A 57,671-nucleotide genomic window follows, 5' to 3' on the forward strand; every position below is an offset into this window, starting at 1 on the left:
GGCGACCGCCTCGGTCTCCGGTGCCGGCCCGAGCGTCGGGTCCGGGCTCCAGCCGAGGATCGGCGGCACGAACACGCAGTTCAGCGGTCGCGGATCCTCCGGATCGAGTGCCTTCAGCACGAACCACGCGGCGTTCGGGTCGTTGACGATGCCGGCGTGCTCGACGAAGTCGTTGCCGCAGTGATCCTGGAGCACGATGTTCGTTGCGTTGGGGGCTTCGCGATAACCGCTGGTGTAGGGCAGGACGATCTCTTCGTAGCGGCTCATGATGTTCGTGTAGGTGACCTCGTCGGCGTACACGCCGGCCTCCTGGATGGTGTGGATCCAGTCGGAGCCGGCCAGCACCTGCGGGCAGGCGCCACACCCGAGCGCGTGCACCAGGTTCTCCATGTCCTGGCGTGCCCCGACCTGCTCGAACAACTCGAAAGACGCGGCGATCAGGAACGCGTGGCTGCCCTCGTACACGGGACCGAGGGAGATGTAGTCGTCGACCTTCTCGTTGCCGCCGAGGAACTTGACGTACCAGACGGGCATCAGCGTGCCCTGCGAGTGGCCGATCAGATCCACCTTCTCCGCGCCGGTGGCGGCGAGAACCTCGTCGACGAAATCGGAAAGCTGCTGCGCGCTTTCCTCCATCGGCAGCAGTCCGCCGACGGCGCCGAGCGGCCACGGCAGGTCGGCATGGTTGCCGTAAGTGAGGGCGAAGACGCAGTACCCCTCGTTGGCGAGCAGGGGTGCCAGGTACGACCAGTTGTCCTGCCGGTTGAGGACGGTGCCGTGCACGAGGATCACCGGGTCGGGATGTTCCTCCGACGGCACGCAGCTCCAGTCGTTGGTGCCGGGGGCGTTGCCGCCGGGTGATCCCAATTCGCTTGCGAGACCGTCGAGGAAGGTCTTTCCCACGGGTAGGGGAGGTGCAGGTTCCTCGGCCTGTGCCGTTCCGGTTCCGAAGAGCGCGAAGATCGCCGCGAAGGTCGCGGCGGTGAGTGCGCGCAGGCGCATGTCCACCCCCCTGTCGATACGTGAATGCGCAGAAAGTTAACAGAGATTCCACATCGTCGACCAGCCCCCGGCGGTGGCCCGGTGGCCTCGTGAATCACGATGTGCCCACCGATTCGGAATTCGCCCGTGCTACAGCGTGAGCGGATTCGCACTCGCCGCGTGGATCGCCCCGGCGGGCGGTTCGGGGCCGCGGCGTGGCTGGCACACTGGGAGCGGTGCGCGCCGGAACCACGACAGCAAGAGGCCCGCTGCGGCCGTTCGAGATCGCGGCCGCGGCGGTGTTCGGAGCACTGACAGCCGTCGTCACCGTCGTCACCGGGTTCATCCCGGTCGGAGCCGCGCAGGTTCTCATCACCCTGCCGATCGCATTCCTCGCCGCAGGAAACCGGATGCGGTCCGCGATCGCAGCGACCGTCGCGGCGAGCGTCGTAGCCCTGATCGCCGGCGGCCCGTTCGGGGTCGTGATGTTGCTCGTCCTCGTCGGCGTGGGAATCCTCGTCGGATATGCCGAACGCCGCTGGGGCAGGAACGCGGGCTTCGTGGTGTTCGCCGGGTCGATCCCCATCGGGCTCGTGCTCGCGGGATTCACCGTCGGGATGCTGCTGTTGTTCGAACGGACCCGGATCCTGCTGCTCGACTCGCTCGCCGCCTCGCTGCAGGGCGCCCTGCGGGCATTCCGGGCAGCCGGTGCGGGACAGGCATTCGTCGACGCCTTCACCGGCACCGCCGATTTCCTCGTCGAGTACTGGTGGCTGTGGATCGGCGGTGCCACGGTCGTCGGCATCGTCGGCAGCGCACTGCTCAGCTTCGGGATCTTCCGCACGATCGCGCTGCGCACGCGGTGGAGCAGCCCGCCCACCGAATGGCCGGCCACGGCCCAGGCGGAACCGGCACCGCTGCCCGTGCACCTGCGGTCGGTCACCTACCGCTACCCGGGAGCCACCACCGACGCGCTCACCGACATCGATCTGACGATCACCGCCGGGGACTTCGTCGCGGTGGTCGGAGCCAACGGCTCGGGCAAGTCCACCCTCGCGCGGATCCTCGCCGGACTCGACCCGACAACCGGTCTCGTCGACCGTCCCGGCCACGTCGGTCTCGGTGCCCCGGGCGGCACGGCACTGGTCTTCCAGCACCCGGAATCCCAGATCCTCGGCCGCACGATCGCCGAGGACGTGCGCTGGGGACTCGACGATGCCGACGGCACCGTCGACGTCGACGCATTGCTCGAGAGGGTCGGGTTGGGTGGGCTCGCGGACCGTCCCACCGAGGACCTGTCCGGCGGGCAGTTGCAGCGGCTGACGCTCGCCGGTGCGCTCGCCCGCCGCCCGGCCCTGCTGATCGCCGACGAGATCACCGCGATGGTCGACGACGCGAGCCGCGGCGCCCTGCTCGACCTGCTCGCCGGCATCGCCCGCGACGGCACGGCCGTCGTGCTCGTCACCCACGTCGAGGGGGAAGCGGCCACGGCTCGTCGCGTCGTCCACCTCGACCGCGGGCGACTCGTTCCCGCGCCCGCGCGGACCGCCCGGGCCGTGACGGTGGCGACCCCACAGGCCGTCGTCGACCCGATCCTCGAACTCCGCGATGTTACCCACACCTACGCCGCCCGGACCCCCTGGGCGCACACCGCGCTGCGGAACGTGACGCTGACGGTCGGTCGCGGCGAGGGGGTGCTCGTGGTGGGTGCGAACGGCTCCGGCAAATCGACCCTCGCCTGGGTGCTGGCCGGACTGCACCGGCCCACCACCGGCACCTGCACGCTGAAGGGCACCCCGACCGCCGATCTGCGCGGCGACATCGGACTGGTGTTCCAGCAGGCGCGACTGCAGCTGCAGCGACCCACCGTCGCCGAGGAGATCTGCGACGTCGCCGGCCTCGACTACATCGACCGCCCGTACGTGGCCGCGGTGCTGCAGCGCGTCGGCCTGGGCACGCACCTGGTGGACCGTGCCGTCGACAGGCTCAGCGGCGGCGAGATGCGGCGCGTCGCGATCGCCGCACAACTCACCCGCGCCCCGCGCGTGCTGGTGCTCGACGAACCGCTCGCCGGGCTCGACGACGCCGGCCGCCACGAGCTCGTCGGACTCCTCGGGTACCTGCGCGAGACCGAGCACATGACGATCGTGGTCATCTCCCACGACCTGCACGGCGTGGAAGCGGTGTGCTCGCGCACCGTGGTGCTCGATGCCGGCACGATCGTCGACGACCGGACGGTGGCGGCATGAGACGCACCGGCGCGCGAAGCACGAACCGGAGCACCCGGCGTCCCCTGATCCTGCTGCGCCCGGTGCCGCGCGAAACGCCCGTGCACCGGCTGTGGGCCGGCACCAAACTCCTCGCCGCCTCCGCGCTGGCGGTGACGGTCGCGTTCGTGCCGTCGTGGACCGGCCTGCTGGTGCTGGCCGTCGTCCTCGCGACGGCGATCGTCGTGGCCCGGATCCCGCGCGGCGCGGTGCCCACCGTCCCGTGGTGGGTGTTCGCGTCCCTCGGGTTCTTCGCCGTGCTCAGCTCGTTCGGCGGAGGCCTCGACCCGTATGTGCGATCGGTCCTGGTGGGCCTGGCGCTGCTGGTCTGCGCGTCGCTGGTGGGGTGGACGACCCGGCTCGGTGACATCGTCGACACCCTCCCGGTGCTGTTCGCGCCGCTGCGGCTGCTGCGGTGCCCGGTCGACGAATGGGTGACCACGTGCACCCTCGCGCTGCGCGTGCTGCCGTCCATCCGGGAGGAGTTGCGCATGGTCTTCGCGGCCCGTGCGCTGCGCGGCCGTCCCGGTGTGCCGACCCCGCGCGGGCTGTGGCACCAGGTCGTCGACGCCGTCGGAGCCGTCGTGTCGGTGTCGCTGCGTCAGGTCCGCGACCTCGGCGACGCACTGGCGGTCCGGGGGCAGCGGACCGTGGTGCGGACCCGGCCGCGTCCGGGGATCGGGGATCTCGTGACGGTGGTGGTGGTCGCCGCCGCGTGCACGGTGATGGCCGTCTGGGGATGAGCGATCCGTAGGCTGCCGCCATGCCCGAGATTCGCGTCCTCGACACCGAACCCGATCTCATCGAATCGTCGAACCTGTTCCGCACCGCCATGGTCGGCCTGCCCGCCGTGCCCCCGTACGGGCCCGGGCAGATCCGGGAACTGCTCGAACCAGGGCGCACACTCGGCGCATTCGTCGACGGCGTCATGGTCGGGACCGCGGATTCGGCGACCAGCGGCCTGATCCTGCCCGGTGGCCGGAGGGTGCCGCATGCCGCGGTCACCCACGTCGGGGTCCTGCCCACCCACACCCGGCGCGGGGTGCTCACCGCGCTGATGCGTCACCAGTTGCACGACGCCCGCGACCGCGGCGAGGTGGTCGCGACCCTGCGCGCCTCCGAGGCGACCATCTACGGCCGCTTCGGGTACGGGGTGGCGAGCACGTCGCACACCCTCGAGTTGGACGTGCGGCGAGCGCGACTGCTTCCGTCGGTGGCCGGGGGAGGACCGGTGCGGCTGCTCGAGCCGGGTGCGGTGTGGGACGTGCTGCCGCGGATCGTCGACACGCACCCGTCGACACGGCCCGGCACCATCGACCGCATCCCGCTGTGGTGGCGCGGTCGCGAGTTGATGGCACAGGCCGGTAGCGGGCCGAATTATGTTGCTGTCCACGGTGATCCGGGTTCGGAGGACGGGTTCGTCCGGTACCGGCCGATCGGCACCGACCGCTGGTTCGGCGGCCGCGACCGCACCGTCGTCGTCGACGACTTCTACGCCCCGACCCGCACCGCCTATCTGGGACTGCTCCGGTTCCTGCTCGCGCTCGATCTGGTCGACATCCTCGTGTTCAGCGCCGTGCCGGAGGACGATCCGCTGCCGTGGCTCCTGACCGACCGGCGCGCGGTGCGGTTGCGCAGCGCCGACGACGAGACGTGGCTGCGGATCCTCGACGTACCCGCCGCGCTGGATCACCGGGTCTTCGACGGGGACGCCGCGGTGCGGATCGGGGTCGTCGACGAGCTGCTGCCGGAGAACACCGGCACCTATCGGATCGCCGCGACCGGAAGCGGCCGCACGGACGCCGCACCGCAGGTGGAGGTGGAGGTCGCGACGCTTGCCGCGGCGCTGCTCGGCGGAACCCGATGGCACCGGCTCGACCGTGCCGGACTGGTCCGTGTGCACGACGACTCGGCGCTGCCGCAGCTCGAGCGGTTGTTCGCGACCACTGAGGCGCCGTTTGCCGGGGTGATGTTCTGAGGCGCCGTTCGCCGGGGTGATGTTCTGACGGTGTCCTAACGGATCTCGGTGGCCGGGTCCAGGTGCAGCAGCACCTGGGTGGCGACCCGTGCCCCGCCGAGCGCCCGGGCCGCGCGCTGCGCGGTGTCCTCGGCGCTCGCGGTGAACTCGGCGACGTCGATGTTCGGGTCGGCGTGCACCGTCACCGACAGGGTCGGCAGATGCCGCTCGACGACCGCCCGGCTCCGCACCGACCGCACCCCCGGCAGCGCCGCGAGTTCGGCGGCGACCCCGTCGGCGACGGGGCCGAGTTCGACGCCGAGCGTCGCGTCCGTGACCTGGTCGTAGAGCTGCACGGTGGAGGTGCGGCGCCGCGACAGGTTCACCACGAGCAGCACGATTCCGACGGTCAGGCCCACCGCGACCGCGCCCCACAGCGCCGCCGTCCACCACGGCTGGTCGGGCACGTCGATGACGCGGGGCCGGTCGAGCCGCGCGAGGGAGTCGCGGGTGAACGGCACCCGGCCCACCCAGGCCAGGGCGAACGCCCCCAGGCCGAGCAGCGCGAGTCCGACGGCGAACGTCACGAACCGATTGACCAGGACGGTGCGCAGTTTCACCGGTTCACCTTCACGACGAGGGGGATCGGCTCCGCGAGCAGGGCCAGGTTCGGTTCCACCGCGGCCCGGACCGCGGCGGTGAGATCGGCGACCGGGGTTTCGTCCTCCACGGTGATCCGGACGACGGCGCGGCGCCGGTCGACGACGGTGCGGGCGGTCGCCACCCCGCTCAGGGACGACGCGTGGGCACTGCACATGCGGGCCAGGTCGGTGCGCCGCATCCACACCGTCGCGACCGGCCCGGCGACCTGCAACGGCAGGTGGGTGCGGCGCCGCGGTTTGCAGGCGACCGCGAGTAGCACGACCCCGACGGCGACGCACGCCGCGGCGGCCACGGGGATCCACGGCTCCCAGTGCAGCCGCCCGAACCACTCGAAGGAGTTCCGCAGCCACGGTGCGCCGCCGTAGGTGCCCCGCACGATGAGCAGCTCCCGCGCGGCGGTGAACGCCAGGATCAGCGCCGCGACGGCGATGAGCGCCGCCGCGGGAGCAGCGGCCGGGTAGGCGAGCGGCGGCAGCGGCGCGACGACGGGAACGGGGGTGCGTGGTTCCGTACGGCCGGCGACGATGTCCGATTCGAGATACTCGACGGGAATCGCCGCGTCGCTGTCCGCGTCCTCGGGGACGGCCGTGGCGGCGACGACCACGTTCAGTTCGTGCACGGACAGGCCGGTGAGTTCGCGCAGTTGCCGTTCCACCGAATCGTGCACGCGGCGGGTGAGCATCGCCGCGTCGTACGGCCATTCGGCGGCGACGTACAGGTTGACGGCGACGGCGTTGCCGCCCGTGGTCACGTCGGCGCGCGGCAGTTCACGGCCGGTGAGGAGGCTCAGACCGCTGCTGCGCCGGACCACACCGGGAACCTGCAGCGCTGCGGCGGTGGCGATCCGCGCGACCGCGCGGTCCTTGATGAGGAGCGAACCGCGGTGGCCGCGGGTGTCCTCCGGTGCGGGCTCGGCCGGTGTCTGTGTGTGCGGCTCGGCCGCGGTCTGCGTGTGCTGCTCAGCCACGACCCCGGCTCCTGAGCAGGGCACCGAGGTCGAGCAGGCCGTCGCGGTGTGCGCCGATCGCCATGCCGAGGGCGCCGAGCAGTACCGCGAACAGCAGGCCGCTGAATCCGCCGATGATGCCCGCGATGGCCAGCAGCAGTCCGGCGAGGAGACCGATGACGGTGTTGTTGATGGGCGTGTGGTTCACGGTGCCGCCTCTGTGCGCTCGTAGGGCTCTGTGTGCTCGTCGGTCTGCAGATCCTCGATCGTCACCTGCACCGGCACCGCGACCATCGGGGCGATCCGCGCGTGCACCGCCTCGGCGACCGCGGGCAGATCCGCCGGGTAGCGGGCCACGATGTGCACCGCGCACAGGTCCGCGCCGATCCGGATGCCCTCGATGCGCCGGCCGGGCAGATAGGTCGCGATCTCGCCGAAGACGCCACCGTGCAGTCCCGCGACACCGGGAACCGCGAGCGCGGCCTCGGCGACGCGTTCGGCAAGTTCCGCCGTGGGCGGCGTCCCGGCGATCGTCACTGCACTCGCGGCTTGGTGTCGTCGACGAGACCGGCGGCTTCGTCGGGCAGCACGACGTCGAACACGGTGATGTTGACCTCGGTGACTTCGAGACCGGTCATCCGTTCGACCGCGCCGATCACGTTGTGGCGGATGGCGACCGCGAGTTCGTGCAGTGCCACGCCGTATTCGGCGATGATGCCGATGTCGATCGCGGCCTGCTTCTCACCGACCTCCACGGCGACACCCTGACCGTGGTTGATGCGCGCGCCGGGGATCCGGTCGCGCAGCGCCCCCACGACGCGGGTGGTGCCGGCGCCGACGTCGAACACGCCGCTGATCTCGCGGGTGGCGATGCCGGCGATCTTGGCGACGACGGCGTCGGCGATGATCGTGCGGCCCTGTGTGTCGACGGGGCCGGGCGAGACGCCGGCGCCGAACTGTACGCGGCTGATTCCTGCGCCGCTGTCGCTGGTCATGAAGGACTCCTCGGAAGCGCTGCCGGTGTGTCCGTGGTCGACTCCGTTGTCTGCACGTTGTCCTCGACTCTAGTGACTCCCGGGACCGGATGGGACGCGCGTGGGGCGGTGTTTCCCGGACCGGCTGCCGAAGCGTAGGACTGTCGCCCGTGATCACCGTTTGGTAGAAAAGTTGAACGGTATCGAGGGTGACCGGCGTCACCACTATCGAAGGATGAATACGTGTCGACTGATCATGTGACCGAGGGCGGGACGGGGAGGGTCGTCGTCGTCGGCGCCGGTCTGGCCGGGGTTCGGACCGCCGAGGAGCTGCGGCGGGCCGGATTCGACGGTGAGATCGTCCTGGTCGGTGCGGAGCCGCACCTGCCCTACGACCGCCCGCCGCTGTCGAAGGACGTGATCCGCGGCGAACGCGAGGACACGACGCTGCGGCCGCGCGAGTTCTTCGACGAGCAGCGCATCGACCTGCGGCTCGGCGTCGCGGTGGAGTCGCTCGACGACGCCGCGCGCACCGTCGCGCTGGCCGACGGCACCTCGCTCGGCTACGACGAGCTGGTCGTCGCGACGGGTCTGCGTCCCCGCCGCATCCCCGGCCTGCCCGAGCTCGCCGGAGTGCACGTGCTGCGGTCCGTCGAGGACAGTGTGGGTCTGCGCGCCGACATCCGCCCCGGCGGCACGGCCCTGATCGTCGGCGCCGGTTTCATCGGCTGCGAGGTCGCGGCGAGCCTGCGGGCGTGCGGCATGGACGTCGTGCTCGTGGAGCCGCAGCCCACACCGCTCGCGTCGGTGCTCGGTGCCGAGGTCGGCGGGTTCGTCGAGCGCCTGCACACCGCCGAGGGTGTGGACGTGCGCTCCGGGGTCGGGCTCACCGAGCTGCGCGGCGACGACCGGGTCACCGGCGCGGTCCTCGGGGACGGCACCGAGGTCGCGGTGGACCTGGTGGTCCTCGGTATCGGATCGGTCCCGGTCACCGAGTGGCTGGACGGTTCGGGTGTGACCGTCGACAACGGCGTGGTGTGCGACATCGTGGGCCGCACCTCCGCCGATCACGTGTGGGCGGTCGGCGACGTCGCGTCCTGGCAGCTGCCCGAGGGCGGCCGGAAGCGGGTCGAGCACTGGACGAGCGCAGGGGAGCAGGCCGCCGTGCTCGCGAAGGCGCTGCTCGGCGCCGACGGCGACCGGGCTGCTCAGGTCCCGTACTTCTGGAGCGACCAGTACGACGTGAAGATCCAGGGTCTGGGCGCGGTGTCGGCTCAGGACACCGTGCACGTGGTGCACGACGACGGCCGTAAGTTCCTCGTCTACTACGAGCGGGACGGCCGACTCGTCGGGGTGGTCGGCGGTGGTCTGCCGGCCCGGGTGATGAAGACGCGCGCGAAGATCGCGGCGGGTGCTCCGATCGAGGAGATGCTCGCACCGACCTCGTGATCGGGCACGTCCTGTGCCCGCCCCCGCCCGCCGCATCGGCGTCGCGCGCTAAATTCGTACGGTGATCGTTGCGCTCATCGACTCGGGATTCGGTTTGCTGCCGACCTCGGCGTGGCTGCGCCGATTGCGGCCCGACCTGGATCTGATGCTGTCGATGGACCCGGCCGGAGCGCCGTGGGGCCCGAAGCCGCGGGACTGGGTGATCGAGCGGGTCGTCACCACCGCGCGGCGCGCGGTCCGGCGCGGCGCCGACGTGGTGGTGCTGCCGTGCAACACCGCCTCGGTCACCGCCCTCGACGAGGTCCGCCGCGACCTCGGCGACGGCGTTCCCGTGGTCGGCACGGTCCCGGCGATCAAACCGGCCGCGGCGGTGTGCGACTCGGTGGCGATCTGGGCGACCGCCGCGACCACCGCCAGCAGCTACCAGGCCGATCTCATCGCGCAGTTCGCGAACGGCAGCGAAGTCGTCGGCGTCGCGTGTCACGGGCTGGCCGACGCCATCGACCGCGGCGACCGGGCGGGCGCCGCAGCGGCCATCGCCTCCGCGGTCGAGCGCACCCCGGCCGACGTCAGCGGGGTCGTGCTCGGCTGCACGCACTATCCGCTGGTCGCCGACTCGATCGCGGCGCAGCTGCCCGCCGGTGTGCGGTTGTTCGACAGCGCCGAGGCCGTCGCCCGCCAGACCCTGCGCCGCATCGATGCGCTCGGCCGGGAGGATCGCGGAGCGGGCCGCGTCGAGGTGTTCCTCAGCGGTGAACCGGGAGCGTTGCCGGCGGGGGCCCGGGCCTTCGAAGCCGGGAGGATCCTGCTCGCCCCCGCCGGTGACGCCGTCGGCTGACCGCTCATCCGAACGAGAGCTTCCCCATTCCGGTCATCCCGGCCGCGATGACCCGGGCGACGGTACGCAGGTCCTCGCGGTTGCGGGGCAGTCCGTCGAGGTCGAGCCACCGGTCGGTGCTGGCCGCCGAGAACATCGCGGACACCCACGCGGTCGCGCAGGCCCGCAGGGTGCCCGGCTGCACCGGGCCGGGGGCGCTGGCCTGCAGCAGCCGCACGGTGATGTCGTGCAGGTGCGAGCGCAGCCGGTAAAGGTGGGACCGGATGTCCGGATGGGTGTCGGCCTCGCGCCAGATGATCACCCGCAGCACCGACGACCGGTGGTCGCGCAGGTTCAGCGCGGTGTCGAGGTTCACGAGGCTGGCGGCCGGGTCGCCGGGTTCGACCAGCGCGTTCACGTCGTCGATGGGTTCGGTCGGCATTCGTTCGGCGACGAGTGTTTCGAGAATGGCCTCCTTGGTCGGGAAGTAGTAGAAGATCAGGCCTTTCGGCACGTCTGCCGCCGCAGCGATGGACGCGGTGGCGGTTGCGTCGAAACCGTGGGTCGCGAACAGCTTTTCGGCGGCATCGAGGATGCGGGTGCGGGCCTCGCCGTCCTGTTGCGGGCGGCGCCGGCGTCGCCGGGGAACGTGTGTACTCACCTGCGCACCACCTTCGGTGATCCGAGAGGGGGCGAGGGCACGTCGGCCGCTCGCCCCGGGTCCCGGTATCAGGTGCGGATCAGTGATGGGTCGCCAGTCCGCCTCCGTGCATGCGAGCGTTCATGACGGGCAGGGCCGCGACGGCGACGACGACGGTGAGAACACCGACGATCCACGCGGTCCACGAGGCGCCCGTGTACTCGGTGTATCCCAAGACCCAAGGGGACAGGAACATCAGCACACCGAAGACACCCATTGCGTAGTCGATCGCGGCCATCGTCGGCCGTGCGATCTGCGCAATGCCGCACAATGCGACCAGCACACCGAGAACGATCAGCGACCACATGGCCGCGTCGTTGGTGTCCAGCCACAACGGCGACAGGGCGGCGAAGACGCCCAGAACCACGGCCACATAGTCCTGCAGCCGGCTGTCGGAGAACATGGTGAGCCTCCTCGTGAGAGTGTGTCCTTCCGTCTTTCGGTATAGGTCTGATCGACCGGTCGGTCAAGATGTCCGACGGTTGCGGTGCGGTAACGCTGCTCCCCAGGTCAGGGCGCGTTTTTGCCGGATCGTCATCTGGCGGTCGGTGGGCGTGACAACGGCCCCGATCCGGGTCGATCCGCCACATGATTCGGAATCCGCCCACGCTGCAGGATGAGCGAATTCCGGCTCGTGCGGCCGATCGGAAGGCGCGCCGGTGCGGACGCCGTACTCTCGTCAGCCGTGACCGATGAGAAGAGCGCCGAAGACGTGCGGGTCGCCCTCGACGCCCTCGCCGACCCGGCCGCGGCCGCGCACCTACGCCGGTTCTTCAAGACCGGACCGGGCGAATACGGGGAGGGCGACGAGTTCCTCGGGCTGCGGGTCCCGCAGACACGGGCGGTCGTCCGCCGCTTCCGGACATTGCCGATCGCCGAGGCGCGGGCCCTGCTCGACAGCCCGATCCACGAACACCGCCTGGCGGGACTGCTGATCCTCGCCGACCGGTTCGCCCGCGACCGCGACGCCCGGGACCGGATCGTCGAGTGCTACCTCGACGCACTGAACCGCGGTCGCGTGAACAACTGGGATCTGGTCGACTCGTCGGCGGACCGCATCGTCGGCGAATGGGTGCGCGAGCATCCCGACCGGGCCGGGCTGCTGACCGAACTCGTCGACGACCCGGACCTGTGGCGCCGCCGGGCCGGGCTGCTCGCGACCTTCGCGTTCGTCAAGGCAGGGGAGGCCGAACCGACGCTGACGCTGGCCGCGCGAGTACTCGACGACCGGCGGGACCTGATCCAGAAGGCGACCGGGTGGATGTTGCGGGAGGTCGGCAAACGCGTCGACCGCGCGCTGCTGGTGAGTTTTCTCGACGTCCACGCCGCGGCGATGGGCCGCACCGCGCTGAGCTACGCGACCGAGCACCTCGAGCCGGCCGAACGGGCCCGGCTGCGGGCACTGCGCTGAGCCGGCGGACACCCGGGCGCCCGCCGTCTCAGCGCTTCAGCGTGTCAGAACTGGATCTTGAGGTTGTCGCTGACCGGCTTGGCCTGGCAGCCCAGGATGTAACCGGACTCGATGTCCTCGGGGTCGAGGATGTCGCAGTGCTCCATCTCCACCTCGCCCTCGAGGACGGTGCACGCGCACGAACCGCACTCGCCTTCCTGGCACGAGTAGGGCACGTCGATGCCCTTCGCGAGCATGATGTCGACGAGCGTCTGCTTGCGCGGCCACGTCAGGGTGTGGGTCTCGCCGTCGAGCTCGACCTCGACGGTCGCGGCGTCGGCGGCTTCCTCGTCGCTGACCTCGACCGGCGCGACGTCGGCGAACGGATCACCGGCGAGCGAGTTGAACACCTCGGCGTGGACCCGGCTGCGCTCCATACCCGCGGCGTGCAGCGCGGCGTGCACGGTGTCCATGAACGGGCCGGGGCCGCACATGAACGCCTCGTACCCGGTGTACGGGGCGGCGAGCGCGGCGAGCTGGTCGGCCGTGGGCAGACCCTGCACGGATTCGAGCCAGTGCACGACGGTCAGGCGCGTCGGGTACTTGTCGGCCAGGGCGCGCAGTTCCTCGGCGAAGATGACCGACGATTCGTCGCGGTTGGCGTAGACGAGCACGACGCGGCCGCTGCCCTGGGTCAGCGCCGACTTGAGGATCGAGATGACCGGGGTGATGCCGCTGCCGGCGCCGAACAGCAGGAAGTCCTGGTCGAGCGACTTCGGGGTGAACACGCCGGACGGCGGGAGCACCTCGATGCGGTCGCCGGCGGAGATCTTGTCGCACAGCCAGTTCGAGCCGTAGCCGTCGACGGTGCGCTTGACGGTGACCTTGGGAGAGTCGTCGGTGAACGGCGAGCTCGCGAGCGAGTAGCAGCGTGCCACCGAGCCGGTGAGGTCGCTGGGGATGCGCAGGGTGAGGAACTGCCCGGGCTTGTATGCGAACTTGTCCCGCAGGTCGGCGGGTACGTCGAAGACCAGCGAGCGTGCGTCGGACGTCTCCTCGATGACGGCTGAGACGGTGAGAATCACCGATCGTGAGCCGTGCGGCACCTCGACTGTCGTCATGGGGTGTTTCGTCCTCTCGTCGTGCAGGCTGCGCTTTCGAACAGCTGGGCCTCGGAACGGCCGGGCCTTGAACATGTGGTGCGGTTGCCGCCCACTCAGCCGAACCAATCTAGAACGTGTTCTAGTTCAAGGGTAGCAGCCGGACCAGGCGACAAGGAAACGGTACCGGGCACCCCGTGGCATCGACGTCGCCGCATCCCGGTCGGCGGGACATGCACCCTGCCCGATCGGGCAGGTGGCCGCACTCGACCGGACGGCTTCGGTGCGTAAACCGGACGGTTCCGGCCGGTAGCTCTTCACCGGCGGGCGGGCGTCGGCCACGGTGGACCCCGGATGAGATGTGGGTCACAACCGTGAGCCACCCGGCGACCGAGGAGAGACACGATGGCCATCGAGCTCAATCAGATCTGGGACTTCCCGATCAAGGAGTTCCATCCGTTCCCGCGCGCACTGATGGGTGTGGGCGCACACGACATCATCGGTGTCGAAGCCAAGAACCTCGGATTCAAGCGTGCCCTGCTGATGACGACGGGTCTGCGCGGCTCCGGCATCATCGAGGAACTGATCGGCAAGATCGAATACCAGGGGGTCGAGGTCGTCCTCTACGACAAGGTCGAGTCCAACCCCAAGGACTACAACGTCATGGAGGCCGCCGCCCTCTACCAGCAGGAGAAGTGCGACTCGATCATCTCCGTCGGCGGCGGCTCGAGCCACGACGCCGCCAAGGGCGCCCGCGTCGTCATCGCCCACGACGGCCGCAACATCAACGAGTTCGAAGGCTTCGCGAAGTCCACGAACAAGGAGAACCCGCCGCACATCGCCGTCTCCACGACCGCCGGCACCGGCTCGGAGACGTCCTGGGCGTACGTCATCACCGACACCTCCGACATGGATCACCCGCACAAGTGGGTCGGCTTCGACGAGGCCACCATCGTCACCCTCGCCATCGACGACCCGCTGCTGTACTACAGCTGCCCCCAGCACTTCACCGCCTACTGCGGCTTCGACGTCCTCGCCCACGGCTCCGAGCCGTACGTCTCGCGCCTGGACTTCGCGCCGTCGCTGGGCAACGCGCTCTACTCGATCGAACTGGTCGCGAAGAACCTGCGCGAGGCCGTCTTCGAGCCGCGCAACCTCAAGGCCCGCGAAGGCATGATGAACGCCCAGTACATCGCCGCGCAGGCGTTCAACTCCGGCGGCCTGGGCATCGTGCACTCGATCTCGCACGCCGTCTCGGCGTTCTTCGACAGCCACCACGGCCTCAACAACGCGATCGCGCTGCCGCGCGTGTGGGAGTACAACCTGCCCTCCCGTTACGAGCACTACGCCCGCATCGCGACCGCGATGGGCGTCGACACCCGCAACATGACCACCGTGCAGGCCGCCGACGCCGCGGTCGAGGCCGCGATCCGGCTCGCCAAGGACGTCGGGATCCCCGACAACTTCGGGTCCGTGCGCACCGACTCGTACGAGAAGAACCAGATGAACACCAAGAAGTACGCGGGTCGCGGCGACACGATCCGCGGCGACGAGAAGACCGTGCGCGCCATCTCCGAGCACATCCAGGGCGACTGGTGCACCCCCGGCAACCCGCGCGAGGTGACGGTCGAGTCGATGATCCCGGTCGTCGACCACTGCATCAACCGGTCCTACTGACCCTGCATCCACCGGTCCGACGGACCGACCGATCTCGCGCCCGGGGCGGCGTTCCCCTGCCCTGCCCCGGGCGCGTTCTCACCGCGCGACAGGAGTACCGATGACCGCCTTCGCCGACAGTGCCGCACTGAAGGACGCGCTGCGCCGCCACGACTACATCGCCGACGACGAATTCGCGGTCGTCGTGCACCTGGCCACCGTCCTCGACCGGCCACTGCTGCTCGAAGGACCCGCCGGGGTCGGCAAGACCGAACTCGCCAAGGCCCTCGCCGCGGCCGGCGGACGCAAACTCGTGCGGCTGCAGTGCTACGAGGGCCTCGACGACAGCCGTGCCCTGTACGAATGGGACTACGCCAAACAGTTGCTGCACGTGCAGATGCTGCGCGACCGCATCGGCGACCGGCTCGCCGCGTACCCGGACCTCGCCGACGCCTCCCGCTTCCTCGCCGAGCAGGACTTCGGACTGTACTCCGAGAGCTTCCTCGCCGTCCGCCCGCTGCTCGAGGCCGTGATCTCGCCCGAGCCGGTGGTCCTGCTCGTCGACGAGGTCGACCGCACCGAGGAATCCATGGAAGCGCTGCTGCTCGAGATCCTCGCCGAACGCCAGATCACCATCCCCGAGGTCGGCACGTTCACCGCACGCTCCGCGCCCTGGGTGATCCTCACCTCCAACGACACCCGCGAACTGTCCGCCGCGCTCAAACGCCGCTGCCTGCACTACCACGTCGGTTACCCGACGCCCGAACGCGAACGCGAGATCGTCACCGCCCGCGCTCCCGAGGTGCCGGCCGCGACCGCCGCGGAGGTCGTCGAATTCGCTCGTACCCTCCGCGAGATGCCGCTGCGCAAGAGCCCGTCCATCTCCGAGGTCATCGACGCCGCCCGCGCGGCCACCGTCCTGAGCGCGCACGCCGGGGACGGCTCGATCCGGCACGTGCGCGACGTCCTGCTCGCGGCGCTGCTCAAGTACACCGGCGACGTCACCCTGGCCCGGACCCGGCTCGACGGCACACCGGACCCCGAGGAATCGGTCGCCGACGTGCCACCGGCCGAACGGGTCACGGTCGCGTCCCGGCCGGCGAACACCACCACCGCGGTGTTCCGCGGTCGCGGTGGGGGAGGGCGGGACACCGCCCGTGTCGGCGCGAGGCGGTGACACCGTGCGCGTGAGCGACCTCGACGCCCGCCGCCCCGCGTATCCGCTCGACGTGGTCGCGGCCGTGTTCGCGCGACTGCTGCGACGCCACGGGGTCGCCGCATCGCCCGCCGAAACCATCGAGATACGAAGGGTTCTCGGCCTCATCGGTGCCCACGACCGCGACGTCCTGCGCGCGGCGCTGCGGGCGGTGTGCGCGAAGTACGCCCACGAACAGGCCGGGTTCGACCGTGCCTTCGACGCCCTGTTCCTCACCACCGGCCCCGACGCCGGCGGCGACGACAGCCGGCCCCTGCGCGCGCAGTTCGCGGAATCCCTGCCCGCCGCACTGGAAATCGACGACGAACAGCAACTCGCCCGCTACGCGGAGTACAACGAGCGCGCCGCGGAGGTCGGCGACCTGTTCGACACCCCCGAGGCGGACAAGGGGTTCAACCCGCACAAGGACGACGACGATGTGTCGATGACCTCGGCGGACGCGGATCTGTCCGTCGACACCGGCGCCGATTCGGGGCGCCGCGGCGTCACCTACACCGTCGACGTCGACCGGGCCGCGACCGCGACGGTCGGCGACTTGTCGGCGAATCCCGGTGCGGCCGTGTCGGGTTCGCTGTCGTGGGACGATCCGACGTCGATCCTGGCGTGGCTCGACGCCTACGATCCGCACCGCGCCTACGGCGGCGACACCGCCGACGAACAGCTCACCGAGGCACAACTGAACCGGCTCGTCGAGGCCGTCGAGGCGTTCGTCGCGGCGCTCGCGCAGACCGTCGAAGCGCCGGCGGACGATCCGTCCGAGGCACCGGTCGACCCGACCGCCGCGCACCGCGCCGAGATCGACCTGGCCTGCCACGAGGTGCTGCGCCGCATGCGCGGCCCGGCCCGTCCCCGGCCGCGCGAGCGGGCCCGCGGCCGCCTCGACCTGCGCCGCACCGTCCGCGGATCGATGCGCACCGAGGGGGTGCCGTTCCACCTTGTCGTCCGCTCACCCCGGCCGGACCGGGTGCGGCTGCTCGTCCTCGCCGACGTGTCGCTGTCGGTGCGGCCGGTCACCGCGTTCACGCTGCGTCTCGCCCAGGCGATGCACGGCCGGGCGCACCGGTGCCGCGTCGTCGCGTTCGTCGACCGGCCCGTCGAGGTGACACAGCAACTGCTCGCCGGTGGCGGCGACGGCGCGCTGGCACGGGTACTGGCACACCCGGCCGTGGACCTCGAGGCGTCGAGCGACTACGGACGGGTCTTCGACGAACTGCTCACCGACCACGCCGGTCTCCTCGATGCGCGCACCTCGGTGCTCGTCGTCGGCGACGGTCGCTGCAACGGCCTGCCCGCGCGCGCCGACCGGCTCGCGGACCTGCGCCGCCGCGTGCACCGCCTGGCCTGGATCACCCCGGAACCGGAACGGTACTGGCAGCAGGCGACGTGCGCGATGCCCGACTACGCGGAGGTGTGCGACCGGGTCGTGGTCGCCCGCGACGGCGCGCAACTGCTCGACCGCGCCGCCGAACTCGGCCACGCCCTGCGCTGACCCCGCCGCATTCCGGGTGAATGTGCCCCTCATCCGGTTTCGGGTACGGGGGACCGGTCCGGGGGATACGGTGCAGGCACACCCTGGTACACCAGTTGGGCGGGGGGAATTGCGATGACCGACCGCACAGTGGCCGAGCGAGCGGAGTCACTGCGGCACGACCTCGGTGCACTCGACCGGCGGGTCGGCGACCTCGTCGAGTCGCTCGAGGTATTCGACCGGGAGGACATGCACGGGGCCGGCGAGTCCGCGCGGCGGGAGATGCTGGACCTGCTCAGCGACGCCCGTCTCGATCTGCACGCCGCCCGCGACCACATCGAGAGGCTGGTCCGGTACGCTGCCAAGTTCGATCTGTGAGCGTGCGCGCCGATCCGCCCCGGCGACCGGCCGGCCGCTGTTAGCGTCGAACGGGTGAGGACGCCAGCCGAGGTCCGCCCGGGTGTCCGGGCCGCAATCGCCGTGGTGGCCGCCGTTGGAGTGCTCGGAGCGTGCACGTCGGCGGTGGGCGACGCGCAGGACACCTCCGCGGCGTGCACCGCGGCACCGAACGGCACACCGCTCACGGCACCGCCGGCGCCGCAGGAAACCGATCGCGACCTGTCCACCAACCCGGAGATCGCCACCGGATATCGCGACGGGATGGTCGCGGTGAATGCCGGAGAGTTCGCGGTCTCGACCGCCAATCCGATTTCGACGGAGGCGGCGTGCGAGGTGCTGCGCGACGGCGGCACCGCAGCGGACGCGCTGGTCGTCGCCCAGGCCGTGCTCGGCCTGGTGGAGCCGCAGTCCTCGGGTATCGGGGGCGGCGCGTTCCTGATGTACTTCGACGCGGCGACCGGGCAGGTCCAGGCGTACGACGGCCGGGAGACCGCGCCGGCAGCGGCCACCGAGAACTATCTGCGCTGGATCAGCGACACCGACCGCACCGAACCGCAGCCCGACGCCCGCGCCAGCGGCCGTTCCATCGGCGTGCCCGGCGTGCTCCGGATGCTCGAGGATGTCCATCGCGACCACGGAAAGACCGACTGGGCACAGCTTTTCGAACCGGCGGTGACGCTTGCCGACGACGGTATCGAGATCAGCGATCGGCTCGCGCAGTCGATCGCGGACTCCGCCGCCGACCTCGCCCGGGACGAGGCGGCCGCCGCGTACTTCCTCGAAGCGGACGGCGCTCCCAAGTCCGAAGGCACCGTGCTGACCAACCCGGCGATGAGCAAGACCCTCGGGGCGATCACCGCCGGTGGGGCGGACGCCTTCTATACCGGTGCCATCGCGACCGCGATCGTCGACGCCGTCGACACGACCTCCGGCGGGCGGACCCCCGGAGAGATGACCGTCGACGACCTCGCCGGGTACCGGGCGAAGCAGCGAACCGCGCTGTGCACCCCCTACCGGTCCTACGAGATCTGCGGGATGCCGAACCCGTCGTCCGGCGGCATCGCGGTCGCCGCGACCCTCGGCATCCTCGAGAACTTCGACCTGTCGGCCTTCCCGCCGGCCGACGTCGACGCGAACGGCGGTGTCCCGGACGTGGAGGCCGTCCACCTGATCGCCGAGGCCGAACGGCTCGCGTACGCGGATCGCGACAAGTACGTCGCGGACTCCGATTTCGTGCCGCTGCCCGGTGGCTCACCCGAGACCCTGCTCGACGAGACCTACCTGAAGGAACGGGCCGCGCTGATCGACCCGAACCGCAGCATGGGCACCGCCCGGCCCGGTGACTTCGGGCCCGTCCCGATCGGGGCACCACCGCAGGTCCCCGAGCACGGCACCAGTCACATCTCCGTCGCCGACCGCTACGGGAACGTCGCCGCGATGACCACGACCATCGAATCGGCGTTCGGTTCGTTCCACATGGTCGACGGATTCCTGCTGAACAACCAGCTCACCGACTTCGCGGCCGAGCCGGTCGACGAGACCGGCACGCCGGTCGCGAACCGGGTGGAGCCCGGCAAGCGACCGCGCAGTTCGATGTCGCCGACCCTCGTGTTCGAGCGCACCCCCGACGGCGCCCGCGGCGCACCGGTGCTCGTGACCGGCTCGCCCGGCGGCTCGGTGATCATCCAGTTCGTGGTGAAGACCCTGGTGAACATGCTCGACTGGGGTCTGGACCCACAGCAGGCGGTGTCCGCCGTCTCGTTCGGCGCCGCGAACACCCCGGTCACCGGTGTCGGAGGGGAACATCCCGCGATCGACGGGTCCGACGACGGCGCCCGCGACCCGCTCGTCGCCGCCCTGCGCGAACGCGGGCACCAGGTGTCGGTCGCGCCCCAGTCCAGCGGCCTCAGTGCACTGTGGCGTACGGACACCGGCTGGGTCGGCGGTGCCGATCCGCGCCGGGAGGGCGCGGTCATGGGTGCCCAGGGATGACGCCGGCACCACCCGGGTGGCCGGGAGGTTGCCGCGAACCGGCGCTCTACGTGCAGGTACCGGCCTATCGGGATCGGGAGCTCGGGCCCACCCTGCGGGACCTGTATGCGCAGGCAGCGCACCCCGAGCGGCTGCGGGTCCGGGTCATGTGGCAGCGGACCGAGGACGACGTGCTGCCCGACGACGTCGTGGCGCTTCCCGGGTTGGAGATCGACGAGATCGCGGCGAGCAGGAGCGAGGGCTGCAACTGGGCTCGACGACGATTGCAGGGTGCGTGGAAGGACGAGCCCTACACCCTGCTGATCGACTCCCACCACCGATTCGCCGCCGGCTGGGACGAAACGGCGGTCGGGATGCTGGAAGGACTGCGCGCGGCCGGGATCGCGAAGCCGATTCTCACGGGGTATCTGCCCGCGTACAGTCCGGACGACGACCGCTGCCGGGGGATGCGCCCGCTCCGGATCTACCCGTACCTGCGCGACCGAGGTGTGCTCACCCGGCTGCGGGGTGCGGCAATGCTGGGCTTCCCGGAACTCGGGGCTCCCGCCCCCGCGGACTTCGCGTCCCTGCACTTCCTGCTCGCCGACGGCCGCTACAACAAGGAGGTGCGGTTCGATCCCGGGGTGTACTTCTTCGGGGACGAGGTGCTCACCAGTGTCCGGGCTTTCGCTGCCGGATATCGGCTCTTCCACCCGCACCGGGTGATCGGCTGGCACGCGTACGAACGCGACACCCGGCGGACGCACTGGTCCGACCACGGCGGATACGACGAACGTCAGGAGCGATCGCTCGAGGCACTTCGGCGCTACCTCACCGGTGACGGCGAGGTCGCGCCCGCGGACGTCTCCGCATTCGAGTCACACGTCAACCTGACCCTGGTGACGTCATGATCGACACCGCTGTCACACTTCGCCCGGGAACGGTGACGTGCGTCGACGAGTTTCTCGACGCCGGCGAGTGCGCCCTCATCGGCGACGATCTCCGGTTCACCTATTGGCGGCCGAGTTCGGTGCTCCGCCGCGACGCCGAGGGGCGGCGATTCACCGGTCTTTCGATCGATCGCACCAGTTCGACCACCGACGAGACCTGGCTGAGCGACGAAGCGCGCGAACTGCTGAGGCGGGTCGAGGCGAGACTGGCCGCCGACTTCGGTGTTCCCGCCGATCGTTTCGAACCCTGGCAGATCGTGCGGTACCGGGCGGGAGAGCGCTTCGAGGAGCACCACGACAGCGGCTTCTTCTCCGGTGACCGGTGGGGTGAACGGTCGGTGTCCGTGCTGATCTACCTCAGCGACTCGCAGTCGGGGGGAAGCACCTGGTTCCCGGTCCTCCGAGAACGATTCCGGCCGCGCGCGGGGAGACTGCTCGCCTGGCCGAATCTCCTGCCGGACGGATCCGTCGATCAGCGGATGCGGCACACCGCGCGGCCTGCCCGGCGAGTCAAGACGATCCTGACCACGTGGGTGCGTGAGGCGCCGACGACGACGAATCCCGCCGAGTGAGAGGTAGCGCCGTGGCTGTGTCGGACCGAGAACGTCGCGTAGTTCAGCAGATCATCAGGGAACACGGCCCGATCCTGGACCTGATCGCACATCCGGAGGTCCTGGTCGAGATCATCCGCAAGTGGGCATTCGACCTGGTCGAAGTGCCCGATGGTGGCCTACCGGGCGGTGTGGGGCCGGTGAATCCCCCGACGAGCCACGTCGAAGGCCCGGAACTGGAGGACGTTCTCAAGGCGATCCTGGCGGTGGGCCGGAAGGTCGACAAGATCAGCCGCAGGCTCGGCGACTGAGCCCGAGGCCGCTCCCGACTTCGCCGGTACCTACCCGATCGGGTAGGTACCGGACCTACCCGTCGACCCGGTGCCCCGGCCGCCCACCCGGCCTACGCTCGAAGGACCGTAAGCTGGATCACACGCCGCAATCGCCGGGGACGTCAGGAGTGCTGCAGTGGCCGTCGCCATACCGGAACGTCGAACCGAATCGGGGAACGCCGGAAGGGAGACGCCCACACTGGCGAAGTTCCATGCCCCCGAGATCGTGTTCGGTGCCGGATCCCTCGCCGAGGCCGCGCACGCGACCGTGCGCCTCGGCGGCAGCCGGCCGATGCTCGTCACCGACCCGGGACTCGTCGAGGCCGGATGGGTCGACGAACTGCGGCACCACCTGGACGAACAGGGCCTGGCCCCGGTCGTGTGGAGCGAGCTGACCCCGAATCCGAAGGACTTCGAGGTCGCCGCCGGTCACGAGCTCTACCGTGCCGAAGGCTGCGACGTGCTGGTCGGGCTCGGCGGTGGCTCGGTGATCGACGCGGCCAAGGGCATCGCCGTGCTCGCCGCGAACGGCGGCAGCATCCTCGACTACGAGGGCGTGGACCGGGCACCGCTGCCGATCCCGCCGATGGTGATGGTGCCGTCCACCTCCGGCACCGGCGCGGACGTGTCGCAGTTCTGCGTCGTCACCGACACCACCCGCAACACCAAGATCACCATCATCGGCCGGTCGCTGGTGCCCGACCTGACCGTCATCGACCCGCGGCTGCTGACCACCATGCCCGACGACCTGAACGCGGCGACCGGGCTCGATGCGCTCACCCACGGCATCGAGGCGTTCGTCTCCCGCGCCCACAACCCGCTCACCGACCATCACGCGCTGCGGGCCGTCGCGATGGTCACCGGCACCCTCGTCCACACCATCGACGACCCCCACGAGATGACGCACCGCACCGCCATGGCCCAGGCCAGCCTCGAGGCCGGCCTGGCGTTCACCAACGCGATCCTCGGCGCGGCGCACGCGATGAGCCACCAGGTCGGCGGCCTGCTCGACCAGCCGCACGGCGTCATCAACGGGGTGCTCCTCCCGCACGTGATCCGATTCAACGCCGCCGCCGACCCGGCACCGTTCGCGGCGATCGCCGCGGCCCTCGGCCTGGACGAACACCGCGGCCCCGCACAGGAGGCCGCCCTCGCCGTCGCCGACCGCGTCGAACGACTCGCCCGCGAGGTCGGGGTGCCGCGCGGACTGCGGGAACTCGGTGTGCGAGAACAGGATCTGACCCGCCTCGCCGAGGGTGCCCTGCGCGACGCGTGCATGTCCACCAACCCGCGCGCGGCGACCCACGAACAGATGGTCGCGCTGTTCCGGGCGGCGTTGTGAATCCCGCTGCCCCGGACCTGTCCCAGCTCACCGGCCTGCGGTCGGGCAAGCCCACGTTCTACCCGCAGTATCGCGGCGCCGCCGAACGTCTCGAACGGGTAGTGCACGCCCTCGAACTCATCTCGCGGGCGCTCGTGCGCACCGTCGAGGGACCCGAAACGCTGATCTGCGCGGTCGCGGAGGCCGCCCGGGCACACCTGAGTGCCCGCTGGGTGGTGTTCGCGCTCGCCGACGGCATGCTGCCCGACGCCGGACCCCGCCGGCTCGTGCTCGGACCGGATGCCACGCCCTTCCTCGTCGACAACGTCGAGGGCCCACCGCTGCCCGACGAGGTCGTGCGCTGCCTCGACGACATCCGCGGTGGCAGCGTCGACCGGGATCCGATCGTCGAGGGCCATCACGCGTTCGTGCCGATCGTGCTCGGCGGTGGTGTCGCCGGGGCGATCGCGGCGTGGACACCGGAGCATCGGACACTCGACGCCACCGACCGCGCGGTGCTGTCCATCCTGGCCAGCCAAACTGCTGTGGCCCTGCAGAATTCGGCCCTCTATCAGCGGGGCCAGCTGCTGCTCGAACGCGCCGAGGAAGCCTACCGGGAAGCGAACCGGGCCGCCGCCGACCTGCAGTCACGCAACGCCGAACTCGAAGCGACCCTGCGCGAACTGGAACGGACCCAACGGCAACTCGGTGCCGCCCACCGGCAACAGGCACTCGACGACGAACGGCACCGCATCGCGCGCGAACTGCACGACAGCGTCACCCAGGCCGTGCTGTCGGCGGGCATGCAGATCGAGGTGTGCCGCAGCGACATTCCCGACAGCGAACGCGCCGAACGTCTCGACCTGGCAAAGGAATTGACACGCCGCGCCGTCGAACAGCTGCGGTCGGCGATCTACGCGCTCAACCATCCGTCGGACGCGGATCGGTCGTCGCTGCCGGAGATGCTCGAGCAACTGCGGGTCGCGCACACCCCGGGCGAACTCGACATCGTGATCCGGGTCGGCGGCACTCCCGTCGAACTGTCCGGCGACGTCGAGCACGCGTTGCTGCGGATCGCGGGGGAGGCGCTGTTCAACGCGGTCGTGCACGCGAACGCGACCCGCGCCGTCCTGCGGCTGACGTACGGACCCGAGTCGGTGCTGCTCTCGGTCGCCGACGACGGCGACGGTGATCCCGCCCGCATCCGGGTGATGTTGCGGCTGGCCGCCGGCAGCGACTTCGACGGCCGGCACCGCGGCCTGGCGAACATGCAGGCGCGTGCCCACGAGCTCGGCGGCCGGCTCGAGGTGCGCCGCGCCCGAATCGGGGGAGTCCGGGTAGCGGTGCGCATCCCCATTCCGAAAACCGTTCCGCAGGAAGAGGATGCGGCGAGAACAGGAGAACAGCGATGACGGTGACACCGCCGCGGACCCGCCGGGACACCGTGAGGATCGTGCTCGTCGACGACCATGCGATCCTCCGTCAGGGGCTGCGGTCGATCCTCGACCGGGAACCCGACCTCGAGGTCGTCGGGGAGGCGTCCTCGGAGAACGAAGCGCTCGTTCTCGTCGACCGGATGCGCCCCGACATCGTCCTGATGGATCTGAAGCTCTCGGCCGGGTCGGACTACGAGGGGCTGACCCTGTGCAGCCAGTTGTCCGCTGCCCACCCCGGGCTCGGGCTGCTCGTGCTCACCACGTTCCTCGACGAGCAACTCGTCGTGCGGGCCGTGCACGCCGGCGCGCGCGGCTACGTCGTCAAGGACGTCGACACCACGGAACTGGTCCGCGCGATCCGGGCCGTCTCGCGAGGCGAGAGCGCGTTCGACTCGCGCAGCGCCGCGGCGGTGGTGCGCACGCTCAGTGGGAAGGTCCCGCAGACCGAACAGCTCACCGACCGCGAACTCGAGGTGCTGCGACTACTCGCCGCAGGACTGTCGAACGCGAAAATCGGTGAGCAGCTGTTCATTTCGGCCACGACGGTGAAGTTCCACGTGAGCAACATCATGCGCAAGCTCGGCGTCGGCCGCCGCGCCGAAGCGGTGTACGCGGCGAGCAAGCAGGGACTGATCTAACGCCTCGTGCGCGCTTTCGGCACCTCCCGCAGCCGAAAGCGCGCACGACGTCAGCACGTGCGAGGGGTTTCCTCGCCCGCGAAGCGCTTGGTGAGGAAGTCCATCGCCTGCCCGAGGCCGAGTACCGCCGCCGACATGTGGTCGGGGGTCGGGGTCTCGAGGCTCTGGACGTGCGCGCCCGCCGCGCAGTACCGGGCGAGCGTCGCGGTGATCGAATCGACGGGGATCAGCGCGTCGGTAGGGCTGTGCCATTCGAAGATCGGCATCGGGGGAACGCCGGGGTACAACTCCAGGCTGTTCTCGTCGACGACGGCCAGGGCGCCCGGTTCGTCGGTCAGCCGGCTGATCGGGCTGACCTGCGGCAGGCTGCCGCCCGCGCCGATCCGCAGGATGTCGTTGGTGCACGCGGCGCTGAGGCCGTCACGCATCGCTTGCCCGGCGGGGGTGAGCCGTCCGCTGAGATCGATGCGGTCGGGGTATTCGCGTTCGAGGCCGAGGGCGGCAGCGAACGCCAGGCCGAACGCCGGATGCGGATCGGTGCCGATGCCGTCGGCCATCTTCCGCAGGTTCATCGGGACACCGCCCATCGCGGCCCCGACGATGTTCAGTTCGGGAGCGTAGGTCGGGGCGAGGGCGGCCGCCCACCCGGTGGCCATGCCGCCGCCGGAGTACCCGGCGAGCGTGACCGGGCTGTTGGCGACCTGCAGTTCCGGTGCCCGCTGGACCGCCCGGATGCCGTCGAGCGTGATCTGGCCGCCCAGCTTGGCGGCCCCGTACGCGCTGGTCGGTCCGAGATGGTCCGGGATCGCCACCGTCCAGCCTCGCTGCAGCGCGACGTTCAGGCCGACAGCCTCGCGGATCTCCAGGTTCGGGTCGGTGGTCCACAGCGTCTGCGACGGTGCGCACTGCGGTCCGAGTGCGTTGATCACGTGCTGGAACGACAGCAGCGGCCCGTCCGGTGCCTTGCCGACGGGAGCGAGCACCGTCGTCACCGCGGTGATCGGCTCGCCCTGTGAATTCGTGGAGCGGAAGCTGAGCTGCCAGGTGTCGGCCCCGGTGATTCCCGCCGGGGTCGGCATGCGCCGGATTCCGAGAACGTCACCCGGTGTGGAGGAGGAAGCAGCGGCGGCGGGCCGGTAGAACGGGTCGGCCGGCAACGGCGGGTACACGGGTGCGGCGCCGGCCGGGGCGGTGGATGCGATGGTTGCGACCGCGGCTGCGACGCACACGGCCCCGGACAGAATTCCACGGCGCAGAATTCCACGGCGCAGAATTCCACGGCGAACTCGGGTACCCACAGACAACCTCCACAGACGAACAACCCCGCCGACAGTGGCGGGAGACAACGATCCGTCGCATTATCGACCATCGATCACAGTTCGTTACGAACGGGACACTGTGCCCTCGACTCGTTACGCAACAGAAACCATCGGCTCGCGCGGTACCGAGAACCTCGTGCGGTTCCGAGAACCCGGCGCCCGCAGCCACTCCCGAGTAGCCTCCCGAACATGACGAAGGCACTCTCCGTAGTTCAACTCGTCAAAACCTTCGGCTCGACCCGAGCCCTGGACGGCCTCGACCTCGAGGTGCGCGTCGGGGAGGTGCACGGCTTCCTCGGACCCAACGGCGCCGGTAAATCCACCACCATCCGCATCCTCCTCGGCCTGCTGCGCGCCGATTCCGGCCGGGCGGAACTGCTCGGCGGAGATCCGTGGAGCAACTCCGTGGACCTGCACCGGCGGCTGGCCTATGTGCCGGGCGATGTGAACCTGTGGCCGAACCTGACCGGGGGTGAGGCCATCGACCTGCTGGCCGGGCTGCGCGGGGGCATCGACGAGCGCCGCCGGGCCGACCTGCTGGACAGATTCGAGCTCGATCCCACCAAGAAGGCCCGCACCTACTCGAAGGGCAACCGGCAGAAGGTCGCGATCGTGGCCGCCCTCGCCTCGGACGTGGAGTTGTTCCTTTTCGACGAACCCACCTCCGGGCTGGACCCGCTCAAGGACGAGGTGTTCCGGGACTGCGTGCGCGAAGCCGTCGCCGACGGCCGATCGGTCCTGCTGTCCAGCCATACCTTGTCCGAGGTCGAGGCCCTGTGCGACCGGGTCACGATCATCCGGCAGGGACGCACCGTCGAATCGGGAAGCCTGAGCGAGCTGCGGCACCTCACCCGCACCTCGATCCGTGCCGAAACGGCCCGTCCCGCAGTGGGTTTCGGTGATCACCCCGGCGTCCACGACCTGGAGATCGAGGGGCTGCGCGTGCAGTGCGAAGTCGACACCGCCCAGCTCGACGAGGTGCTGCGCCGGCTGCTCGACTTCGAACTGACGTCCCTGACCTGCACCCCACCCACGTTGGAGGAGCTGTTCCTGCGGCACTACGGCGACGAGGTGCCCGGCGGGAGCGGACTGTGAGCACCGTCGCGACCGGCAGGCATCCGAGCCCCGCCTATGCAGGCACGGGCAGGCTGATCCGCCTGGCGCTGCGCCGCGACCGCGTGCAGATACCGGTGTGGCTGGTGGCGTTCGCCGTCGTCTACGCGATCTCGGTGGTGAGCCTGAAGGACCTGTACCCGACCGCGAACGACCTGCACCTGATCGCGGTCAGTTCCGCCGTGTCCCCGGTGGTGCTCGCCACCAACGGGCTGGTGTCGGGTGACAGTCTCGGCGCCGTGGTGGCCGCCCAGACGCTGCTGTTCCTGGCGCTCGCCGCCGGGCTGATGAACTCGATGATGGTGGTTCGGCACACCCGCCAGAACGAGGAGACCGGGCGGGCGGAACTGGTCGGCGCGGCCGTCGTCGGACGCCGGGCCATGCTCACCGCGGCGCTGCTGGTTGCACTCGCCACGGACGTGGTGCTGACGGTGCTGCTCACGGTCGTCTCCGTCGCGTTCGGACTGCCCGTGGGCGGTTCGCTGGCGCTCGGAGCCGCGACGGGTGCCACCGGGCTCGCCTTCGCCGGAATCGCTGCGGTGACGGCGCAGGTCGCCGAGGGATCCCGCGCCGCGAACGGGCTCGCGGGCGCCGCCCTGGGCCTGTCGTTCCTGCTGCGCGCGGTCGGCGACACCACCGGCAGCGTCGACGAGTCCGGGATCCGGGTCACCAGCGCGTGGCCGTCGTGGCTCAGCCCGATCGGCTGGGCACAACAGGTCCGGCCGTTCGACGCCGACAAATGGTGGGTCTTCGCGGTCTTCGCGCTGTTCGTCGTCGCGACCGTGTGGCTCGCCTACGCCTTGACCGGAAGGCGCGATCACGGTGCCGGACTCGTGCAGCCGCGCCCGGGCCCGGCCCGGGCCGCTCCGCGCCTGCCGACGGCTCTCGGATTCGCGTGGCGCATGCAGCGCACCACGCTGCTGTGGTGGGCGCTGGGCATCGCGGTGCTCGCGGTGACGTACGGGAGCATTGCGGACGAGATGGACAACTTCCTCGACGAGGGCGGCGCGGTCGCCGACATGATGACGCAACTCGGCGGTGGCGCCGAGGCGCTCACCGATGCGTACTTCGCCGTGACCTTCCTGATGATGTCCTTCTTCACTGCCGCGTACGCGGTGCAGGCGGTGCTGCGGATGCACGGTGAGGAGAGCTCCGGCCGCGTGGAACCGCTGCTGTCGACCGCGCTCGGCCGCGCCCCGTGGATGCTGTCCCACGTCGTCGTGGTGGTCGTGGGAATCGTGGTCCTGCACGTGATTCTCGGTGTCGCGGTCGCGGTTCCGTACGGCATCGCGATCGGGGACCTCGGGGGACCGCTCGGCGAGCTGATGTCGGCTGCGCTCGCGTTCGTCCCGGCCGTGCTGCTGGTCGCCGCGACGGCCGTCCTGTGCGTCGGCGCCTTCCCGGGACGCGCGGCGAGTATCGCGTGGGGCCTGTTCGTGGTGTGGGTGCTCATCGGCCAGATCGGGCCGCTGCTGAACCTGCCGCAGTGGGTGATGGATCTGTCACCGTTCGTGCACGTGCCGGCGCTGCCGGCGGCCGAGCTGCGAGCCCTCCCGCTGGTCGTGCTCACCGTCCTGGCGGTCCTGCTCGCCGCGGCCGGCGTTGCGGCCCTGCGCCGCCGCGACATCGCCGTGCAGTGACCGGTTCACCCGTGCTTCGCGGCCCGGGCTGCCTCGGCGAACGCCTGCATGCTGGGAAATTCGGCGTCGAAGCTGTACTCGACGGACGGGACCGGGGTCGCGCCCTGGCCGGGACGGTCGTGGCGACGGTTGATCCAGACCGAGCGCAGGCCGTGACGCTTGGCGGGAACGTGGTCGTGGAACAACGACTGCGCGACGTGCAGCAGGCGTTCGCGGGGAATCTCCAGTTCGGTCAGCGCGTCGTCGAGCGCCTCGAAGTGGTTCGGAGCGGGCTTGTAGGCGCCGACGTCCTGCGCGGTGATGATCCGGTCGAACGTGACCCCGAGACGGGCGTTGCTGCCCGCGAAGCCCTCGCGGTGCACGTTGGAGACGATGATGAGCGTGTAGTCCTGCGCCAGTGACGCCAGGGCCGCAGCGGAATCCGGAAACGCGGGCCAGTCCGGAACAGATGCGCCGAGCCGGGTCGCCCATTCGTCGGACACGTCGGCGCCGAGCGTCGCACCGGTACGACGGAACGCTTCGGCCAGGATCTGCGGGTACAGCGCGCCGGGCATGTCCTGTTCGGCGGCGGCCTCGCTGTCCCCGTACGCCAGGAGGAGGTCCTCGCCGGAGACGTCGAGTCCGGCTTCGCGCGCCCACGGGGCCAGTACGGCGGTGAGGCCGGTCTCCCAGTCGATGAGCGTGCCGTAGCAGTCGAAACTCAGTGCGTCGTACGCGGACAGATCCAACCCGGAGAGATTCACAGCCGCGGCCTCCTGACATGTGCGTTGGGAGGCAGTGTACGAGCAGGGACCTTCCGATGCTGCCCGGGACGAAGTACTGTCGACGCTCGCCCGGCGGCTGCGCGATGCACGATCCCGCGAACCGTCACCACACCTCATCAGGAATCGGAGCCATGACCGGAGTCACCGACATCGAACTGCGCGGCTGTGCGGGGGCACACGAGCTCGCCCGGCTCGTGGAGGTGTGGCGGAGCGCGGTGCGCGCCACCCATCACTTCCTCACCGCGGACGACATCGCCTTCTACGAAGACCGGATGGCGCAGGAATACCTGGCTGCCGTGGACCTCACGGTCGCTGTGACCGGAGGACGGATCGTCGGATTCTCCGGGCTCGCCGACGGCCGGCTGGAGATGCTCTTCGTCGAAAACGAGTACCGCGGAACCGGTGTCGGGTCGATCCTGCTGGAGGATGCCTTGCGCCGGCATCCCGCACTCACGCTGGATGTCAACGAGCAGAATCCCGCCGCGGTGGCGTTCTACCGGCGACGCGGCTTCGTCGTCACCGGACGATCCGAGACCGACGGCGACGGCCGCCCGTTCCCGCTCCTGCACCTGTCCGCCCCGGCAGCGACCCGCTGACCGGCGGTCCGATGTAGGCGGTTCGACTCAGGAGGCGTCGAGCACCAGCCACCCGCCGTGATGTTCGAACGCCTCGAAGTTCCGGCCGGTGGATTCGCCGAGCCGCGTCAGCGCATCGAGGTCGAAGGTGCGCACGTGGCCGTGGCAGGCGGTGGCCTCGTCCTCGAACGGCACCGCGATCACCACCCGCTCCCGGGCGATCCGCAGCGCTTCGGCGACGACCGCGGCACCGATCGTGTCGTCGACGTGTTCGAGCAGGTGGATCGCCGTGACCGTGTCGGCGCTGTCGTCCGGGACCGGCACGTTCGCGGCGTCGCACACCAGGGTGTCGACGGGCAGGCCGAGGCGCGGGGCGACGGCGTCGAGCAGGGACATGGTGCCCGGAAGGATGTCGGTGGCGGTCACCTGAGCTCCCGCGCCGGCCAGGCGCAACGGCAGGAAACCGAAGCACGACCCGAGGTCCAGCACGCGACCGCGGACCAACTCCGCCGCCTTGTCGTGGATGGGCGCGAAATCCGCTGTGCCGTCGAGAAGTTCACCCAGGGAGTTGTGGTAGTAGGTGACCCACGCGTCGAGGGGATCGGGGATCGTCGAACGCACCAGCCCGACCATCGTCAACTCGAACTCGTCCTGTCCGAAGTCGGCGTCCTCGATCGATGCGGTGACGCCGGCGACGAGCCGTTCGCTGAGATCGGCCGGTCCGAGCGAATGCGTCACGTGCAGGCGGCCGTCGTTGCGGCGCAACGTCAACGGGCCGGACTCGACGCGTTCGACCGTGACATGATCGTGCGTCCAGCGTCCGGGTGTGCAGGGGGCGAGGGAATCGAGCACGCTCATGACTGGGCCTCGTTCGGTGGGACGGCCGGGGAGTTCAGCCCACTGTAGAGGGTGCGCATCCCCGAGGCCAGCAGGTCGGGTAGTTCGGCGGAGTCGTCGGCGAGCCATTGTTCGTATGCCGAGACCGCCACGGCGAGCATGAGATAGGCGACGGTACGCGGGAAGTGGTCGTCGGCCGAGGCGCCGGTCCGGGCGGCCACGAACTCGGCGATGACCCGCCGCCAGCCCTGGTACATCACCGACGAATACGCCTGCAGGGTCGGGTTGCGCAGGATCAGTTCCATGCGGGCGCGGTGTCGCTGCGCCTCGGACTCGGGGAAGGTGTTGAAGTCCAGCAGCGCCGACGCCAGGGCCTCGGCGAGGGGCATGTCCTCGGGAAGTGCGGACAGGTGGGCGCGCATGTGTGCGAGGTGCTCGTCGAAGTCGCCCCACGGCACCGCGTTCTTGGACGGGAAGTAGCGGAAGAACGTGCGGCGTGCGATCCCGGCGGCTTCGGCGATCTCGTCGACGCTGGTCTCGTCGAAGCCGCGTTCGCGGAACAGTTCGATGCCGACGGCGCTGAGTCCCTCCCTCGTGGTGGAGGGGCGCCGACCTGTCCGAGCGGACGGTTTCCGACGGCTACGCATGATTCCCTCGATCCATAGATGACATTCTGCACTCGATGCCATTACAGTGGTGAACCGAGTCACAACGCAAGACCGGTTGTGGCGTCGACTCCACACCTGGAGCAGAAATCCGAGGAGGAAACATGTCCGATCGTGACAACGCGGTGATCGAGTCCGAGCTCATCGAGGAGTCCCTCGTGGAAGAGGTCTCCATCGACGGCATGTGCGGCGTGTACTGACATGACCGCACCCGGAGCCACCGCCGTGGCAACTGCACAGTTCGATCCGGGCGCCACGTGGCGGCTCCACCCGCAGGTAGCGCTTCGCCCCGAGCCGTTCGGGGCGTTGCTCTACCACTTCGGCACCCGCAAGCTGTCGTTTCTGAAGAACACCGTGATCGTCGAGGTCGTCCGCTGTCTGGGCGAGCACGATTCGGTGCGGGATGCGTTGCGCGCCCACGGAATCGACGAGAACGCCGAGCGGCCCTACCTGCATGCCCTGCGCACGCTGGCCGACTCCCACATGATCGTCCCCGCCTGACGCCCCGAACCAGCAAGGACCCGCCATGACGTCTCTGCTCGAACCACCCGTCACTTCTGCACCCCCGAAAGTGGGTCGTCTCGTCGACCAGTTCGAGAAGGGCCTCGATGCCCCGATCTGCCTGACCTGGGAACTGACCTACGCGTGCAACCTGTCGTGCGTGCACTGCCTGTCCTCGTCCGGTAAACGCGACCCGCGGGAGCTGTCGACCGAGCAGTGCAAGGCGATCATCGACGAACTGCAGCGCATGCAGGTCTTCTACGTCAACATCGGTGGTGGCGAACCCACCGTGCGCTCGGACTTCTGGGAACTGGTCGACTACGCCACCGAGCACCAGGTGGGCGTGAAGTTCTCCACCAACGGGGTGCGCATCGACAAGAAGGTCGCCGCGCGCCTGGCCGCCTCCGACTACGTCGACGTGCAGATCTCCCTCGACGGCGCGACCGCCGAGGTCAACGACGCCGTCCGCGGCCCCGGATCGTTCGCGATGGCCGTGCGCGCGCTGGAGAACCTGTCCGAGGCCGGCTTCCGCGACGCCAAGATCTCCGTCGTCGTCACCCGCGAGAACGTCGACCAGCTCGACGAGTTCAAGGCTCTGGCCGACAAGTACGGTGCCACCCTGCGCATCACCCGGTTGCGTCCGTCCGGACGCGCGGTGGACGTGTGGGACGAGCTGCACCCGACGCACGAGCAGCAGCGGCAGCTCTACGACTGGCTCGTCGCGCACGGCGAGGGTGTGCTCACCGGCGACTCGTTCTTCCACCTGTCCGCGTTCGGCGGCCAGAGCGGTGCCGGTGCGCTGCCGGGGCTGAACCTGTGCGGCGCGGGTCGGGTGGTGTGCCTGATCGACCCGGTCGGCGACGTCTACGCGTGCCCGTTCGCGATCCACGACAACTTCCACGCCGGCAACATCCTCACGGACGGCGGATTCGCGTCGGTGTGGAAGAACTCCGAGCTGTTCCGGCAGCTGCGCGAGCCGCAGTCCGCCGGCGCGTGCTCCTCGTGCAACTTCTTCGACGCGTGCCGCGGCGGCTGCATGGCCGCGAAGTTCTTCACCGGCCTGCCGATGGACGGCCCGGACCCCGAATGCGTCCAGGGCTACGGCCAGTCCGCGCTCGCCGGCGAGCGCACCGTGCCGCAGTCCAGCGTCGACCACTCGCGCACCGGCAAGCGCGCCGAGCGCCGCACCCCGGCCGCGCCGGTTCCGCTGACCCTGCTGACCAAGCCCCCCGCCAAGTTCTGCGACGAAAACCCGCTCGCAGGACTGTAATTCCCGAGGAGACCACAGACCATGGCCAAGCCATCCTGGTTGAAGAACCCGTGGGCGACCGACCCCTGGTTCGAAACCGTCGCCGTCGCGCAGGAACGTGCCCGCAAGCGGCTGCCGAAATCCGTCTACGGCGCGCTCGTCGCCGGCTCCGAAGCGGGCCTGACGGTCGACGACAACATCGCCGCGTTCCGGGAACTCGGTTTCGCGCCGCACGTCGCCGGACTGTCGGACAAGCGGGAAATGGGTACCCACGTCCTCGGGCAGGACGTGGCGATGCCGGTGTTGATCTCGCCGACCGGTGTGCAGGCCGTGCATCCGGACGGGGAGGTCGCGGTCGCGCGGGCGGCCGCCGCCCGTGGGGTCGCGATGGGCTTGAGCTCGTTCGCCTCGAAGTCCATCGAGGATGTCGCCGCGGTCAACGACAAGACGTTCTTCCAGATGTACTGGGTCGGCAGCCGGGACGTGCTGGTCCAGCGTATGGAGCGGGCCCGCGCAGCCGGAGCCAAGGGCCTGATCATGACCCTGGACTGGTCGTTCTCCAACGGCCGCGACTGGGGCAGCCCGGCGATCCCGGAGCGGATGAACCTCGAGGCGATGGTCAAGTTCGCGCCCGAGGGCATCTTCCGCCCGAAGTGGCTGCTCGAGTGGGCCAAGACCGGTGGCGTGCCGGACCTGACCACCCCGAACCTGACCCCGCCCGGCGGTGCGGCGCCGACGTTCTTCGGTGCCTACGGCGAGTGGATGACCACCCCGCTGCCCACCTGGGAGGACGTGGCCTGGCTGCGCGAGCAGTGGGGGGATGCCCCGTTCATGCTCAAGGGCGTCATGCGGGTCGACGACGCCAAGCGCGCCGTCGACGCCGGTGTCACCGCGATCTCGGTGTCCAACCACGGCGGCAACAACCTCGACGGCACCCCCGCGCCGATCCGGGCGCTGCCGGCGATCGCCGAGGCGGTCGGCAAGGACGTCGAGGTGCTGCTCGACGGCGGTATCCGCCGCGGCAGCGACGTCGTCAAGGCCCTCGCGCTCGGCGCGAAGGCGGTGCTCATCGGCCGCGCCTACCTGTGGGGTCTGGCCGCGAACGGTCAGGCCGGCGTCGAGAACGTCCTCGACATCCTCAGCGGCGGAATCGGTTCGGCGCTGATGGGCCTGGGCAAGACCTCGATCCACGAGCTCACCCCGGACGATGTGGTCGTGCCCGAGGGCTTCCGCCGCGACCTCGGTATCTGACCGGGGTCCACGAAGCTCAGTGCTCACCGATCCCATCACCCTCGCCGGACGGACCGCGCCGGCGAGGGTGATCTTTGGGCCGCACGAGACCAATCTCGCTGCGGGTAGAGCACTCTCACGGCGGCACGTCGACTACTACGCACGGCGTGCCCGCGGCGGTGCCGGCATCGTCGTCACCGAGGTCGCCTCGGTGCACGCTGCCGACCACCCCTACGAGCGGGCACCGCTGGCCGCCGACTGTGCTGCCGGCTGGGCGGAGACGGTCGCCGCGTGCCGCCCGCACGGCACGCTCGTGCTCGCCGGGCTCGGCCACGCCGGGCTGCAGGGATCGAGTGCCTGGACCCGGGCGCCGCTGCACGCGCCGTCGCGGGTTCCGGATCCGGCGACCCGGGAGCTGCCCGCCGAGATGACCGCGGCCGACATCGATTCGGTGGTCGACGGTTTCCGCGGGGCTGCCGCGACCGCGGTCGCCGCCGGCGTCGACGGCATCGAACTCGACGCCGGTCCGGCCTCACTGTTGCGGCAGTTCCTCTCGGGGCTGACCAATATGCGTACCGACCGCTACGGCACCGACCGGACCCTGCTGCTGAACCGCGTAATCACCACGGTCCGAAGCGAGCTCGGTCCCGGACGGATCCTTGCGTTGCGGCTGTGCTGCGACGAGAACGCGCCGTGGGCCGGGATCACTCCCGACCTCGCCGCCGCGCACGCGGCCGAATTCGCGCCGCACCTGGACCTGCTCACCGTGGTGCGGGGCGGCCTGTTCACTCCCGGCTCGTACCGGCCCGACGCGCACACTCCACCCGGATTCAACGCGGAACTGTGCCGCCACATCCGCGACGCGGTCGCCGGAACCGTTCCGATCGTGTTGCAGGGCAGCATCGTCGACCCGGAGCACGCTCGGCGCATGCTCGAGGACGGCGTCTGCGATGCCGTCGAGATGACCCGCGCGCAGATCGCCGACCCGGATCTCGTCGCGACCGTCCGTGCCGGACGCGACCCGCGACCGTGCGTGCTGTGCAACCAGGCGTGCCTCGTCCGCGACTTCCACAATCCGATGGTCGGATGCATCGGCAATCCCGAGGCGGGGCACGAGGATGAGCAGTCTGTTTCGCCGGCCTCCACATCCCGGGACGTTCTCGTCGTCGGGGGTGGCCCGGCCGGTCTCGAGGCCGCTCGCACCCTCGCCGCCCGGGGTCATCGGGTGCAGGTCCGCGAGCGTGCCGACCGGTGCGGTGGCCTGCTGCGGACCGCGGCCGCCGGCGTCGGACGCGACCGCCTCGCGACCCTCGCGGACTGGCTCGAGGACCGGTGCCGCGACAGCGGTGTCGATTTGCGGTGCGGTACCGAGGTCACCGCCCCCGACCTCGACGACGCGCACGCCGCCGGTACCGCGATCGTGCTCGCGACCGGCAGCCGGGACCGGCAGCCTGGGTTCCCGGTCGCTGCCGACGCCGCCTGCTACACGACCGCGCGCCGGGTCCTGGATCGTCCACCGGCCGAGCCGCGGACGATGCTCGTGTGGGATCCGGCCGGCGGGCCGATCGCGGTCGCGGTCGCCGAGCGACTGGCCGCGCTCGGCCACCCGGTGCACTACGCGACCTGCGATCCCATCGCAGGATCACGGCTCGCACCCACCGGCGACCTGGTCGGCGCGAACGCCCGGCTGCGACGGGCCGGCATCACCCGGCACCGCAGCGTCACGGTGCGCGCGGTCGACCCGACCGGTGTCCACCTCGAACACCCGATCACCGGGGAACGGAGCACCGTTCCGGATGCATTGTTCGTGGACTGCTCAGCGGGATTGCCTGATGACAAACTCGCCGGAATCAGGCGCAATGGAATCGGTGACTGCGTCGCACCACGGACGGTGCGGGAGGCGATCCGGGAGGGGTATCGTCTCGCCGCAGAACTGTAATAGGTTTCAATCGCGGATCGAAGGGGAACGCCACATGGGCGAGTTCGACGGCAAGGTCGTCTTCATCACCGGCATCGCGCGCGGGCAGGGCCGCAACCACGCGCTGCGTTTCGCACGGGAAGGGGCCTCGATCATCGGCGTCGACGTCGCCGGACCGGTCTCCGAGTACGTCTCCTACGAGCAGGCGACCCGCGAGGACTTCGACGAGACCGTGCGGCTCGTCGAGGAAGCCGGCGGCAAGATCGTCGCCCGCATCGCCGACGTGCGCGACAGTGCGGCCCTCAAGGCTGTCGTCGACGAAGGGGTCGCCCAGTTCGGCCGCCTCGACGTCGTCGTCGCCAACGCGGGCATCTGCTCGTGGAACCGTTTCTGGGAGATGCCCGACGAGCAGTTCGAGGAACTGATCGACATCAACCTGACCGGTGTCTTCAAGACCATCAAGGCCGCCACTCCCGCGATGATCGAGGCGGGCAACGGCGGCTCGATCATCCTCGTCAGCTCGGTCGCGGGCCTGAAGGCCATGCCCGGCCAGATCAACTACGCCGCAGCCAAGTTCGGTCTCGTCGGCATGACCCAGACAGCCGCGAAGGAGCTGGGCGAGTACCGCATCCGCGTCAACTCGATCCACCCGTACGGCGTGAACACGCCGATGGGCACCGACCCGGGTGCGCTGAAGATGTTCGAGAAGTACCCGCACTGGCTCCCCAACTTCGCGCCGATCCTCACCGAGAAGCCGATCGCCGACCCCGACGACACGTCCGACGCCGTGCTGTTCCTCGCGAGCGACCGCGCAAAGACCATCACCGGCAGCCAGATGGCGCTCGACCAGGGCAACTCGAAGGTCTGACCGGTGCCGCGTGACGTGACCGGCGCCGACCCGCACGATCTGTTGCGGCTCGGCCCGGTCACGCTGCGCAACCGCATCGTCTTTCCCGCGCACCTGACGAACTTCGCCGTCGACGGCGAGGTCACCGACCGGCACATCGCCTACTACGTCGCGCGCGCCCGCGGCGGCGCGGCGATGATCGTCACCGAAGAGCACACGGTGCACCCGTCGGATCGGCCGTACGAGAAGCTGATCCGCGGCTGGGATCCGGCGGTGCTGCCCGGGTACCGTCGTCTCACCGACGCGGTGCACGCCCAGGGCGCGCGAATCCTCGCCCAGCTCAACCACAACGGCGCCCAGGGCACCGGAATGTACACCGGCCGGCCGCTGTGGGCGCCGGCGCCGGACCCGGATCCGTTGTTCCGGGAAGTGCCCGTCGCGGTCGGCGCGGACGAGATCCGCGAACTCGTCGCGGGCTACGCGGACGCGGCCCGGCGCTGTGCCGACGGCGGGTTCGACGGTGTCGAGATCCAGTGCTCGCAGGCGTCGATCCTGCGCGCGTTCCTCGCCCCCGGCGCCAACCCGCGCACCGACGACTACGGCGGCGACCTCGACCGACGCGCCCGGCTGCTGCTCGAGGTCGTCGCCGCGGTGCGCGCAGCGCTCGGTCCCGGATACGTCCTCGGGGTCCGGTTGAGCGGGCACGACGGCACCCCCGGTGGCATCGACATCGACGATGCCGTGCGCGTCGCGCGCATGCTCGAAGCGACCGGGCACGTGGACTACCTGAGCACCTCGGTCGGGGTCGCGACCGAGACCCTGTATCTCGTCGAGGCGCCCATGTCGACGCCGCACGGCTATTCGCTGTTCGTGCCCGACGCCATCCGCACCGCCGTCGACCTGCCCGTGGTCGGGGTGGGCCGCTTCACGACCCCGGACCAGGTCCGCGCCGCCCTGGCCGACGGGGTCTGCGATCTAGTCGGGGCGGTGCGCGCCCACATCGCCGATCCCGGTTTCGCGGGCAAGGTCCTCGACGGACGCGGCGACGAGATCCGCCCGTGCATCGGCTGCAATCAGGACTGCATCGGACGGGTCGGGCTGGGCCGTCCGATCGGATGCGCGGTCAACCCGTATGCCGGATACGAGGACGCGACGCGGCCCGATCCGGCCGTGCCGGGGAAGGTGCTCGTCGTCGGCGGGGGACCGGCGGGCCTGCAGGCCGCGGTGACCGCCGCCGAGCGCGGACACGCCGTGACACTTCTCGAACGGGAATCTCTGGTGGGAGGTCAGATTCGTGTCGCCGCGTCCGCGCCGCACCGCGGTGAGCTGCTCGGTGCCGTCGCGAGTCTGGAAGCCGAGTGCCGTCGGCTCGGTGTCGAGATCCGCACCGGCGTCGACGTCGACGCCGCGACCGTCCGGGCATACCGGCCGGACACTGTCGTGATCGCCACCGGGGCCCGGCCGCGGCGGCCGGACTGGGCGGGGGAGTCGTCACGGGTGGTGGACGTGCGCGACGTGCTCGGCGGTCGCACCGAACCGGCAGGGCGGGTGCTCGTCGTCGACGACCTGGGATTCCATCAGGCGACCTCGGTCGCGGAGCTGCTCGCCGACCGCGGTTGCGCGGTCACCGTGTGCACCAGCGGAATGATCGTCGGCCAGGACCTCGGGCTCACCCTCGAGATGAACGGCTGGGTCCGGCGCGCTCACGACAAGGGCATCGAGCAGGTCACCGACGTGGTGGTCGCCGCCCTGACGGACACCGACTGCGTCGAGGTGACACTGCTGAACCATTTCACCGCCGAAAGCTCCGTCCGCACAGTCGATTACGTGGTCGTGGCGACGCACCAGGAGCCGGTCGACGAGCTGTGGCGCGACCTGCAGGGCGAGAGTTTCCGCGTGGTGCGTGTCGGCGACGCGGTGACGCCGCGGCGACTCGACTCGGCGATCATCGAGGGGATGCGCGCGGTCGCCGCGCTGTGACGGAACGGCCGTAGTGATACCAGGCCGTTCTCACAGCTCCCGGCGCATCGCGGTCCTCGGCCACCGGTCCAGGCCGTGGCGCGCCTCCGCGGCGCGGATCTCCCGCAGTTCGGGGCCGAGGTGCGCGTCGTCGACGAACCGGAACCCGAGGCGCTCGTAGTACGGGCCGTTCCAGGGCACGTCCACGTACGTGGTGAGCGTCAAGGCGCGGTGGCCGCGGTCGCGGGCCCACTGCGTGACGTGCTCGATGAGCATCCTCCCGATCCCGCGGTGCGCGTGGTCGGGATGCACCGAGACCTGCTCGATGTGGGCGTGCCCGTCGACGACGTCGACGATCAGGTAGGCGTCCGGCCGGTTCCCGGAGTCGAGATGCACCCAGGCGCGGTCGCCGTCGCAATAGTGTTGCAGCTCTTCGATGGTGGGCGGCTCGTCGTCGGCGACCACCGTCATGCCGATCTCCGCGAACGGTGCGCCCGCCGCTCGCTCGATGTCCTGGAGGAGCGGCAGATCCGACGAGGTGGCCAGCCGAAGCGGCGGCAGCGCCTTGCTGTAGTAGCGCGCGAACTCGGTGTGCGCGTACCGGCCGTACCGTTCGGCCATCGGGGTGTAGCCGCTCGCCTCGTACAGGGCGATCGCCTCGGGTTGCGCGGTACCGGTCTCCAGGACGATCCGGCGTCGCCCGGCGTCGGTGGCGGTGCGTTCCAGGGCGCCGAGAAGACGCCGGGCGATCCCGCGTCGCCGGGCCGTGTCCCGCACGTACATGCGTTTGATCTCGGCGTCGTCGGGGCGGATACCGGGACAGGACCCGTCGAGGGTGCGCCAGCCGCCCATACCGACGGCCTGTCCCTCGTCGCGGGCGAGCAGGAAGGTGCCGTGGGGTGCGACGAACTCGGCCGGAAGGAGTTCGTTGTCGTCGGGGCCGCCGTAGCGGTGGACGTATTCGAGTTGCAGTTCACCGAGGAGTTCGAGGACAGCCGGGTCGTCGAGGGTGCGCGGTTCGATCAGCACGGAGGGCAGCCTACGCGCTGCGCTTGCCGACGATTCTTGTAACCCCGTAAGATGGTTACATGGTGATGCTGCGTTCCCCGGAGGGGATCGACTTCGAGGTCGATTCCGGATCGCTGTGTGTGGACTTCGTCTACACCGGCGGCGCGGCGGAGCGGGCCCGGTGGGAAACACTCCACACACCCGACGACCTGACGAACTGGATCGCCGCCCGCATGCGGGTCCCGGCCGCACACGTCCGGCTCGGCCCGCACGACGTCGCGCAGGCCAAGGGCCTTCGGGAAGCGCTGTGGCACAGCCTGAACCGATGCATCGACGGCAGTGGACCCAGCCCTTCGGACACCGCGGTCATCGATGCCGCCGCGGCCCGGCCGGACATCGCGCCGCAACTCGCGGCGCCCGGCACGGTCGTCCCGATCACCGGCGACCAGGCCCTGTCGACCCTGGCCCGCGACGCCGTCGACCTGCTCGGCGGACCGCGCGCGTCCAGGATCAAACGCTGCGCCGCCGACGACTGCCCGCTCGTCTTCGTCGACACCTCGCGCGCCGGCAACCGCCGGTGGTGCTCGATGGCCCGGTGCGGCAACCGGGACAAGGTCCGCGCACATCGACGGAAGGAACAGGCATGACCGACACCGTCGGCAAGACCAGGGACGCCGGCTGGCAGATCGGCGTCTCCAAGACACTCCCGCACCCGATCGACGCGGTGTGGTCGCTGATCGTCGAAGAACCGGGCCTCTGGCTCGGCGCAGGCGCCGTGATCCCGCACGAGAAGGGAGAGCAGTGGCAGGCGGACGACGGAACCGGTGGGGAACTGCGCAGCCGTCACGAGTTCGATCGCGTGCGCCTGACCTGGCGCCCTCCGACGTGGCATCACGACACCACGGTGCAGGTGGCGGTGCAGGCCGGCCCGACGGGCACCGTCCTGAGATTCCACCAGGAACGCCTCGCCGGCCCCGACGAACGGCAGCGGCAACGCACTCATTGGCAGGCGGCGCTGGCCCGGGTCGAACGCGCGCTCGAACAGGTGACGGGCACCGCATAACATCGGGGCGGTGAACCGGAACCTCGACACCGCCCGCTGGCCCGACATCGCGCCGGGCCATGCGACCGTCGCCGTTCCGGTCGGCGCCTTCGAGCAGCACGGACCGCACCTGCCGCTGGACACGGACACGCGCATCGCGACCGCGGTCACGGGAGCGCTGCCGGACGTGGTGACCGCGCCGGCGGTGGCCTACGGGGCCAGTGGTGAACACGAGGCGTTCGCGGGCACCGTCTCGATCGGCGCCGAGGTCATGGAATCACTGCTCGTCGAATACGGCCGGTCGGTGTGCCGGTGGGCCGCGCGCGTCGTGTTCGTCAACGGCCACGGTGGCAACGCGCACGCCCTCGCGAAAGCGGTTGCCCTGCTGCGCTACGAGGGCCGGGACGCCGCGTGGCTGCCGTGCGCGGTACCCGGTGGGGATGCGCATGCCGGGGACACGGAGACCAGCCTGCTGCTGCACCTGGCACCCGAGGTCGTGGCAATGGACCGCGCCGAGGTGGGTTCGACGGAATCCATCGCGACTCTGCTGCCCCGATTGCGGGAGGGCGGTATCGTCGCCGTGTCGGCGAACGGGGTGCTGGGCGATCCCACGGCCGCCACCGCGGAGCGGGGAGCCCGGATGTTCGCAGACCTGGTCGAACGTGCGACTGCACAGGTTGCCCGCTGGCAGCCCGGTGCAGAGGGGAGACTCCGGTGACACAGGGCGCAACGAAGCGCACTCCCACGTCGCGGCTGCCCGACGGTTTCGGCGTCCGGATCGACCCTCGGGTGCGGGCGTTCTCCGCCGGACGGGTGCTCATCGGTGGGTCACCGACCCGCATGCTCAAACTCGCCCCGGCCGCGGCTGCGATGCTCGACGACGGCTACCTGAGGGTGGTCGATTCGAGGACCGCGGTCGTGGCCCGCCGGCTCCTCGACTCGGGGGTCGGCAACCCCCGGCCCACAGCCCTGCCGTCGACCTCGGACGTGACCGTCGTGGTCCCGGCGAAGGACAACCCTGCCGGTCTGCGGCGGCTGCTGCAGGCGCTCGAATCGGTCCGGGTGATCGTCGTCGACGACGGATCCGAAACGCCCTTCGTCGCACCCGAGGCCGGACGGGTGACGGTCCTGCGCCACGAGACGTCGCGGGGACCCGCGGCTGCCCGGAACACCGGAATGCGGGCGGCCACAACACCGTTCGTGGCATTCCTGGATTCCGACGTGGTGCCCCGAATCGGCTGGCTCGAGGCGATTCTCGGGCACTTCACCGATCCCGCGGTCGCGCTCGTCGCTCCGCGCATCGTCGCGCTCGACCCGGACAGTGCCCCGCTCGCACGGTACGAACACGCCCGGTCGTCGCTGGATCTCGGACGCCGTGAAGCCGCGGTGGTCGCGGGCAGTCCCGTCGCCTACGTACCGAGCGCCGCGATGGTGGTGCGCCGCGACGTGCTGGACGAACTCGGCGGGTTCGACGAGACCATGCACGTCGCGGAGGACGTCGACCTGTGCTGGCGACTGCAGCAGTCCGGCTGGCGGCTCCGTTACGAGCCGGTCGCGCGGGTCGCGCACGACCACCGGATCGGATTCCGGAAGTGGTTCACCCGCAAGGCTTTCTACGGAACCGGTGCTGCTCCGCTGGCGGCGCGCCATCCCGGGTCCGTCGCCCCGATGGTGATGTCGGTGTGGACGTTGTTCGCCTGCGTCGCCGCCGCCACGTGCACCCGCCTCGGGGCGCTCGGTTCGGCGATCTCGCTGCTCGTGACCCTGCTGCGGTTGCGGCGCATGTTCACCGAACTGGACCAGCCCACCCGCATCGCCGCGGTGCTCACCGCGCAGGGTTTCGCCGGGGGCATGTGGCAGCTCGCCTCAGCTCTCTGCCGGCACTACTGGCCGGTCACCCTCGTCGCTTCGCTGTTCTCCTCCCGGATACGGCGGACGGTCGCGGCTTTTGCTGTCGCGGAAGGACTCTGGGACTGGTTCGGGCATCGCGAGGAAGGCGGTCTCGACCCCGTGCGCTACGTGCTCTACAAACGGCTCGACGATCTCGCATACGGTGCCGGACTGTGGAAGGGTGCGCTCGATGCCCGCGACCCGGCCGCACTGATCCCCGACATCCGGAACTGACGTGCTGCCGGCGCACGCCGACGTCGTCGTGGTCGGTGGAGGAAGCTGCGGGTCCGTGGTCGCGGCACGGCTCAGCGACGATCCGGATCGATCCGTGCTGCTTGTCGAGGCCGGACCCGGGTACCGGACCGTGCACGAGACTCCGGACGAAATCCGCACTGCTACAATCGTTCCCGTCGGTCCGGGCAGTGTCTGGGCGACTCGTTACACGGCGCGGCTCACCGCCGAGGTCGCCACCACGGTGGCGCGGGGACGGGTCCTCGGCGGTTCCGGTGCCGTCAACGGAGCGTACTTCGTGCGGGCCCGGCCCGGTGATCTCGCCCGCTGGCCGGCGTCGTGGGCGTACGACGAGGTGCTCGCCGACTTCCGAGCCCTCGAAACCGACTCCGACTTTCCCGGCGACCTGCACGGCAGCGACGGTCCCGTGCCGGTCGGGCGGGTCCCGTGGGATCGGCTGCACCCGGTGTCCGCCGCGTTCCACGAGACTGCGGTCGCGGCGGGATTCGCGGCCGTCGACGACCTCAATGTTCCCGGCCCCGACGGCGTCGGCCGCGTCCCGCTCAACATCCGCGACGGGATGCGCGTCGGTCCCGCGCTCGCGTACCTGCTGCCGGTCCTGCGCCGGACGAACCTGACGGTGGCCACCGGCACGGAGGTGCTGCGGATCGTCCTGGCGAACGGTCGCGCGGTGGGGGTCGAGGTCGCCGACGGAGCGGGCACCCGACAGATCACGGCCGGTCACGTCGTGGTGTGTGCGGGTGCCGTGCACTCGCCGCAACTGCTGATGCTCTCCGGCATCGGCCCCGCCGACGAACTGCGGCGACTCGGAATCGCGGTGCTGCACGACCTTCCGGGGGTCGGCCGGGACTTCACCGACCATCCCGAGGTGGCGATCGGATACCGCTACCGGCGTGAACTGCCGACGGGGGCGCCGCTGCTCGAGACGGTTCTGCACACCCGGTCCCTCGAATTGCGCCCGTACACCGTGCCGTTCGGCACGGCGATCCCGGGAAGCGGCGTCGCCGACCCGGTGCTCGGCGTCGTGCTCACCCGGCCCCGCAGCCGCGGACGGATTCTGCTCGATCCCGCCGATCCCCGGTCCGCGCCCGTCCTGGACTACCGCTATCTCGAGCACCCGCAGGATCGTGCCGACCTCCGGGAGGGTGTCCACCTCGCCACGGACATGCTCGGCGCGATGACCGACCTCGTCGACACGGGCAGTCGCACCACGCACCTCGGGACGTCCTTGCACCTGTCCGGCACGTGCCGGATGGGCACGGACGACGGGTCGGTCGTCGACGAACGGTGCCGCGTCCACGGCATCGACGGTCTGAGCGTCGTCGACACCTCCGTGTTCCCCGAGGTGCCGAGCCGCGGCCCCCACGCCACCGCCGTGATGCTCGCCCACCGCGTCGGTGTGTCTTTGTGGCGGTCGGGGGCGCCACAAAGACACACCGGGCGCTTGGCGCCACCTGTGTGACCTGGACTACAGTGTCGGCAAGGAGGACGCCGGTAGATGACCCAGACAACGAAGCCGTCGGTGAACCCGTGGGTGGCGCTGCGGCCCGGGGACGACGCCGCCGCACACGCGCTGCGCATGTCGTCGGCCCACCGGACATTCCTGGATGCGCGCGAGGGCACGTCGGCGGTCCGCTCGGTCGTGCGCGACTCGTGGTTGCGCAGCGTCGAACGTGGCATCGACCCGGATTCGGTGGACCAGCCGAGCCTGCTCACCGGCGTCGACCTGGAGGAATACCGCTCGGGGCATCCGATGGCGCTGATCCGTCCGGTCGTGCGCAAACTCCTCGTCGAGGACGCCGCCGACGACGGTCTGCTCGTCGCGATCAGCGACGAGCGCGGCCGGTTGCTGTGGGTCGAGGGTGATCACTCCGCCCGCGACCGGGCGCTGTCGATGAGTTTCGTCGAGGGCGCCGACTGGAGCGAAGACCACGTCGGCACCAATGCTCCCGGAACCGCTCTGGCGCTGGATCATTCGGTGCAGATCTTCGCGGCCGAGCATTTCAACCGGACCGTGCACGACTGGAGTTGTTCGGCGGCGCCGGTGCACGATCCGATCAGCGGCCGCATCCTGGGTGCCATCGACATCACCGGCGGTCCGCGTGTCGCCGTGCCGGAAGTGCTGCAACTCGTCCGTGCGACCGTCGCTGCCGCCGAGGCGGAGCTGCGGTTGCACCTCATGAGCGCCCCGCATCTGCTGACCGGATCGGCGTCCCGCCTCGAGACGTTCGGGTCGGGCCGGCCGATGCTGCACCGCAACGGGCAGCGGATCCCGTTGTCGCAGCGGCACGCCGAGATCCTGTTGCTGCTCGCCGATCATCCGGAGGGGCTCGGTGCGGACCGTCTCGCGGTCCTGCTCGACGAGGCCGAACTCGACTCGGTGACGATTCGCGCCGAGATGTCGCGGCTGCGCAAGACCTTCGGATCGGATCGGGTGGGATCGCGGCCGTATCGGCTGCTCGGCGACCTCGTCACCGATGTCGCCGACGTCCGTGCCGCTCTCGACCGCGGCGACACCGCGACCGCGGTGCGCTTGTACACCGGGCCGGTGCTGCCCGGATCGGCCGCGCCGGGGATCGAGGAGATCCGCGACGAACTGCGCACCCGCGTGCAGGCGGCGCTGCTGCGCGCCGGCGATGCGCACCTGCTGGCGCAGTGGACGTCGTCGGTGCACGGCCGCGACGACCTCACCGCCTGGTCCGCGTACCTCACCGCCCTCGATCCCGGTTCGGCGATGTATGCGCAGGTCAAGGCCAGGATCGATCTGTTGGATCGGCAGCTCGCAACGTAGTTGCAACCCCGTTGCTCCTAGTGTTCCGGATCACACCCCGCGAGGGGACGATCCGACCGTCCCGCACCCAGTGCGGCCCGACGACACGCAGGAGAGACACCGATGACCGTGTACGCCCGCCCCGGTTCACCCGACGCCCTGATGTCCTTCCAGGCCCGCTACGACAACTGGATCGGCGGCCAGTGGGTCGCGCCGGTCAAGGGGCAGTACTTCGAGAACGTCACCCCGGTCACCGGGCAGCCCTTCACCGAGGTAGCCCGGTCCACCGAGGAGGACATCGAACTCGCGCTCGACGCCGCGCACGCCGCCGCCCCGGCGTGGGGCAAGACCTCGCCCGCCGAGCGCGCGATCATCCTCAACAAGATCGCCGACCGCATCGAGGAGAACCTCGAGTCGATCGCGCTCGCCGAGTCGTGGGACAACGGCAAGCCGATCCGCGAAACCCTCAACGCGGACATCCCGCTCGCGATCGACCACTTCCGCTACTTCGCGGGAGCCATTCGCGCGCAGGAAGGTTCGATCTCCGAGATCGATTCCGAGACGGTCGCGTACCACTTCCACGAGCCGCTCGGTGTCGTCGGCCAGATCATCCCGTGGAACTTCCCGATCCTCATGGCCGTGTGGAAGCTCGCTCCCGCGCTGGCTGCGGGCAACGCGGTCGTCCTCAAGCCGGCAGAGCAGACCCCGGCGTCGATCCTGTACCTGATCTCCGTCATCGGCGATCTGTTGCCGCCCGGTGTGGTGAACATCGTCAACGGTTTCGGTGTGGAAGCCGGCAAGCCGCTCGCGTCGAGCCCGCGCATCCGCAAGATCGCGTTCACCGGCGAAACCACCACCGGCCGCCTGATCATGCAGTACGCGTCGCAGAACCTGATCCCGGTCACCCTCGAACTCGGCGGCAAGAGCCCGAACATCTTCTTCTCCGACGTCCTGTCCGCGAACGACGACTACCAGGACAAGGCGCTCGAGGGCTTCACCATGTTCGCGCTCAACCAGGGCGAGGTGTGCACGTGCCCGTCCCGCGCGCTGATCCAGCAGGACATCTTCGACGAGTTCCTGTCGCTCGCCGCGGTCCGCACGAAGGCGGTCCGTCAGGGCAACCCGCTCGACACCGACACCATGATCGGCGCGCAGGCATCCAACGACCAGCTCGAGAAGATCCTGTCCTACATCGAGATCGGCAAGAACGAGGGCGCCACCGTCATCACCGGTGGTGAGCGCGCCGACCTCGGCGGCGACCTGTCCGGGGGCTACTACGTCCAGCCGACGGTGTTCAGCGGCCACAACAAGATGCGGATCTTCCAGGAGGAGATCTTCGGTCCCGTCGTGTCGGTCACCTCGTTCGAGGACTTCGACGACGCGATCTCCATCGCCAACGACACCCTGTACGGTCTCGGCGCCGGCGTGTGGTCCCGCGACGGCGGCGTCGCCTACCGGGCCGGTCGCGCCATCCAGGCCGGGCGGGTGTGGACGAACACCTACCACCAGTACCCGGCGCACGCGGCATTCGGTGGCTACAAGCAGTCCGGCATCGGTCGCGAGAACCACCACATGATGCTCGACCACTACCAGCAGACGAAGAACCTCCTGGTGTCCTACGCCCCCAAGGCCCAGGGCTTCTTCTGATCGACCGCCCGCTCACCCGCCAGTACTCCCGAGCGAATGTATCGTTCAGTCGATTGAAGGAGACGAACGATACATTCGCTCGGGTGCGGGTGGTGGGCAGCAGAACGTCGGGACGCCAGAAAGGACCGCACGCATGCCTGTTCCGCCGCGCGTCGTCGCCACTGCAGACGCCGTCGAACTCCTGCGCCGCCTCGTCGACCGGCACGGGCCGCTGATGATGCACCAGTCCGGCGGGTGCTGCGACGGGTCGGCGCCGATGTGTTACCCGGACGGCGAGTTCGTCGTCGGCGACCGCGACGTGCTGCTCGGTCTGCTCGACCTGCGGCTTGCGGTGGGGGAGACCGCCCCCACGCTTCCCGGCGACCGGGACGCGGTGCCGGTGTGGATCTCCGGTTCCCAGTTCGACGCGTGGAAGCACACCCGGCTCGTGCTCGACGTCGTACCCGGTCGCGGCTCGGGGTTCAGTCTGGAGGCGCCCGAGGGGTTGCGGTTCCTCAGCCGCGGCGTCGTGTTCACCGACGACGAGAACGCGGCACTCGCCTCCGCCACACTCATTTCCGGGGCGCCCCTGCTCGGCAGGGACTGGGCGGCCGGTGCCCGCCCGGAACCGGCGACCGAGCCGACCGTGGTCGCCGAGGCCGCCGACGCGTGCCCCGTCCCACCCACGCGCGGCGCCACCTCGTAACTCTTCCGTGACCTTGCGCTGACGCAGCATGTACACATCGCCCGTACCGTGAGATCGCGCGGTGTTCTCGGCGTGCCCGGTCGACCCGGCGGGCTCCCGTCGACGAGAAGAGGAACCATGGCTCCACCCGATCCGATCGCAGCCGGTGCCGAGGCAGCCCTCCACCACGACGGCGTCGACGCCCACCTCGAAAGCAGCGAGTACCTCGAGAAGCGCAGCCTCCGAAAGGGTTCCGCGGGCTGGGTGCTGCTCGCCGGTCTCGGCGTGAGCTACGTGATCTCCGGCGACTACGCCGGCTGGAACAACGGCCTGGCCGAAGGCGGGTTCGGCGGCCTGCTCGTCGCCTCGATCGTCATCGCCGGCATGTACTCCGCCATGGTGCTCGGCATGGCCGAACTGTCCTCGGCGCTGCCCGCCGCCGGCGGAGGCTACACCTTCGCCCGGCGTGCGCTCGGTCCGTGGGGCGGGTTCGCCACCGGCACAGCGATTCTCATCGAATACGCGATCGCTCCTGCCGCCATCGCCACGTTCATCGGCGCCTACGTCGAATCACTGGACCTGTTCGGCATCACCGACGGCTGGTGGGTGTACCTCGCGGTCTACGCGATATTCATCGGCATCCACCTCACCGGCGCCGGTGAGGCGCTCAAGGCGATGTTCGTGATCACCGCCATCGCCCTCGTCGGGCTCGTGGTGTTCGCCGTGTCCGCGGCCGGGCTCTTCGACAGCGCCAACCTGACCGATATCCCCGTCGACGAGAGCGCGGCCGGGGCATCGGCGTTCCTGCCGTTCGGACTGATCGGCGTGTGGGCGGCCGTGCCGTTCGCGATCTGGTTCTTCCTCGCGGTCGAAGGGGTCCCGCTCGCGGCCGAGGAGGCCACGGAACCGGAGAAGAACGTCCCCAAGGGGATCATCGTGTCGATGGTAGTCCTGTTGGTCACCGGTGCGACGGTGCTGTTCCTCGCGACCGGCGCCCTCGGCTCCGAGGAGCTGTCCACGTCCGGGAATCCGCTCGTCGAGGCGCTCGGCGACACCGGCGCGGCCAAGGTCGTCAACTACATCGGTCTCGCCGGGCTGATCGCGAGCTTCTTCTCGATCATGTACGCGTATTCGCGTCAGACGTTCGCGCTCTCGCGGGCGGGCTACCTCCCGACGAGCCTGTCGGTGACCAACAGGCGCAAGGCGCCGATGCTCGCGCTGATCGTCCCCGGCGTCATCGGCTTCGCGCTGTCGTTGACCGGCGAAGGTGCGATGCTGTTGAACATGGCAGTGTTCGGGGCCGCTCTGAGCTATGTGCTGATGATGGTGAGCCACATCGTGCTGCGCGTCCGCGAACCCGGCATGCCGCGTCCGTACCGCACGCCCGGCGGCGTGGTCACGACATCCTTCGCCCTGGTCGTCGCCGCGATCGCGGTCGTCGCGACCTTCCTGGTCGACCCGATCGCCGCACTGTGGACCCTCGGCGCCTTCGCCGCGTTCATGGCGTACTTCGGGCTCTACAGCCGGCACCGGCTCGTCGCGAACTCCCCGGACGAGGAATTCGCCGCCCTCGCTGCCGCGGAGGCCGAACTGAAGTGACGATCTACACCCGGCAGCTCGCCGGCACGACCTACCGTTTCGACGGCCTCGTCGACCTGCTCGCCAAGGCCACCCCGCTGCGGTCCGGCGACGAATTGGCCGGGTGCGCAGCCGAATCCGACGCAGAACGCGCCGCGGCACAGTGGGCGCTCGCCGAGGTCCCGCTCGACCGGTTCCTCACCGAGACGGTGGTGCCGTACGAGTCGGACGAGGTCACCCGGCTGATCCTCGACCGGCACGACCGTGACGCGTTCCGGCCGATCGCGCACCTGACCGTCGGAGGCCTGCGCGACCGGTTGCTCACCGACGCCACGGCCCCCGACGCGGCCGACACGTTCGCCGCCCTGGCGCCGGGCTTGACACCCGAAATGGTCTCTGCCGTCAGCAAACTCATGAGCAATCAGGATCTCGTCGCGGTGGCCCGCGCGGTCACCGTCACGACCGGGTTCCGCACGACCGTCGGCCCGCCGGGCCGCCTCGCGACCCGCCTGCAGCCCAACCATCCGACCGACGACCCGCGCGGCATCGCCGCCGCGACCCTGGACGGGCTGCTCATGGGTTGCGGCGACGCCGTCGTCGGTGTCAATCCGGCGTCCGATTCCCCGCAGGCCACCGCGGATCTGCTGCATCTGCTCGACGAGATGCGGCAGCGTTTCGCGATTCCGATGCAGTCGTGTGTGCTCTCGCACGTCACCACCACCGTCGGGTTGATCGAGGCCGGTGCCCCGGTCGATCTGGTGTTCCAGTCGATCGCCGGCACCGAGGGAGCGAACACCGGTTTCGGGGTGAACCTGTCGATGCTGCGGGAGGCGCACGACGCGGCACGTTCGCTCGGGCGCGGCACCGTCGGCGACAACGCCATGTACTTCGAGACCGGTCAGGGCTCGGCGTTGTCCGCCGGTGCGCACCTCGGTACCGGCGGCCGCCCGGTCGATCAGCAGACCCTCGAGGCCCGCGCCTACGCGGTCGCGCGAGAGTTCGATCCGCTGCTGGTCAACACGGTCGTCGGGTTCATCGGGCCGGAATATCTCTACAACGGGAAACAGATCGTGCGGGCCGGCCTCGAGGACCACTTCTGCGGCAAGCTGCTGGGCCTGCCGATGGGCGTCGACGTCTGCTACACGAACCACGCCGAGGCCGACCAGGACGACATGGACACGCTGCTCACGCTGCTCGGCGTCGCCGGCGTCTCGTTCGTGATCACGGTGCCCGGCGCCGACGACGTGATGCTCGGCTACCAGTCCCTGTCCTTCCACGACGCCCTGTACGTGCGGCGGGCCCTCGGGTTGCGGCCTGCCCCGGAATTCGAGCACTGGCTGCGCGGACTGGGCATGGCCGACGACGACGGGAGGATCCTGCCGGTCGACCCGGCCGCCTCCCCGCTGCGTGCACTCACCGGTGGTGCCGCATGACGGCGGACTTCTGGGGACCGCTGCGCGCGGTCACGCAGGCGCGCATCGGACTCGGGCGGGCGGGCGACGGTGTCCCGACCGCGCGGATGCTCGAGTTCCGGGCCGCGCACGCCGCTGCCCGCGATGCCGTGCACCAGCCGCTCGACGTGGAAACCCTTGCCGCGCAGATCGACCGGGTGGGGATCGGCACTCCGGTGGTGGTGCGCAGCCGGGTCCGTGACCGTGGCGAATACCTGCGGCGGCCCGATCTGGGCCGGATCCCCGACGACCTCGGCGACGTTCCCGCGACCGGCGCGGACATCGGCATCGTGCTCGCCGACGGACTGTCGCCGCGTGCGCTGGCCGAGCACGGTGCGGCGCTCGTCGCCGCGATCGTCGCCGCCCTGCCGCGGCACCTGACGGTGGCGCCCCCGGTGATCGCGACCTCGGCGCGGGTCGCGCTCGGCGACCACATCGGTGCGGCCCTCGGTGTCCGCACCGTGCTGGTGGTGATCGGGGAGCGGCCGGGGCTGTCCGTGGCCGACAGTCTCGGGGTGTATCTCACCCACGATCCGAAGCCCGGCCGGACGGACGCCGAACGCAACTGCGTGTCCAACATCCATCCGCCCGGCGGGCTCGGCTACGACAGTGCCGCCCGGGTCGTCGCCGGTCTGGTCGACGGCGCGCGACGGCTGGGCCGGTCCGGTGTCGAGCTCAAGGACACCTCGCGTGCCGTCGGACCGGGGGAGACCGTCGCCGGATCAGTTGCCGGTGAGTAGCCGCTCGAGGTCGTCGAGAACCCGCATGGCACCGGTGGGTCCGAGGCCCAGGAACCACGTCTCGTCGCTGACGGCCACGGCCTTGCCGTTCTTCACGGCTTCCAGGTTCGCCCACAGCGGGCCGCCGACGACCTCGGCCTGTGCGTCCTGCGCGCCGTAGTTGGAGTAGAAGACCCAGTCGCCGTCGGCTTCGGTGATCGTCTCCGGACTGATCTCCGCGGCGAGTTCGTCGATGTTCTGGATCTCGGGGCGGCGCAGGCCCACGTCCTGCAGGATCACGCCGATGAACGACTTGTTCGCGTAGAGCCGGATCTTGCCGGACATGAAACGCACCAGCGAGATGCTCGGATCACCGGAGATCGCGGCGCGCACCTCGTCGGCACGGGTCTGGTACGCGTTGAGCTGCGCTTCCGCGGTGTCCTCCTCGCCGAGCGCGTCCGCGACGAGCAGGAAGTCCTCCTTCCACGGGAAGCCGGGGCGGATCGCCAGCACGGTCGGGGCGATCGTCGACAGCTGCGGGTACAGCTTGTCCACGCGCAACTTGCTGCCGAGGATCAGGTCCGGCTTCAGCGCGGTGATGGCCTCGAGGTCGAGGTTGTTGATCGTGCCGACGTCGGCGACGCCGTCGAGCTTGTCGGCGAGGTAGGAGGGCTGCCCGGCGGCGCCTTCGGGGCTGGCAAGGCCGACGGGCGTAACGCCCAGCGACAGCACGGCGTCGAGTTCGCCGCTGTCGAGGACAACGACGCGCTCCGGCTTCGCGGGGATCTCGACTTCGCCGAGGGCGTGGGTGACGGTGCGGGGGAACCGGCCCGGGGCGGCGTCGCTGCCGAGCTTCGCGGTCTCCTCGTCGGCTGTGGAGAACAGTTGGCCGCCGGTGGCCACGTCGGTGTTGCCGGCGGCCGAGCCGCTGCTGCCGGGGTCGGTGCCGCCGCACGCGGTGAGGGCGAAGGTGAGCAGGAGGGAGGCGGCGACGAACCGGCCGCGGGTGGAGCGAATACGCATGGATGCGGAGCCTATCCTAACTCCATCGTCCCGGGGCGGGCCGTGAACGCCGAGGTCGGGTTCTGTGCACCCGCACCCCGTGGGCGAGAATCGAGGCACCGTCCGACCGGGCGGGACGGACCCGCCCGCGGGCCGGGCGATGAGGAGTGGGATATGGCGTTCGCAGGAAATGTCGACGAGCTGGCGCTGCTGCAGACGGTGTCGTTGAAGAAGGCTGTCACCGCGGAGGTGATCGCCGCTCACCTGGGGGTGGGGGTGAGCGCGGGGCAGGCCGCCTACGACGCGCTGATCGAGCAGGGCAAGGCCACCGAGGAGGGCGGGGCGATCTCGCTGACCGACAAGGGTCGCTCGGAGCTGTCCGATCAGCTCGACGCCGAGCGTGTGTCCATCGACGAGGACTCGATCGCCGAGCTGTTCGAGCAGTTCGAGGCGCTCGACGAGGAGCTCGCCGGCATCCTGGCGGATGTGGAGGCGGACGGCTTCGTCGACGCCCTCGTTGCGCTGGATCGCAAGGCGCAGAACGTTTTCGACGACGTGTCGGCGTTCGTGCCGCGCCTGTCCCGGTACCAGGATCTGTTCGCCGAGGCGCTCGGCAAGGTCAAGGGCGGCGCCCTGACGTGGGCGACCGCCGGCAACATCGATTCCTATGCCACGGTGTGGAACGAGATGCGGGCGGAGCTGGCGGGCGCGGCGGGCCGCTGACGCCTGCCGTCGCCACACGCGTTATCTTTCGTTAAGCGAACTATGTGACCCGTCTCACACCCACCCCCCTTTCGGGGGTAGTGGGGTAGTGAGGCGGGTCACTACTTTTTCCTCCAGTCGCAGCGGACGCCGCCGCGGCCCGGACGGAAAACCAACGGAGGACAACCGTGACCACTGTGTCGACACCGGGGAACGAACCCTCGGTCGCGCCCGGGGGCCGGCGCCCAGTCGCCCCGCCCGCATCCAGCAAGCGCGGCCCCGGCATCCGGCGAGTCGCGATCGCCAGTTGCATCGGCACCACCATCGAGTTCTACGACTTCTTCATCTACGGCACCGCCGCCGCCCTCGTGTTCCCGACGGTGTTCTTCCCCGCCCTCGGAGCCACGGCCGGCACCGTCGCCGCCTTCGCGACGTTCGCCGTCGCGTTCATCGCCCGGCCCGTCGGCGCGATGCTGTTCGGACACTTCGGCGACCGCATCGGCCGCAAGAAGACCCTCGTGTCCACCCTGCTGCTGATGGGTCTCTCGACCCTGCTCATCGGTCTGCTGCCCGGCGCCGAGACCATCGGCGTGGCCGCCCCGATCATCCTGGTGCTCCTGCGATTCGCCCAGGGCTTCGCCGTCGGCGGCGAATGGGCGGGCGCGACCCTGCTCACCGCCGAATACGCCCCGCCCGGCAAACGCGGCCTGTATGCGATGTTCCCCCAGCTCGGGCCCGCGATCGCCTTCGCCCTGTCGAGCGGCACGTTCCTGTTCACCGGCCTCGCGCTCGGCGACACCAACGACGCCTTCCTCACCTACGGCTGGCGAATTCCGTTCCTGTTCAGCATCGTTCTCGTCGCCATCGGCCTCTACATGCGGCTCGCCATCGAGGAGACTCCGGTCTTCCGTGCCGAGGCGGCAGCCCGCGCAGCTGCGGATGACGGAACTGCGGCCACCGGGAAGCGCACCCTGCCGTTCCTCGACGCGCTGCGCTACCAGACCAAGGAGATCCTGCTCTCGGCCGGCGCGCTGGCGATCATGTTCGCCTTCTTCTACATGGGCACCGCCTACCTGACCAGCTACGCGACGAAGACCCTCGGATTCTCGCGACCGTTCGTGCTCGTCGTCGGCATCGCCGCCTCGCTCGTGTTCGGCCTCTCGATCGTGCTCTCCGCGCTGTACTCCGACCGGGTCGGACGCCGCCGCGTCATCATGATCTCCTGCGGCTTCTCCGTCGTGTGGGCGCTGGCGCTGTTCCCGCTGCTCGACACCGGTTCGCCCGCCGCGTTCATCGTCGGCATGGTCGTCACCCTGGCGATCTTCGGCATCGCCTACGGCCCCTGCGGCGCGCTCCTGCCGGAGATGTTCCACACCCGGTACCGCTACACCGGTGCGGGCCTCGGCTACAACCTCGCCGGTGTCCTCGGCGGCGCCATCCCGCCGATGCTCGCCGCACCGCTGGCCGCGTCCTACGGCGGCATCGCGATCGGCGTGATGCTCGCTGTCCTCGGCGTCCTGAGCCTGGTTTGCACCAGGGCGCTCGTCGAGACCCGCGATCGCGCTCTGTAGATCGCGCAGGCGCCCTCCCCATCACCCCCGGGGAGGGCGCCGTTCTCGGCTGTCGTGACGGCAGCAGCTGTCCAGAATTCGAAACATCGGTGGCCCGGAAAGAGTAAGGATGGTGGACGAGTACCACCTACCCGGGCTGCGCACACCCCAGGAGAAATCGATGACCGGCATCGCCACACCCGAACTCCCCAGCTACGCCTCGGGCGCGTGGGAGGTACCGCTGCTCGGTGACACGATCGGCGACAACTTCGACCGAACCGTCGGCCGGCACGGAGACCGGGACGCCCTCGTCGACCGTCCCACCGGCCGGCGCTGGACGTACACCGAGCTCGCCGCCGAAGTCGACGCGCTCGCGCTGGGCCTGCTGCACGCGGGCATCGGCAAGGGCGATCGGGTCGGCATCTGGGCGCCGAACTGTGCCGAATGGGTGCTCGTGCAGTACGCCACCGCCAAGATCGGGGCGATCCTCGTCAACATCAACCCCGCCTACCGGTCGCACGAACTGCAGTACGTGCTTACCCAGGCCGGGATCCGGATGCTGGTCGCCGCGCCGAGTTTCAAGACCTCCGACTACGCCGCGATGATCGCCGAGGTGCGCGGCGACTGCCCGGATCTCGAGCAGGTCGTGCTGCTCGGACTCCCCGAATGGAACGACCTCGTCGAGACCGGCCGGAACGCACTGTCCACGGACCGCACCCGGCTCGCCGCCGCGCAGGCGGACCTGTCCCCGGACGACCCGATCAACATCCAATACACCTCGGGAACAACGGGTTTCCCCAAGGGAGCCACCCTCAGCCACCACAACATCCTCAACAACGGCTTCTTCGTCGGGGAACTGTGCCACTACACCGAGCAGGACAAGGTGTGCATCCCGGTGCCGTTCTATCACTGCTTCGGGATGGTCATGGGCAACCTGGCCTGCACGAGCCACGGTGCCACCATGGTGATTCCGGGTCCGTCGTTCGAACCGGCGCAGACGCTCGCGGCCGTCGCCGAGGAACGCTGCACCTCGCTCTACGGCGTCCCCACGATGTTCATCGCCGAACTCGCCGACCCCGGCTTCGAGGGCTACGACCTGTCGAGCCTGCGTACCGGCATCATGGCGGGCTCGCCGTGCCCCGTCGAGGTGATGAAGCAGGTCATCGATCGCATGGGCATGACCGAGGTGTCCATCTGCTACGGCATGACCGAGACGTCGCCGGTGTCGTTGCAGACCCGCAGCGACGACAGCATCGTCCAGCGGACCGCGACGGTCGGCCGCGTCGGACCGCACCTCGAGGTCAAGATCGTCGATCCGTCGACCGGTCTGACCGTGCCGCGCGGCGAACCCGGGGAACTGTGCACGCGCGGATACTCCGTGATGCTCGGCTACTGGAACCAGCCGGACAAGACCGCCGAAGCCATCGATGCCGCGCGGTGGATGCACACCGGCGACATCGGTGTCATGGACGCCGACGGCTACGTCTCGGTCACCGGCCGCATCAAGGACATGGTGATCCGCGGCGGCGAGAACATCTACCCGCGCGAGATCGAGGAGTTCCTCTACACCCACCCGGACATCCTCGACGCCCAGGTC

General features: G+C 70.1%; 56 protein-coding genes (2 of these 56 cut by a window edge). 41 read left to right on the forward strand and 15 right to left on the reverse strand.

Translation table 11 applies throughout. The features are described from left to right. On the reverse strand, positions 1–1,002 hold the 5' portion of the coding sequence (locus ACWDUD_RS13275) for an esterase/lipase family protein (protein WP_450109625.1). Its footprint begins 18 nt before the window's first position; 1,002 of the gene's 1,020 nt are visible here — the first part of the coding sequence; it begins with the start codon at positions 1,000–1,002; its stop codon lies beyond the left edge, outside the window. 215 nt (positions 1,003–1,217) lie between these two features. On the opposite strand from ACWDUD_RS13275, the gene ACWDUD_RS13280 reads away from it, so the two are divergent. Genes ACWDUD_RS13280 through ACWDUD_RS13290 form a run of 3 tightly spaced genes read left to right on the forward strand, consistent with a single transcriptional unit; the run spans position 1,218 to position 5,226 of the window. Continuing rightward, entirely contained in the window at positions 1,218–3,230 is a 2,013-nt protein-coding gene (locus ACWDUD_RS13280) for an ABC transporter ATP-binding protein (protein ID WP_450109626.1), read from the forward strand. Continuing rightward, positions 3,227–3,991, forward strand: coding sequence for an energy-coupling factor transporter transmembrane component T family protein (locus ACWDUD_RS13285; protein WP_450109627.1), 765 nt, complete (start codon positions 3,227–3,229; stop codon positions 3,989–3,991). The genes ACWDUD_RS13280 and ACWDUD_RS13285 overlap by 4 nt, the downstream gene beginning before the upstream one ends. A 20-nt stretch (positions 3,992–4,011) precedes the next feature. Then, a complete protein-coding gene (locus tag ACWDUD_RS13290) occupies positions 4,012–5,226 on the forward strand; it encodes a GNAT family N-acetyltransferase (protein WP_450109628.1) in 1,215 nt (404 codons plus the stop codon). Positions 5,227–5,261: 35 nt separating this feature from the next. On the opposite strand, the gene ACWDUD_RS13295 is transcribed toward ACWDUD_RS13290, so the two are convergent. From ACWDUD_RS13295 to ACWDUD_RS13315, 5 genes are read right to left on the reverse strand one after another with little or no spacing between them, the layout of a single operon-like run. Then, complete coding sequence (locus ACWDUD_RS13295; protein WP_197256545.1) at positions 5,262–5,825, reverse strand: Asp23/Gls24 family envelope stress response protein; 564 nt, start codon at positions 5,823–5,825, stop codon at positions 5,262–5,264. Further along, positions 5,822–6,835 carry an Asp23/Gls24 family envelope stress response protein gene (locus ACWDUD_RS13300; RefSeq protein ID WP_248676691.1) on the reverse strand — a complete coding sequence of 338 codons (1,014 nt, stop codon included), beginning with the start codon at positions 6,833–6,835 and terminating at the stop codon, positions 5,822–5,824. The genes ACWDUD_RS13295 and ACWDUD_RS13300 overlap by 4 nt, the downstream gene beginning before the upstream one ends. Next, on the reverse strand, positions 6,828–7,007 hold the full coding sequence (locus tag ACWDUD_RS13305) for a DUF2273 domain-containing protein (RefSeq protein ID WP_197256555.1): 180 nt from the start codon (positions 7,005–7,007) through the stop codon (positions 6,828–6,830). Before ACWDUD_RS13305 ends, ACWDUD_RS13300 begins: the two co-directional genes overlap by 8 nt. Positions 7,008–7,018: 11 nt before the next feature. Beyond that, positions 7,019–7,345, reverse strand: coding sequence for an Asp23/Gls24 family envelope stress response protein (locus tag ACWDUD_RS13310; protein ID WP_197256553.1), 327 nt, complete (start codon positions 7,343–7,345; stop codon positions 7,019–7,021). Positions 7,346–7,347: 2 nt separating this feature from the next. Then, the gene (locus ACWDUD_RS13315; protein ID WP_450109629.1) at positions 7,348–7,809 is read right to left on the reverse strand and encodes an Asp23/Gls24 family envelope stress response protein; all 462 of its coding nucleotides are present in this window, start codon (positions 7,807–7,809) and stop codon (positions 7,348–7,350) included. Positions 7,810–8,031: 222 nt separating this feature from the next. On the opposite strand from ACWDUD_RS13315, the gene ACWDUD_RS13320 reads away from it, so the two are divergent. After that, complete coding sequence (locus tag ACWDUD_RS13320) at positions 8,032–9,237, forward strand: NAD(P)/FAD-dependent oxidoreductase (protein ID WP_450109630.1); 1,206 nt, start codon at positions 8,032–8,034, stop codon at positions 9,235–9,237. Between the two features lie 61 nt (positions 9,238–9,298). Next, positions 9,299–10,075, forward strand: coding sequence for a glutamate racemase (locus ACWDUD_RS13325; RefSeq protein ID WP_248675884.1), 777 nt, complete (start codon positions 9,299–9,301; stop codon positions 10,073–10,075). Positions 10,076–10,079: 4 nt separating this feature from the next. Here ACWDUD_RS13325 and ACWDUD_RS13330 read toward each other — a convergent pair whose 3' ends face one another. Both ACWDUD_RS13330 and ACWDUD_RS13335 read right to left on the reverse strand, forming a co-directional pair. Beyond that, positions 10,080–10,715, reverse strand: a complete 636-nt coding sequence (locus ACWDUD_RS13330; protein WP_197257253.1) for a TetR/AcrR family transcriptional regulator — start codon at positions 10,713–10,715, stop codon at positions 10,080–10,082. A 79-nt stretch (positions 10,716–10,794) separates the two neighbouring features. Next, complete coding sequence (locus tag ACWDUD_RS13335) at positions 10,795–11,157, reverse strand: SPW repeat domain-containing protein (RefSeq protein WP_197257255.1); 363 nt, start codon at positions 11,155–11,157, stop codon at positions 10,795–10,797. Between the two features lie 282 nt (positions 11,158–11,439). Between ACWDUD_RS13335 and ACWDUD_RS13340 the strand changes: the two genes are divergently transcribed. Next, positions 11,440–12,165 (forward strand): DNA alkylation repair protein, encoded by a 726-nt coding sequence (locus ACWDUD_RS13340; protein WP_450109631.1) that lies wholly within the window; start codon positions 11,440–11,442, stop codon positions 12,163–12,165. 44 nt (positions 12,166–12,209) lie between these two features. On the opposite strand, the gene ACWDUD_RS13345 is transcribed toward ACWDUD_RS13340, so the two are convergent. Next, positions 12,210–13,265, reverse strand: a complete 1,056-nt coding sequence (locus tag ACWDUD_RS13345; RefSeq protein ID WP_450109632.1) for a 2Fe-2S iron-sulfur cluster-binding protein — start codon at positions 13,263–13,265, stop codon at positions 12,210–12,212. A 384-nt stretch (positions 13,266–13,649) separates the two neighbouring features. On the opposite strand from ACWDUD_RS13345, the gene mdo reads away from it, so the two are divergent. From mdo to ACWDUD_RS13400, 11 genes are all read left to right on the forward strand, one after another. Then, positions 13,650–14,921, forward strand: a complete 1,272-nt coding sequence (gene mdo / locus ACWDUD_RS13350) for an NDMA-dependent methanol dehydrogenase (RefSeq protein WP_248675886.1) — start codon at positions 13,650–13,652, stop codon at positions 14,919–14,921. Positions 14,922–15,021: 100 nt separating this feature from the next. Further along, positions 15,022–16,077: a MadB family AAA-type ATPase gene (locus ACWDUD_RS13355; RefSeq protein WP_197257259.1), complete on the forward strand. Its 1,056-nt coding sequence runs from the start codon at positions 15,022–15,024 to the stop codon at positions 16,075–16,077. A 10-nt stretch (positions 16,078–16,087) separates the two neighbouring features. Beyond that, positions 16,088–17,605: a MadC family VWA domain-containing protein gene (gene madC, locus ACWDUD_RS13360; protein ID WP_450109633.1), complete on the forward strand. Its 1,518-nt coding sequence runs from the start codon at positions 16,088–16,090 to the stop codon at positions 17,603–17,605. Between the two features lie 114 nt (positions 17,606–17,719). Then, complete coding sequence (locus ACWDUD_RS13365) at positions 17,720–17,962, forward strand: hypothetical protein (RefSeq protein ID WP_197257263.1); 243 nt, start codon at positions 17,720–17,722, stop codon at positions 17,960–17,962. A 54-nt stretch (positions 17,963–18,016) separates the two neighbouring features. Continuing rightward, positions 18,017–19,975, forward strand: coding sequence for a gamma-glutamyltransferase (gene ggt / locus ACWDUD_RS13370; protein ID WP_450109634.1), 1,959 nt, complete (start codon positions 18,017–18,019; stop codon positions 19,973–19,975). Beyond that, complete coding sequence (locus ACWDUD_RS13375) at positions 19,972–20,865, forward strand: GlcNAc-transferase family protein (RefSeq protein ID WP_197257267.1); 894 nt, start codon at positions 19,972–19,974, stop codon at positions 20,863–20,865. The genes ggt and ACWDUD_RS13375 overlap by 4 nt, the downstream gene beginning before the upstream one ends. Next, a complete protein-coding gene (locus ACWDUD_RS13380) occupies positions 20,862–21,476 on the forward strand; it encodes a 2OG-Fe(II) oxygenase (RefSeq protein ID WP_197257269.1) in 615 nt (204 codons plus the stop codon). Before ACWDUD_RS13375 ends, ACWDUD_RS13380 begins: the two co-directional genes overlap by 4 nt. Positions 21,477–21,487: 11 nt before the next feature. After that, complete coding sequence (locus ACWDUD_RS13385) at positions 21,488–21,766, forward strand: hypothetical protein (protein ID WP_197257271.1); 279 nt, start codon at positions 21,488–21,490, stop codon at positions 21,764–21,766. 169 nt (positions 21,767–21,935) lie between these two features. After that, positions 21,936–23,129, forward strand: coding sequence for an iron-containing alcohol dehydrogenase (locus tag ACWDUD_RS13390; RefSeq protein WP_307846625.1), 1,194 nt, complete (start codon positions 21,936–21,938; stop codon positions 23,127–23,129). Then, complete coding sequence (locus ACWDUD_RS13395; RefSeq protein WP_307846620.1) at positions 23,126–24,520, forward strand: MadS family sensor histidine kinase; 1,395 nt, start codon at positions 23,126–23,128, stop codon at positions 24,518–24,520. The genes ACWDUD_RS13390 and ACWDUD_RS13395 overlap by 4 nt, the downstream gene beginning before the upstream one ends. After that, a complete protein-coding gene (locus ACWDUD_RS13400; RefSeq protein ID WP_197257273.1) occupies positions 24,517–25,182 on the forward strand; it encodes a MadR family response regulator transcription factor in 666 nt (221 codons plus the stop codon). Before ACWDUD_RS13395 ends, ACWDUD_RS13400 begins: the two co-directional genes overlap by 4 nt. A 50-nt stretch (positions 25,183–25,232) precedes the next feature. Here ACWDUD_RS13400 and ACWDUD_RS13405 read toward each other — a convergent pair whose 3' ends face one another. After that, positions 25,233–26,453 carry a lipase family protein gene (locus ACWDUD_RS13405; RefSeq protein ID WP_450109650.1) on the reverse strand — a complete coding sequence of 407 codons (1,221 nt, stop codon included), beginning with the start codon at positions 26,451–26,453 and terminating at the stop codon, positions 25,233–25,235. A 237-nt stretch (positions 26,454–26,690) separates the two neighbouring features. Here ACWDUD_RS13405 and ACWDUD_RS13410 point away from each other — a divergent pair, with 237 nt between their 5' ends. Continuing rightward, the gene (locus ACWDUD_RS13410; RefSeq protein WP_197257275.1) at positions 26,691–27,596 is read left to right on the forward strand and encodes an ABC transporter ATP-binding protein; all 906 of its coding nucleotides are present in this window, start codon (positions 26,691–26,693) and stop codon (positions 27,594–27,596) included. After that, on the forward strand, positions 27,593–29,254 hold the full coding sequence (locus ACWDUD_RS13415; protein ID WP_450109635.1) for an ABC transporter permease: 1,662 nt from the start codon (positions 27,593–27,595) through the stop codon (positions 29,252–29,254). The genes ACWDUD_RS13410 and ACWDUD_RS13415 overlap by 4 nt, the downstream gene beginning before the upstream one ends. A 5-nt stretch (positions 29,255–29,259) precedes the next feature. Here the strand turns inward: ACWDUD_RS13415 and ACWDUD_RS13420 are convergent, their stop codons facing one another. Further along, the gene (locus ACWDUD_RS13420; protein ID WP_450109636.1) at positions 29,260–29,997 is read right to left on the reverse strand and encodes a haloacid dehalogenase type II; all 738 of its coding nucleotides are present in this window, start codon (positions 29,995–29,997) and stop codon (positions 29,260–29,262) included. Between the two features lie 152 nt (positions 29,998–30,149). Here ACWDUD_RS13420 and ACWDUD_RS13425 point away from each other — a divergent pair, with 152 nt between their 5' ends. Further along, positions 30,150–30,614: an acetyltransferase gene (locus tag ACWDUD_RS13425; protein WP_450109637.1), complete on the forward strand. Its 465-nt coding sequence runs from the start codon at positions 30,150–30,152 to the stop codon at positions 30,612–30,614. A 27-nt stretch (positions 30,615–30,641) separates the two neighbouring features. Here ACWDUD_RS13425 and mftM read toward each other — a convergent pair whose 3' ends face one another. Both mftM and mftR read right to left on the reverse strand, forming a co-directional pair. After that, entirely contained in the window at positions 30,642–31,451 is an 810-nt protein-coding gene (gene mftM / locus ACWDUD_RS13430) for a mycofactocin oligosaccharide methyltransferase MftM (protein WP_450109638.1), read from the reverse strand. After that, on the reverse strand, positions 31,448–32,077 hold the full coding sequence (gene mftR / locus ACWDUD_RS13435; protein WP_197257283.1) for a mycofactocin system transcriptional regulator: 630 nt from the start codon (positions 32,075–32,077) through the stop codon (positions 31,448–31,450). Before mftR ends, mftM begins: the two co-directional genes overlap by 4 nt. Positions 32,078–32,199: 122 nt before the next feature. Between mftR and mftA the strand changes: the two genes are divergently transcribed. Genes mftA through ACWDUD_RS13470 form a run of 7 tightly spaced genes read left to right on the forward strand, consistent with a single transcriptional unit; the run spans position 32,200 to position 39,820 of the window. Next, positions 32,200–32,295: a mycofactocin precursor MftA gene (gene mftA / locus ACWDUD_RS13440; RefSeq protein ID WP_068159438.1), complete on the forward strand. Its 96-nt coding sequence runs from the start codon at positions 32,200–32,202 to the stop codon at positions 32,293–32,295. Between the two features lies 1 nt (position 32,296). Beyond that, the gene (mftB, locus tag ACWDUD_RS13445) at positions 32,297–32,596 is read left to right on the forward strand and encodes a mycofactocin biosynthesis chaperone MftB (RefSeq protein ID WP_197257285.1); all 300 of its coding nucleotides are present in this window, start codon (positions 32,297–32,299) and stop codon (positions 32,594–32,596) included. A 25-nt stretch (positions 32,597–32,621) separates the two neighbouring features. Beyond that, entirely contained in the window at positions 32,622–33,866 is a 1,245-nt protein-coding gene (mftC, locus tag ACWDUD_RS13450; protein WP_197257289.1) for a mycofactocin radical SAM maturase, read from the forward strand. A 21-nt stretch (positions 33,867–33,887) separates the two neighbouring features. Further along, on the forward strand, positions 33,888–35,096 hold the full coding sequence (gene mftD, locus ACWDUD_RS13455) for a pre-mycofactocin synthase MftD (protein WP_450109639.1): 1,209 nt from the start codon (positions 33,888–33,890) through the stop codon (positions 35,094–35,096). Continuing rightward, entirely contained in the window at positions 35,053–37,014 is a 1,962-nt protein-coding gene (locus tag ACWDUD_RS13460; RefSeq protein WP_450109640.1) for a mycofactocin system FadH/OYE family oxidoreductase 1, read from the forward strand. Before mftD ends, ACWDUD_RS13460 begins: the two co-directional genes overlap by 44 nt. 34 nt (positions 37,015–37,048) lie before the next feature. Continuing rightward, positions 37,049–37,861: a mycofactocin-coupled SDR family oxidoreductase gene (locus tag ACWDUD_RS13465; protein ID WP_197257293.1), complete on the forward strand. Its 813-nt coding sequence runs from the start codon at positions 37,049–37,051 to the stop codon at positions 37,859–37,861. A 3-nt stretch (positions 37,862–37,864) separates the two neighbouring features. Continuing rightward, positions 37,865–39,820: a mycofactocin system FadH/OYE family oxidoreductase 2 gene (locus ACWDUD_RS13470; RefSeq protein ID WP_450109641.1), complete on the forward strand. Its 1,956-nt coding sequence runs from the start codon at positions 37,865–37,867 to the stop codon at positions 39,818–39,820. 30 nt (positions 39,821–39,850) lie between these two features. Here ACWDUD_RS13470 and ACWDUD_RS13475 read toward each other — a convergent pair whose 3' ends face one another. After that, positions 39,851–40,828, reverse strand: coding sequence for a GNAT family N-acetyltransferase (locus tag ACWDUD_RS13475; protein WP_197257295.1), 978 nt, complete (start codon positions 40,826–40,828; stop codon positions 39,851–39,853). 59 nt (positions 40,829–40,887) lie between these two features. On the opposite strand from ACWDUD_RS13475, the gene ACWDUD_RS13480 reads away from it, so the two are divergent. From ACWDUD_RS13480 to eutC, 11 genes are all read left to right on the forward strand, one after another. Continuing rightward, positions 40,888–41,454, forward strand: coding sequence for a CGNR zinc finger domain-containing protein (locus ACWDUD_RS13480; RefSeq protein WP_197257297.1), 567 nt, complete (start codon positions 40,888–40,890; stop codon positions 41,452–41,454). Beyond that, positions 41,451–41,870 (forward strand): SRPBCC family protein, encoded by a 420-nt coding sequence (locus ACWDUD_RS13485; protein WP_450109642.1) that lies wholly within the window; start codon positions 41,451–41,453, stop codon positions 41,868–41,870. Before ACWDUD_RS13480 ends, ACWDUD_RS13485 begins: the two co-directional genes overlap by 4 nt. Positions 41,871–41,880: 10 nt before the next feature. Beyond that, positions 41,881–42,567, forward strand: a complete 687-nt coding sequence (gene mftE / locus ACWDUD_RS13490) for a mycofactocin biosynthesis peptidyl-dipeptidase MftE (protein WP_450109643.1) — start codon at positions 41,881–41,883, stop codon at positions 42,565–42,567. After that, positions 42,564–43,973: a mycofactocin biosynthesis glycosyltransferase MftF gene (gene mftF, locus ACWDUD_RS13495; RefSeq protein WP_450109644.1), complete on the forward strand. Its 1,410-nt coding sequence runs from the start codon at positions 42,564–42,566 to the stop codon at positions 43,971–43,973. Before mftE ends, mftF begins: the two co-directional genes overlap by 4 nt. A gap of 1 nt (position 43,974) precedes the next feature. Next, positions 43,975–45,453 (forward strand): mycofactocin dehydrogenase MftG, encoded by a 1,479-nt coding sequence (gene mftG / locus ACWDUD_RS13500; protein ID WP_450109645.1) that lies wholly within the window; start codon positions 43,975–43,977, stop codon positions 45,451–45,453. 36 nt (positions 45,454–45,489) lie between these two features. Then, positions 45,490–46,782 (forward strand): sigma-54-dependent transcriptional regulator family protein, encoded by a 1,293-nt coding sequence (locus tag ACWDUD_RS13505; RefSeq protein ID WP_197257313.1) that lies wholly within the window; start codon positions 45,490–45,492, stop codon positions 46,780–46,782. Positions 46,783–46,884: 102 nt separating this feature from the next. Beyond that, complete coding sequence (gene adh / locus ACWDUD_RS13510; RefSeq protein WP_197257315.1) at positions 46,885–48,408, forward strand: aldehyde dehydrogenase; 1,524 nt, start codon at positions 46,885–46,887, stop codon at positions 48,406–48,408. Between the two features lie 133 nt (positions 48,409–48,541). Beyond that, complete coding sequence (locus tag ACWDUD_RS13515) at positions 48,542–49,093, forward strand: DUF779 domain-containing protein (protein ID WP_197257317.1); 552 nt, start codon at positions 48,542–48,544, stop codon at positions 49,091–49,093. Positions 49,094–49,210: 117 nt separating this feature from the next. Then, on the forward strand, positions 49,211–50,671 hold the full coding sequence (gene eat / locus ACWDUD_RS13520; RefSeq protein ID WP_450109646.1) for an ethanolamine permease: 1,461 nt from the start codon (positions 49,211–49,213) through the stop codon (positions 50,669–50,671). Beyond that, positions 50,668–52,083 (forward strand): ethanolamine ammonia-lyase subunit EutB, encoded by a 1,416-nt coding sequence (locus tag ACWDUD_RS13525; protein WP_450109647.1) that lies wholly within the window; start codon positions 50,668–50,670, stop codon positions 52,081–52,083. The genes eat and ACWDUD_RS13525 overlap by 4 nt, the downstream gene beginning before the upstream one ends. Then, positions 52,080–52,841, forward strand: coding sequence for an ethanolamine ammonia-lyase subunit EutC (gene eutC, locus ACWDUD_RS13530; protein WP_197257319.1), 762 nt, complete (start codon positions 52,080–52,082; stop codon positions 52,839–52,841). The genes ACWDUD_RS13525 and eutC overlap by 4 nt, the downstream gene beginning before the upstream one ends. Here the strand turns inward: eutC and ACWDUD_RS13535 are convergent. Beyond that, complete coding sequence (locus tag ACWDUD_RS13535) at positions 52,824–53,843, reverse strand: ABC transporter substrate-binding protein (protein WP_197257321.1); 1,020 nt, start codon at positions 53,841–53,843, stop codon at positions 52,824–52,826. The genes eutC and ACWDUD_RS13535 overlap by 18 nt on opposite strands. A 153-nt stretch (positions 53,844–53,996) precedes the next feature. Between ACWDUD_RS13535 and ACWDUD_RS13540 the strand changes: the two genes are divergently transcribed. The 3 genes from ACWDUD_RS13540 to ACWDUD_RS13550 all read left to right on the forward strand — a co-directional run. After that, positions 53,997–54,545 carry a hypothetical protein gene (locus ACWDUD_RS13540; RefSeq protein ID WP_248676539.1) on the forward strand — a complete coding sequence of 183 codons (549 nt, stop codon included), beginning with the start codon at positions 53,997–53,999 and terminating at the stop codon, positions 54,543–54,545. Between the two features lie 167 nt (positions 54,546–54,712). Beyond that, positions 54,713–56,095 carry an MFS transporter gene (locus ACWDUD_RS13545; RefSeq protein WP_450109648.1) on the forward strand — a complete coding sequence of 461 codons (1,383 nt, stop codon included), beginning with the start codon at positions 54,713–54,715 and terminating at the stop codon, positions 56,093–56,095. 160 nt (positions 56,096–56,255) lie between these two features. Beyond that, on the forward strand, positions 56,256–57,671 hold the 5' portion of the coding sequence (locus ACWDUD_RS13550; protein WP_450109649.1) for an AMP-binding protein. It continues 231 nt past the right edge of the window; 1,416 of the gene's 1,647 nt are visible here — the first part of the coding sequence; the start codon lies at positions 56,256–56,258; its stop codon lies beyond the right edge, outside the window.

It is taken from the genome of Rhodococcus sp. NPDC003382 (assembly GCF_053589135.1).

Coding starts and splice junctions, on each gene's coding strand:
- ACWDUD_RS13480 (WP_197257297.1), top strand. CDS start 40,888: ATGGTGATGCTGCGTTCCCCGGAGGGGATCGACTTCGAGGTCGATTCC.
- ACWDUD_RS13400 (WP_197257273.1), top strand. CDS start 24,517: ATGACGGTGACACCGCCGCGGACCCGCCGGGACACCGTGAGGATCGTG.
- mftB (WP_197257285.1), top strand. CDS start 32,297: ATGACCGCACCCGGAGCCACCGCCGTGGCAACTGCACAGTTCGATCCG.
- ACWDUD_RS13460 (WP_450109640.1), top strand. CDS start 35,053: ATGTGGTCGTGCCCGAGGGCTTCCGCCGCGACCTCGGTATCTGACCGG.
- ACWDUD_RS13355 (WP_197257259.1), top strand. CDS start 15,022: ATGACCGCCTTCGCCGACAGTGCCGCACTGAAGGACGCGCTGCGCCGC.
- ACWDUD_RS13380 (WP_197257269.1), top strand. CDS start 20,862: ATGATCGACACCGCTGTCACACTTCGCCCGGGAACGGTGACGTGCGTC.
- mftA (WP_068159438.1), top strand. CDS start 32,200: ATGTCCGATCGTGACAACGCGGTGATCGAGTCCGAGCTCATCGAGGAG.
- adh (WP_197257315.1), top strand. CDS start 46,885: ATGACCGTGTACGCCCGCCCCGGTTCACCCGACGCCCTGATGTCCTTC.
- ACWDUD_RS13515 (WP_197257317.1), top strand. CDS start 48,542: ATGCCTGTTCCGCCGCGCGTCGTCGCCACTGCAGACGCCGTCGAACTC.
- ACWDUD_RS13290 (WP_450109628.1), top strand. CDS start 4,012: ATGCCCGAGATTCGCGTCCTCGACACCGAACCCGATCTCATCGAATCG.
- ACWDUD_RS13285 (WP_450109627.1), top strand. CDS start 3,227: ATGAGACGCACCGGCGCGCGAAGCACGAACCGGAGCACCCGGCGTCCC.
- mdo (WP_248675886.1), top strand. CDS start 13,650: ATGGCCATCGAGCTCAATCAGATCTGGGACTTCCCGATCAAGGAGTTC.
- mftR (WP_197257283.1), bottom strand. CDS start 32,077: ATGCGTAGCCGTCGGAAACCGTCCGCTCGGACAGGTCGGCGCCCCTCC.
- ACWDUD_RS13540 (WP_248676539.1), top strand. CDS start 53,997: ATGGCGTTCGCAGGAAATGTCGACGAGCTGGCGCTGCTGCAGACGGTG.
- ACWDUD_RS13365 (WP_197257263.1), top strand. CDS start 17,720: ATGACCGACCGCACAGTGGCCGAGCGAGCGGAGTCACTGCGGCACGAC.
- ACWDUD_RS13465 (WP_197257293.1), top strand. CDS start 37,049: ATGGGCGAGTTCGACGGCAAGGTCGTCTTCATCACCGGCATCGCGCGC.
- eutC (WP_197257319.1), top strand. CDS start 52,080: ATGACGGCGGACTTCTGGGGACCGCTGCGCGCGGTCACGCAGGCGCGC.
- ACWDUD_RS13485 (WP_450109642.1), top strand. CDS start 41,451: ATGACCGACACCGTCGGCAAGACCAGGGACGCCGGCTGGCAGATCGGC.
- eat (WP_450109646.1), top strand. CDS start 49,211: ATGGCTCCACCCGATCCGATCGCAGCCGGTGCCGAGGCAGCCCTCCAC.
- ACWDUD_RS13505 (WP_197257313.1), top strand. CDS start 45,490: ATGACCCAGACAACGAAGCCGTCGGTGAACCCGTGGGTGGCGCTGCGG.
- ACWDUD_RS13410 (WP_197257275.1), top strand. CDS start 26,691: ATGACGAAGGCACTCTCCGTAGTTCAACTCGTCAAAACCTTCGGCTCG.
- ACWDUD_RS13535 (WP_197257321.1), bottom strand. CDS start 53,843: ATGCGTATTCGCTCCACCCGCGGCCGGTTCGTCGCCGCCTCCCTCCTG.
- ACWDUD_RS13315 (WP_450109629.1), bottom strand. CDS start 7,809: ATGACCAGCGACAGCGGCGCAGGAATCAGCCGCGTACAGTTCGGCGCC.
- ACWDUD_RS13375 (WP_197257267.1), top strand. CDS start 19,972: ATGACGCCGGCACCACCCGGGTGGCCGGGAGGTTGCCGCGAACCGGCG.
- mftD (WP_450109639.1), top strand. CDS start 33,888: ATGGCCAAGCCATCCTGGTTGAAGAACCCGTGGGCGACCGACCCCTGG.
- mftC (WP_197257289.1), top strand. CDS start 32,622: ATGACGTCTCTGCTCGAACCACCCGTCACTTCTGCACCCCCGAAAGTG.
- ACWDUD_RS13425 (WP_450109637.1), top strand. CDS start 30,150: ATGACCGGAGTCACCGACATCGAACTGCGCGGCTGTGCGGGGGCACAC.
- mftM (WP_450109638.1), bottom strand. CDS start 31,451: ATGAGCGTGCTCGATTCCCTCGCCCCCTGCACACCCGGACGCTGGACG.
- ACWDUD_RS13345 (WP_450109632.1), bottom strand. CDS start 13,265: ATGACGACAGTCGAGGTGCCGCACGGCTCACGATCGGTGATTCTCACC.
- ACWDUD_RS13335 (WP_197257255.1), bottom strand. CDS start 11,157: ATGTTCTCCGACAGCCGGCTGCAGGACTATGTGGCCGTGGTTCTGGGC.